The 56804-nt window shown below is 43.1% G+C and carries 42 protein-coding genes and 1 tRNA gene; 31 read left to right on the plus strand and 12 right to left on the minus strand.

Features of this window, described 5'->3' with window-relative positions; all coding sequences use genetic code 11:
- The first annotated feature begins 310 nt into the window (after positions 1 to 310).
- From JMX95_RS12120 to JMX95_RS12175, 12 genes are all read left to right on the plus strand, one after another.
- Positions 311 to 1324 (plus strand): LysR family transcriptional regulator, encoded by a 1014-nt coding sequence (locus tag JMX95_RS12120; protein ID WP_201553851.1) that lies wholly within the window; start codon positions 311 to 313, stop codon positions 1322 to 1324.
- A gap of 286 nt (positions 1325 to 1610) precedes the next feature.
- Positions 1611 to 2909, plus strand: coding sequence for an NRAMP family divalent metal transporter (locus JMX95_RS12125; RefSeq protein ID WP_390890567.1), 1299 nt, complete (start codon positions 1611 to 1613; stop codon positions 2907 to 2909).
- Between the two features lie 334 nt (positions 2910 to 3243).
- Positions 3244 to 4134: a methylisocitrate lyase gene (gene prpB / locus JMX95_RS12130; protein ID WP_201501283.1), complete on the plus strand. Its 891-nt coding sequence runs from the start codon at positions 3244 to 3246 to the stop codon at positions 4132 to 4134.
- 93 nt (positions 4135 to 4227) lie between these two features.
- Entirely contained in the window at positions 4228 to 4860 is a 633-nt protein-coding gene (locus JMX95_RS12135; RefSeq protein WP_201553853.1) for a DUF2059 domain-containing protein, read from the plus strand.
- Positions 4861 to 4964: 104 nt separating this feature from the next.
- The gene (gene prpC / locus JMX95_RS12140; RefSeq protein WP_201501285.1) at positions 4965 to 6104 is read left to right on the plus strand and encodes a 2-methylcitrate synthase; all 1140 of its coding nucleotides are present in this window, start codon (positions 4965 to 4967) and stop codon (positions 6102 to 6104) included.
- Between the two features lie 224 nt (positions 6105 to 6328).
- The gene (gene acnD / locus JMX95_RS12145; RefSeq protein ID WP_227676063.1) at positions 6329 to 8986 is read left to right on the plus strand and encodes a Fe/S-dependent 2-methylisocitrate dehydratase AcnD; all 2658 of its coding nucleotides are present in this window, start codon (positions 6329 to 6331) and stop codon (positions 8984 to 8986) included.
- 237 nt (positions 8987 to 9223) lie between these two features.
- Positions 9224 to 9901, plus strand: a complete 678-nt coding sequence (locus JMX95_RS12150) for a tetratricopeptide repeat protein (RefSeq protein WP_201560940.1) — start codon at positions 9224 to 9226, stop codon at positions 9899 to 9901.
- 13 nt (positions 9902 to 9914) lie between these two features.
- Complete coding sequence (gene prpF / locus JMX95_RS12155) at positions 9915 to 11159, plus strand: 2-methylaconitate cis-trans isomerase PrpF (RefSeq protein WP_201560941.1); 1245 nt, start codon at positions 9915 to 9917, stop codon at positions 11157 to 11159.
- A gap of 18 nt (positions 11160 to 11177) precedes the next feature.
- Positions 11178 to 11957, plus strand: coding sequence for a DUF4145 domain-containing protein (locus JMX95_RS12160; RefSeq protein WP_201501288.1), 780 nt, complete (start codon positions 11178 to 11180; stop codon positions 11955 to 11957).
- 22 nt (positions 11958 to 11979) lie between these two features.
- On the plus strand, positions 11980 to 13833 hold the full coding sequence (locus JMX95_RS12165; protein ID WP_227676064.1) for an ABC transporter ATP-binding protein: 1854 nt from the start codon (positions 11980 to 11982) through the stop codon (positions 13831 to 13833).
- A 71-nt stretch (positions 13834 to 13904) separates the two neighbouring features.
- Positions 13905 to 14531 carry a GNAT family N-acetyltransferase gene (locus JMX95_RS12170; RefSeq protein WP_087815402.1) on the plus strand — a complete coding sequence of 209 codons (627 nt, stop codon included), beginning with the start codon at positions 13905 to 13907 and terminating at the stop codon, positions 14529 to 14531.
- A gap of 144 nt (positions 14532 to 14675) precedes the next feature.
- A complete protein-coding gene (locus tag JMX95_RS12175; RefSeq protein ID WP_201560942.1) occupies positions 14676 to 16220 on the plus strand; it encodes a bifunctional 2-methylcitrate dehydratase/aconitate hydratase in 1545 nt (514 codons plus the stop codon).
- A gap of 117 nt (positions 16221 to 16337) precedes the next feature.
- On the opposite strand, the gene JMX95_RS12180 is transcribed toward JMX95_RS12175, so the two are convergent.
- Positions 16338 to 17129, minus strand: coding sequence for an SDR family oxidoreductase (locus JMX95_RS12180; protein ID WP_198329947.1), 792 nt, complete (start codon positions 17127 to 17129; stop codon positions 16338 to 16340).
- Positions 17130 to 17369: 240 nt separating this feature from the next.
- Here JMX95_RS12180 and JMX95_RS12185 point away from each other — a divergent pair, with 240 nt between their 5' ends.
- Together JMX95_RS12185 and JMX95_RS12190 are read left to right on the plus strand one after the other, a co-directional pair.
- Positions 17370 to 18734, plus strand: coding sequence for a DUF2868 domain-containing protein (locus JMX95_RS12185; protein ID WP_201560943.1), 1365 nt, complete (start codon positions 17370 to 17372; stop codon positions 18732 to 18734).
- A 130-nt stretch (positions 18735 to 18864) separates the two neighbouring features.
- A complete protein-coding gene (locus JMX95_RS12190) occupies positions 18865 to 20490 on the plus strand; it encodes a DUF3482 domain-containing protein (RefSeq protein WP_201560944.1) in 1626 nt (541 codons plus the stop codon).
- A 42-nt stretch (positions 20491 to 20532) separates the two neighbouring features.
- Here the strand turns inward: JMX95_RS12190 and JMX95_RS12195 are convergent, their stop codons facing one another.
- The 5 genes from JMX95_RS12195 to JMX95_RS12215 form a co-directional block, all read right to left on the minus strand.
- Positions 20533 to 21039, minus strand: a complete 507-nt coding sequence (locus JMX95_RS12195) for a hypothetical protein (protein WP_201560945.1) — start codon at positions 21037 to 21039, stop codon at positions 20533 to 20535.
- A gap of 143 nt (positions 21040 to 21182) precedes the next feature.
- Complete coding sequence (locus JMX95_RS12200) at positions 21183 to 21461, minus strand: hypothetical protein (protein ID WP_201560946.1); 279 nt, start codon at positions 21459 to 21461, stop codon at positions 21183 to 21185.
- A 111-nt stretch (positions 21462 to 21572) separates the two neighbouring features.
- Positions 21573 to 22595 carry an ArsA family ATPase gene (locus JMX95_RS12205; protein ID WP_201560947.1) on the minus strand — a complete coding sequence of 341 codons (1023 nt, stop codon included), beginning with the start codon at positions 22593 to 22595 and terminating at the stop codon, positions 21573 to 21575.
- 33 nt (positions 22596 to 22628) lie between these two features.
- A complete protein-coding gene (locus tag JMX95_RS12210; protein ID WP_193007426.1) occupies positions 22629 to 22922 on the minus strand; it encodes a cory-CC-star protein in 294 nt (97 codons plus the stop codon).
- 112 nt (positions 22923 to 23034) lie between these two features.
- Complete coding sequence (locus JMX95_RS12215; protein WP_055125815.1) at positions 23035 to 24714, minus strand: carbon starvation protein A; 1680 nt, start codon at positions 24712 to 24714, stop codon at positions 23035 to 23037.
- Positions 24715 to 25010: 296 nt separating this feature from the next.
- On the opposite strand from JMX95_RS12215, the gene JMX95_RS12220 reads away from it, so the two are divergent.
- Together JMX95_RS12220 and JMX95_RS12225 are read left to right on the plus strand one after the other, a co-directional pair.
- Positions 25011 to 25679 (plus strand): hypothetical protein, encoded by a 669-nt coding sequence (locus JMX95_RS12220; protein WP_055125814.1) that lies wholly within the window; start codon positions 25011 to 25013, stop codon positions 25677 to 25679.
- A gap of 102 nt (positions 25680 to 25781) precedes the next feature.
- Positions 25782 to 26345 carry a hypoxanthine-guanine phosphoribosyltransferase gene (locus JMX95_RS12225; protein WP_045447249.1) on the plus strand — a complete coding sequence of 188 codons (564 nt, stop codon included), beginning with the start codon at positions 25782 to 25784 and terminating at the stop codon, positions 26343 to 26345.
- Between the two features lie 80 nt (positions 26346 to 26425).
- On the opposite strand, the gene JMX95_RS12230 is transcribed toward JMX95_RS12225, so the two are convergent.
- The 4 genes from JMX95_RS12230 to JMX95_RS12245 all read right to left on the minus strand — a co-directional run bounded on the left by JMX95_RS12230 (position 26426) and on the right by JMX95_RS12245 (position 38429).
- Positions 26426 to 26944, minus strand: a complete 519-nt coding sequence (locus JMX95_RS12230) for a MepB family protein (protein ID WP_201560948.1) — start codon at positions 26942 to 26944, stop codon at positions 26426 to 26428.
- A 37-nt stretch (positions 26945 to 26981) separates the two neighbouring features.
- Positions 26982 to 29195 carry an exodeoxyribonuclease V subunit alpha gene (gene recD / locus JMX95_RS12235; RefSeq protein WP_201560949.1) on the minus strand — a complete coding sequence of 738 codons (2214 nt, stop codon included), beginning with the start codon at positions 29193 to 29195 and terminating at the stop codon, positions 26982 to 26984.
- Positions 29196 to 29269: 74 nt separating this feature from the next.
- On the minus strand, positions 29270 to 33817 hold the full coding sequence (locus JMX95_RS12240) for a UvrD-helicase domain-containing protein (protein ID WP_201560950.1): 4548 nt from the start codon (positions 33815 to 33817) through the stop codon (positions 29270 to 29272).
- 76 nt (positions 33818 to 33893) lie between these two features.
- Positions 33894 to 38429 (minus strand): exodeoxyribonuclease V subunit gamma, encoded by a 4536-nt coding sequence (locus tag JMX95_RS12245; protein ID WP_201560951.1) that lies wholly within the window; start codon positions 38427 to 38429, stop codon positions 33894 to 33896.
- A gap of 457 nt (positions 38430 to 38886) precedes the next feature.
- Here JMX95_RS12245 and JMX95_RS12250 point away from each other — a divergent pair, with 457 nt between their 5' ends.
- From JMX95_RS12250 to JMX95_RS12260, 3 genes are all read left to right on the plus strand, one after another.
- Positions 38887 to 39408 carry a hypothetical protein gene (locus tag JMX95_RS12250; RefSeq protein WP_198330917.1) on the plus strand — a complete coding sequence of 174 codons (522 nt, stop codon included), beginning with the start codon at positions 38887 to 38889 and terminating at the stop codon, positions 39406 to 39408.
- 69 nt (positions 39409 to 39477) lie between these two features.
- Entirely contained in the window at positions 39478 to 40275 is a 798-nt protein-coding gene (locus JMX95_RS12255; protein WP_201560952.1) for a hypothetical protein, read from the plus strand.
- A gap of 67 nt (positions 40276 to 40342) precedes the next feature.
- Positions 40343 to 40415 (plus strand) — tRNA-Arg (locus tag JMX95_RS12260).
- A gap of 239 nt (positions 40416 to 40654) precedes the next feature.
- Here JMX95_RS12260 and JMX95_RS12265 read toward each other — a convergent pair.
- A complete protein-coding gene (locus tag JMX95_RS12265; RefSeq protein ID WP_201560953.1) occupies positions 40655 to 42271 on the minus strand; it encodes an NAD(P)/FAD-dependent oxidoreductase in 1617 nt (538 codons plus the stop codon).
- 580 nt (positions 42272 to 42851) lie between these two features.
- Between JMX95_RS12265 and urtA the strand changes: the two genes are divergently transcribed.
- The 12 genes from urtA (at position 42852) to JMX95_RS12325 (ending at position 55531) form a co-directional block, all read left to right on the plus strand.
- Positions 42852 to 44162, plus strand: a complete 1311-nt coding sequence (gene urtA / locus JMX95_RS12270) for an urea ABC transporter substrate-binding protein (protein WP_201560966.1) — start codon at positions 42852 to 42854, stop codon at positions 44160 to 44162.
- 136 nt (positions 44163 to 44298) lie between these two features.
- Positions 44299 to 46098, plus strand: coding sequence for an urea ABC transporter permease subunit UrtB (urtB, locus tag JMX95_RS12275; RefSeq protein ID WP_201560954.1), 1800 nt, complete (start codon positions 44299 to 44301; stop codon positions 46096 to 46098).
- Positions 46099 to 46108: 10 nt separating this feature from the next.
- Complete coding sequence (gene urtC / locus JMX95_RS12280; RefSeq protein WP_193007436.1) at positions 46109 to 47179, plus strand: urea ABC transporter permease subunit UrtC; 1071 nt, start codon at positions 46109 to 46111, stop codon at positions 47177 to 47179.
- Positions 47179 to 48144 carry an urea ABC transporter ATP-binding protein UrtD gene (gene urtD, locus JMX95_RS12285; protein WP_201560955.1) on the plus strand — a complete coding sequence of 322 codons (966 nt, stop codon included), beginning with the start codon at positions 47179 to 47181 and terminating at the stop codon, positions 48142 to 48144. Before urtC ends, urtD begins: the two co-directional genes overlap by 1 nt.
- Before the next feature lie 63 nt (positions 48145 to 48207).
- Positions 48208 to 48906 carry an urea ABC transporter ATP-binding subunit UrtE gene (urtE, locus tag JMX95_RS12290; protein ID WP_201560956.1) on the plus strand — a complete coding sequence of 233 codons (699 nt, stop codon included), beginning with the start codon at positions 48208 to 48210 and terminating at the stop codon, positions 48904 to 48906.
- A 44-nt stretch (positions 48907 to 48950) separates the two neighbouring features.
- The gene (locus JMX95_RS12295) at positions 48951 to 49940 is read left to right on the plus strand and encodes an urease accessory protein UreD (protein ID WP_201560957.1); all 990 of its coding nucleotides are present in this window, start codon (positions 48951 to 48953) and stop codon (positions 49938 to 49940) included.
- 136 nt (positions 49941 to 50076) lie between these two features.
- Positions 50077 to 50379 carry an urease subunit gamma gene (ureA, locus tag JMX95_RS12300; protein ID WP_010200554.1) on the plus strand — a complete coding sequence of 101 codons (303 nt, stop codon included), beginning with the start codon at positions 50077 to 50079 and terminating at the stop codon, positions 50377 to 50379.
- Between the two features lie 74 nt (positions 50380 to 50453).
- Positions 50454 to 52586, plus strand: coding sequence for an urease subunit alpha (gene ureC, locus JMX95_RS12305; RefSeq protein WP_201560958.1), 2133 nt, complete (start codon positions 50454 to 50456; stop codon positions 52584 to 52586).
- A 74-nt stretch (positions 52587 to 52660) separates the two neighbouring features.
- A complete protein-coding gene (ureE, locus tag JMX95_RS12310; RefSeq protein ID WP_201560959.1) occupies positions 52661 to 53248 on the plus strand; it encodes an urease accessory protein UreE in 588 nt (195 codons plus the stop codon).
- The gene (locus JMX95_RS12315) at positions 53241 to 54056 is read left to right on the plus strand and encodes an urease accessory protein UreF (RefSeq protein WP_201560960.1); all 816 of its coding nucleotides are present in this window, start codon (positions 53241 to 53243) and stop codon (positions 54054 to 54056) included. Before ureE ends, JMX95_RS12315 begins: the two co-directional genes overlap by 8 nt.
- A gap of 38 nt (positions 54057 to 54094) precedes the next feature.
- Positions 54095 to 54748: an urease accessory protein UreG gene (ureG, locus tag JMX95_RS12320; protein WP_201560961.1), complete on the plus strand. Its 654-nt coding sequence runs from the start codon at positions 54095 to 54097 to the stop codon at positions 54746 to 54748.
- 105 nt (positions 54749 to 54853) lie between these two features.
- Positions 54854 to 55531: a HupE/UreJ family protein gene (locus JMX95_RS12325; RefSeq protein WP_201560962.1), complete on the plus strand. Its 678-nt coding sequence runs from the start codon at positions 54854 to 54856 to the stop codon at positions 55529 to 55531.
- Positions 55532 to 55811: 280 nt separating this feature from the next.
- On the opposite strand, the gene JMX95_RS12330 is transcribed toward JMX95_RS12325, so the two are convergent.
- Positions 55812 to 56804: YadA-like family protein (locus tag JMX95_RS12330; RefSeq protein WP_201560963.1), on the minus strand; the 993-nt coding region annotated here is incomplete at its 5' end.

Here is a 56804-nt window from a genome sequence, read left to right on the forward strand (position 1 = left end):
CTGAATAGGTCATTTGTTATTCTGCCATTTCGCTTGTTTTAAAACGATTGTATCTTATTTAAAAAGAACTGACTATAATACCAAACCAGTTTTTACCGCGAAAAAGTAGATAATAGCTAGAATTAAGAATAAAGTTTTTATTGTTTGCTAAATTGTAACACTAACGTTAATAAACAATATAGTAGCTCGCCTCGTTCGCTTCAAGCATAATTTGTCGCTTACTGCTCTTATTCGGATAAAATAATCAAAATAGCCAAGAGAAGATAAGCCACAAGCAACGGTGACATCATAAACAAGTGAGCATAAAGATATGGATTTAAAACAGCTCAACGCTTTTATTGCTATCGCAGATTCACGGAGCTTTAGTGCCGCAGCGACTAAAACTGGATTGTCACAACCAAGCTTGAGTCGTCTGCTTAAACAGCTTGAAACAGATATGGGTGTGGAATTGGTCGATCGCTACCATAGACCGCTACATCTGACTGAAGCTGGTACATTCTTTTACGACAAAATCAGCGCCATATTGACAGAAATTGATACCGTCACCAGCATGACGCAGCGGCTATCGACGCCCAGTAGCATGCTGAATATTGGCTTTGTCCCATCCGTGCTTTATGGATTGCTTCCTGAAATTATTGCCATGTTGAAGCAATCCAGCCCCGATATCGACGTCAATCTCAAAGACATCAGCTCATATCAACAAATAGAGGCACTCAAATCTGGTGAGATAGACATCGGATTTGGGCGTTTCCCCCATCAAGATCCATGGATTCAGCAAATACTACTACGTCATGAGCGTTATGTCGTCGCCTTACCAAAAGCGCATCCTTTGGCGCATGTAAAGGAGCAACGGTTGATAGACTTAGCGAATAATCGTCTGATTCTCTACCATCAAACCCATTTACCGATAGCGACTAGCGTAAGATCAACCAGCGCAAAGCTGGATAATAATACAAAATCCAGACGCATAAGCGCTGAGCAATCCGCACATAGCGCGCCTATTACTGAACCTTTACTACACTTATTCGCACAATACGGTATTTCGCCTTTTATGACTACGACGGTGAGTGACTTGCAAGTAGCGCTAGGCTTGGTGGCGGCTGGCGAAGGCATTACGCTTGTGCCTGCTAGCCTAAAGACCGTGCGTACCGACCAAATCAGTTATCAACGTTTAGTACACGAAAACGTCACCTCCCCTATTTATCTGCACACACTCAAAGATTTCGTTCATCCCAGCATTTCTGATTTGCTGAGCGCCACCTATCAGGTATATGAGCAGCGCGGCATCACTTATCGGCAGCAAAAATTTGTGTCACAGCCTTAAATTATCAGATATTGAATGGATATTGTGTTATAAAGAACCGCTAAAAAATAATCAGCCTTAATACTTGATATTATCAACTGATTATGCTAACTAAAAAGAATGGCAATGCAAACAAATAGTAATAACAACTAGAATAATCATTCTCCTGACTGGCTTCGGTGTGCTAAAGTCGATACAAGATGAATCGTTTTATATTTAAGCAGTTTATAAAGCCCTTCTCTCATGATCATTGGCAAGCTGACACAGGTAAGTGATAATTTGCCGTTTTAACCATTTAGAGGTATTCATGACCACACAACCACTCAATAACCCACGCACCAACCCAAATGCCACTGACGATACCGCGACATCGCAGCAAGAAGGCTTTAGCTGGCGCATCTTTGGTCCCGGTATTTTGATGGCAACCGCTGCTATCGGTGGCTCGCATTTGATTTCATCGACGCAGGCTGGCGCTATATATGGCTGGCAACTGGCCATTATGATTATTTTAGCCAACGTTTTTAAGTATCCATTTTTTCGCTTTGCAACCGACTACGTCTATGACACTGGCGAGAGTTTGATTGCAGGCTATGCCAAACGCTCAAAAGTATATCTGTGGGTATATTTTATACTCTCTATCCTATCAGCTGTCATTAGTACGGGTGCGGTCTCGCTCATCGCGGCGGTGATACTAGGTTTTATGCTACCCGCTTCTCTTGGGCTATCGACGATGGCGCTGTCATTGATTATCGTGGCGGTTTCTTGGTTCTTTTTAATTGCGGGTCACTATAAGCTGCTTGATGGTGTGACCAAATGGATTATGATTGCCTTGACGACTGCGACCGTCGCTGCTGTCATCATTGCTGCTGGCAAGCCGACAGTCATGGCTGCTGACTTTGTCGCGGCTTCCCCTTGGAATTTAGCAACTTTAGGTTTCATCGTGGCACTCATGGGCTGGATGCCAGCACCGCTTGAGTTTGCCGCCATTACCTCGATGTGGACATCTGCCAAAGTCAAAGCCGATCACACCACCCATCGCCAAGGTTTGCTTGATTTTAACGTCGGTTATGCCGTTTCTGCCATTTTGGCATTGTTCTTCTTATCGTTAGGTGTGTTTGTACAGTATGGCTCAGGACAAGAAATTGAGCTGGTCGGTGGCGCTTATATCAATCAGTTGATCAACATGTATACCGCAACCATCGGTGAATGGTCACGTCTATTGGTCGCTTTCGTCGCCTTTATGTGTATGTTTGGCACGACGATTACCTGTGCAGACGGTTATGGCCGTGCCAACGCTGAGTGCTGGCGTCTAATAAAAGGTGAAAGCGAAATCAACAAAAAGCAAATCGCTTTTTGGACGACCTATGCTATCGGTGGTGGGTTGATGATTATCACTTTCTTTACTGGACAACTAGGTACTATGCTTAAGTTTGCCATGATATCGGCGTTTGTTTCAGCGCCTATCTTTGGCTGGTTGAATTACTCATTGGTTAAAAACCATAAAAAACTGTCTTTTGGTATGAATGCACTCTCTATCGCAGGACTCATCTTCTTAACGGGTTTTGCGCTGTTATTTTTAGCCAATCTTGCTGGACTATTTGGCTAGGTATCGGTTTTAAAAATATCTATTTATATCATAAAAGCCCTTTTAGCTTAGCTATTAGGGCTTTTATGATATAAATAAGCGCAACCGCTATTGTAAATAAATGTAAATAATGGGCTATACGTGTCTTTGTGAATTCAGCAATATGAATAATAGTTTGAGCAAACCATTAATTTATAGATAATGCTATTTACATAGTGAATAATATTAGTTTTAATAAACTATTTATTTAAATTATTTAAATTATTGTGCTCAAACAATGCTTTGCACTCACTGATTATTGGGTATAATCGAACACAATAACGATAATACTATCTCTCTATGCAAGGACACTCACATGACTTTACCTTCAGCAGGCGCACGCTTTCGCAGTGCTTTGACCCAAAAAAATGATAATAACCAGCCACTACAAATTGCAGGTGCTATCAATGCCTATACTGCAATGATGGCGACCCAAGTCGGTCACCAAGCGTTATATCTCTCTGGTGCTGGTGTGGCAAATGCCTCATTTGGTCTTCCTGATTTGGGTATGACTAGCCTTGATAATGTACTAGAAGATGCACGACGTATCACTGACGCAGTTGATACGCCGTTATTAGTAGATATCGATACTGGTTTTGGTGGCGCGTTTAACATTGCACAAACCATCAGAAAAATGGAAAAAGCAGGCGTGGCAGCGGTACATATCGAAGATCAAGTCGCTCAAAAGCGCTGTGGTCATCGCCCAAATAAAGAAATCGTCAGTATTTCAGAAATGGTTGATCGCTTAAAAGCGGCATTGGATGCCAAAACTGACCCTGATTTTGTGGTCATGGCACGTACGGATGCGTTATCGGTAGAAGGTCTTGATGCTGCTGTCGAGCGCGCTGTTGCCTTCCAAGAAGCAGGCGCAGACATGATTTTTGCCGAGGCGTTAACCGATATCGAAATGTATCGTAAGTTCACTGACGTATTGGATATCCCAGTACTCGCCAACATGACAGAGTTTGGTCAGACCGACCTTTACACCACTGATCAACTATATAGCGTGGGTGTCGAGATGGTGTTGTACCCACTATCAGCATTCCGTGCGATGAACAAAGCGGCATTAAACGTTTATCAGCATCTATTGACTGATGGCACACAAGAAAAAGTTGTTGATACCATGCAAACCCGCATGGAGCTGTATGATTTCTTAAATTATCATGAGTTTGAGCAGACACTAGACAAGCTATTTGCTAATAAGTAGTTAAGAATTAGTTATTGGCAATACTGAAAAGATAGCTCACCTTTGAGTGTGTTATCTTTTCGAAATCCGTCTTCATTTACTTTTAGGTTATTTATGCCATTTTTTACTGCTAATACTGCTTTTAAAACGTCACTACTGAGCAGCACGCTTGCGGCGCTATTATTCATGACGGGCTGTGATAAAACACCAGAAACCGCCGACGACACCACCAGTGGTGCAAGCACTGCTGAAGTTGATGCTACCGCACCTGCCACTCAAGATGACTTGGTCATGACAACGATTACGCTAGATACTGTCAACAGCCTACTATTTGCACCGGTTATCAATAGTGGTGCGCTCAGTGCAGAGCAAGTCAGCTGTCTCGAATCACGCGACAAAGACTTGGGTAAAGCCGAAGTCGATAGCTTCTATAAGAGTCAGTTTACCGATGCAGAGTTACAAGAGTTGCATAACTTTTATACGTCAGAGGTAGGGAAAAAGCTGATTACGTTTGGTAATGAGCAATTGCGTGTCATGAATGGTGAAGAGATTGCAACGCCAATGGCTGATCCTACTCCAGAAGAGATGACTGAGATTCAGACGTTCATGGAATCACCACTGGGTGTCAAGTACATGAAAATCAATAATGCAGAAGGCGAAGGCAGCGCAATGGAAGTCTTGAATGTTCCTATTGAAGCGGAGTTTGAGCGTTGTAATGTCGATTTAGATGGTCCACAGCCTGCCTAACGCTCAACTGGCGCTATCATCATTCATCAACTGATAAATTTATTATTAGAAACTTAGAAACACCGTTTTTCACCCAAAAAGCTACCCACAAAAGGAATTTCATCATGGCAGCACAGAACCCATCAACAAAAGTATTGTCAGGCGCAGGGCTACGCGGACAAGTCGCTGGCAAAACCGCTCTATCTACCGTCGGCAAGTCAGGCTCTGGTCTGACATATCGCGGTTATGACGTGTCAGAGCTGGCAGACAAATGCATCTTTGAAGAAGTGGCCTACTTGCTTCTTTATGGCAACTTGCCGAACCAAACTGAGCTTGACGCTTATCAGACCAAGCTCAAAAGCTTGCGTGGTCTACCACAGTCATTAAAAGACGTGCTTGAGCGCATTCCTGCCGAGTCTCATCCAATGGATGTTTTACGTACCGGTTGCTCTATGCTGGGTAACTTAGAAACTGAAATGAGTTTTGATGAAGAAAACGACCAAGCAGATCGCATGCTTGCGGTATTCCCTTCTATTATCAACTACTGGTATCGTTTTACCCATGACAACGTGCGTATCGAAACCGAAACTGATGATGCCACCATTGGCGGTCATTTCTTGCATTTGCTAAAGGGTGAGAAACCAAACGAGCTACACGAAAAAGTGATGAACGTGTCTCTTATCTTGTACGCAGAGCATGAGTTCAACGCCTCGACCTTTACCGCTCGTGTGTGTGCTTCTACGCTATCTGATATCCATTCTTGTATCACTGGCGCGATTGGTTCACTACGCGGTCCTCTGCATGGTGGCGCTAATGAGGCGGCGATGGATATGATTGAAGGCTTTAGCTCACCTGATGAAGCCGAAGAAGAAATGATGGGTATGCTAGCGCGTAAAGACAAAATTATGGGCTTTGGTCATGCCATCTATAGCGAATCAGATCCACGTAACGTCGTTATTAAAGGCTGGGCTGAGAAGCTAGCTGCTGACGTTGGTGATGAAGTGCTATATCCAGTATCAGTACGCTGTGAAGAAGTCATGTGGCGCGAGAAAAAGCTGTTCTGTAATGCTGACTTTTTCCATGCCTCAGCCTATCACTTTATGGGCATTCCAACTAAGTTGTTCACGCCAATCTTTGTTTGCTCGCGTCTAACAGGTTGGGCAGCACACGTATTTGAGCAACGTGCTAATAACCGTATCATTCGCCCAAGTGCGGAATATACCGGTGAAGAGCTGCGTCCAGTACCAGAGATGAGCGCGCGTTAATCCATATATATTTACTATCTCGGATAAGTGCTTATGCGAGATAACCAGTTTAACTGCTAGATATATTCACAATTTAGCAGTTAAACTTTTTCTTAATAACCTCACTTTCTTTTTAGCCATATTTTTTTAGCAAAGCCTTCTTCTAACTTCTAATTCCACTAATGACTTTGCTAAAAGAATGACTATTTTTTAAATTTAAACCAGCCAACTGCCAAAGGTGAATCATGGACAACGCTCTAGTACAACCAATGAATGATCAATTCAAAAAGCCCCTGCCAGATACCGACCTCTATTACTTTGACACCCGCGAGGCTGTCGAAAATATTGAAGCTGGCGCGTATGACAAGCTACCGTTTTGCTCAAAAGTACTATGTGAAAACTTGGTACGTCGTTGCCCACCAGAAGAGCTAACAGCTGCTTTAAAACAACATATTGAGGGCAAACAAGATTTAGATTTTCCTTGGTACCCTGCCCGCGTGGTTTGTCATGACATCTTAGGTCAGACCGCGTTTGTCGATTTGGCAGGTCTACGTGATGCCATCGCTGAGCAAGGTGGCGATCCGTCTAAAGTGAATCCAATCGTGCCAACGCAATTAATTGTTGACCATTCACTAGCCGTTGAACATGCCGGCTTTGAGGAAAACGCTTTTGAGAAAAACCGTGCTATCGAAGAGCGCCGTAACGATGATCGCTTTCACTTTATCAACTGGTGCCAGTATGCCTTTGATAATGTCAACGTCGTACCGCCCGGTAACGGCATCATGCATCAGATCAATCTAGAAAAAATGTCGCCTGTCGTCCAAGTCGTCCAAAACAAAGCCGGTGAACAAGTAGCCTTTGCCGATACTTTAGTCGGTACAGATAGCCATACGCCTATGGTCGATGCGCTTGGCGTTATCTCTATCGGTGTTGGCGGATTGGAAGCTGAGAGCGTTATGCTAGGCAACCCGTCTTATATGCGCCTACCAGATTACGTTGGTGTTAAATTAACTGGCAAGTTGCAAAAAGGCATTACTGGTACGGATCTCGTACTTGCGATGACTGAGTTTTTACGTGATGCAGGCGTTGTCTCTACCTATATTGAATTCTTTGGTGAAGGTGCACGTCAGCTGAGTGTTGGTGACCGTGCTTCTATCTCCAACATGACGCCTGAGTATGGCGCAACTGCTGCCATGTTCTATATCGATGAGCAAACCATCGATTACTTACGCCTAACTGGTCGTAGTGAAGATCAGATTAAACTGGTTGAGCAGTATGCCAAGCAAGTGGGTTTATGGGCTGATGGCATGGAAAAGGCCGAATACGCACGTGTACTTGAATTTGATTTATCTGCGGTCGTGCGCAATCTGGCAGGCCCATCTCGCCCGCATGCACGTGTATCGACAACTGATTTGGTTGCAAAAGGTATCGCTCATGGCGCTGATGAGAAGCTACCAGAACCAAAAGATGGTCTCATGCCAGATGGTGCGGTTATTATTGCAGCCATCACCAGTTGTACCAATACCTCAAACCCACGCAATATGGTAGCAGCCGGCCTCGTTGCCCGTAACGCCAATGCAAAAGGCTTATTACGTAAGCCTTGGGTGAAGTCTTCATTAGCACCTGGCTCAAAAACGGTAAAAATGTACTTAGAAGAAGCAGGCCTGATGCCTGAGCTCCAAGAAATCGGCTTTGACGTGGTTGGCTTTGCTTGTACCACCTGTAACGGCATGAGTGGCGCACTTGATCCTGACATCGAGAAAGAAATCATTGATAATGACTTATTCACTACCGCAGTGTTATCAGGTAACCGTAACTTTGATGGTCGTATCCATCCGTATGCCAAGCAAGCATTTTTAGCATCACCACCATTGGTGATTGCCTATGCTATTGCCGGTAATATCCGTTTTGATATCGAAAAAGACTCGTTAGGAAAAGACCAAGACGGCAATGACGTTTATCTAAAAGATATCTGGTTTGATGATGACGAAGTTGATGCTATTGTCGCGGCAGCAGTGAAGCCTGAGCAATTTAACGCCGTTTATATCCCGATGTTTGATGAAGCCAAAAAAGACACCGGAAAAGCATTAAGCCCACTCTATGACTGGCGCGAGCAGACCACTTATATCCGCCGTCCGCCGTATTGGGAAGGCAAAATGGCGGCGATGAATAAGCTAAAAGGCATGCGTCCGTTAGCGGTATTGGGTGATAACATCACCACTGACCATTTATCACCGTCTAATGCGATTTTGGGCGATTCGGCGGCTGGCGAGTATCTTGATACCATGGGTCTGCCAGCAGAAGACTATAACTCTTACGCAACCCATCGTGGCGACCACTTAACGGCGCAGCGCGCGACCTTTGCCAACCCTAAGCTATTGAACGAGATGGTACGTGACGAGCAAGGTGAAGTCATCCAAGGCTCGCTGGCTCGCGTTGAACCCGAAGGTCAAGTCATGCGTATGTGGGAAGCGATTGAAACCTATATGAACCGCGAGCAGCCACTCATCATCATCGCAGGTGATGGCTATGGTCAAGGCTCAAGCCGCGACTGGGCTGCTAAAGGGGTTCGTCTAGCTGGCGTTGAAGTCGTGGTCGCTGAAGATTTTGAGCGTATTCATCGTCAAAACTTGGTCGGTATGGGAGCGCTACCTTTACAGTTTAAAGAAGGTGTCAATCGTAATACGCTTAATGTCGATGGTACTGAAATATTCGATATCGAAGGCGAAGTGTCTGCTGGCGGTGAGATGACATTGGTCATTAACCGCACAGATGGCACTGTCGATAAAGCCTCAGTGAAATGTCGTTTAGATACTGCTGATGAAGTTAAAATGTATAACGCTGGCGGTATGCTCCAGCGCTTTGCTAAAGAGTTTATCGATGGCACGTTAGATATCGTTTAATAGAAACGAATAAACAACAGCGATAGCTGCCGTACACGTGACAAAAGCCAATGTTATATTTATATGGCATTGGCTTTTTTAGTAGTCTCACAATAGATTCTGATACTCTTTAGTCTTATTAGGCTTCTATCCATTAAATACATTACTTATAGTATTTTATTTAAATGAATTTTCTTAAAAAATAAACATTTGTTTTTCTATTTAGTATAATTGTCATTTTTTATCATAAGAAGTGGCATGAAAAACATCAATAGAACTTTTATTATTTTGATTTCTGTATTGAATCTTAGTGGTTGTAGTAGTCTCACTGATTTATCAATGGTAGACGTCTCTATTTCCATTGTCATTATTGCTATTATTATTGGTTGTTGGGTTTCTAATGTACGTACGGGCCGCGATATACAAGAATCCGTTGATAGTATTATACAAATTCGACGGGAACAACTTGAAGTGGCTAAGTCCGATTTGAGACCTGGCATTGATGAAGGCGACCCAGTTTCGCAGTATCTCTTGGCGCTTAAATTTCATACTGGTGATGGTGTCGGTCAAGACTTAGTAGCAGCGTGTTACTGGTACAGTTTGTCCGCTGAAAGTGGATTTATTCATGCCGTGACAACTTTAGCCCTTATGTATATAAAAGGATGGGGTACCAAGCAAGATTTAACTAAAGCTGCTAAGCTTTTGTCTATTGCCTCAAAAGAAGGCGATCTGCAGGCACAGAACTTTTTAGCAGCAGCCTATTTAAACGGATGGGGTGTTCGAAAAAATGAAGAAAAAGCACGTTATTGGCTGCAACAAGCAGCTGCACAAAGCTCTGAAGAAACCAGTAAGTCTTTAAATATGTTGTCGCCGCAATCTATTGAGTCATTAACAATGGTCATTCAAAACGGTGATGAATATATCGTACTAAAATAATAGGAATAAAAAAATGACCCGACCAAACCCTGCTTTTGCTCCACAAATCTCTGTCCCAGCCACTTATATGCGTGGCGGTACCTCAAAAGGTACATTCTTTAAACTATCTGATTTACCACAGCGTTGCCAAGTCGCTGGCAAGTCGCGTGATAATTTCCTATTGCGGGTTATCGGTAGCCCTGATCCTTATGGTAAGCAAATCGACGGCTTAGGCAATGGCAGCTCTAGCACCTCAAAAACAGTCATCTTATCTAAGTCTTCTAGATCAGACCACGATGTGAACTACTTGTTTGGACAGGTCAATATCGCCAAACCAATTATTGATTGGGCGGGAAATTGTGGTAATTTAACCGCTGCGGTAGGTGCTTGTGCCATCAATATGGGCTTAGTCGATACTGATAAGATCGCAAATAGTGCGAATACTGGCATTTGCGAAGTACGTATTTGGCAAGAAAATATCGGTAAAACCATTATCGCCTACGTGCCTGTATACAAAGATGAAAATGGTAACGTACAAGTACAAGAAACTGGCGATTTTGAATTAGACGGTGTGACCTTCCCTGCTGCTGAAGTCAAAATCGAATTTATTGATCCCGTTGATTCATCAAGCGATATGTTCCCCACTGGCAACTTGGTCGATGACTTTGATGTATCTGGCTGTGGCTTGGCTAGCGATAGTGTTAAAGCAACTTTTATTAGTGCTGGTATCCCAACCATCTTTATGAAAGCAGAAGATTTGGGCTTTACCGGTACTGAGCTACAAGGCGACATCAATAGTAATAGCGAGCTACTTGCCAAGCTTGAGAAAATCCGTGCCAAAGGCGGCGTTGCGATGGGGCTGTTTAAAGACGTCAGTGAAGCGCAAACCAGTCAACATATTCCTAAAATCGCTTGGGTTGGCACAGCACAGAGCTATACCGCCTCTAGTGGTAAATCTGTTAATGCTGATGAGATTAATTTAGTCGTACGCGCCATGAGTATGGGGCAACTGCATCACGCCATGATGGGCACAGCAGCGGTTGCAATAGCAGCGGCAGCAACGACACAGGGTACATTGGTCAATGAAGCGGCAGGTGGCGGTCAATCTAAAAATCAACTTAGTGAAGTGCGCTTTGGTCATCCATCAGGAACGTTATTAGTAGGCGGAAAAACTGAGCAAGTCGATGGACGCTGGCAGGCTAAAAAAGTATCAATGAGCCGCTCGGCAAGACGTATCATGGTTGGTGAAGTCTTTGTACCAGCAGATGCTTTTAACTAATAATTAAGGTATCAAGGAATGAATAGAGATCTATATAAGCGGCGATTTACCGTAGATGACCCACCTGATTATATTTGCCCTAAGTGTAATATTGGACTTTTACGAATTAAAGAAAATAGCTTTGAAGAATTTGAAGAACTTGATGCAAAAGAAATGCAGAATAAACATGAGCTTGATCAAGACTTGATTGATTATATTTTTCACTGCATTTTTGAATGTAATAACCATAAATGTGCTAGTAAAGTTGTATGTACAGGACGCGGAAACGTGGATTTTGATATAGACGTCGATGAGTTTGGTAGTCAATCACAATATTGGTATAGCGACTATCGACCATTATTTTTCCATCCAAATCTCAAGTTAATCACTATCCCAGAAGATACACCTGCTGATATCGAAAAACTACTCAATCAGTCATTCGAACTATTCTTTACCTCTCCTTCTGCAGCAGCCAACTTAATAAGAATATCTATCGAAGAAGTTCTTACCGATCAAGGTGTAGACCTGTATTCTAAAAAAGATGACAGTAAAAAAATGTCTCTACATAGTAGGATTAAAGAACATCTACCAGATAAATATCAAACTATAAAAGAGCATCTTGAAGCTGTGAAATGGTTAGGTAACGCTGGCAGTCATTCAGATAATGAATTAAGTTTGAACGATACTATGGATGCTTATGAACTGGTTGAGTACATTCTCTTGCAAGTGTATGCGCCTCCTACTGATAATTTAAATACATTGGCACAAGATATCAATCAATCTAGAGGCCCAATAAAAAACAGACGTCTTAGTAATTAATGTAACTTTGTAATAAGGTATTATGCCAACTATTCCTACACTCAACAAACCTCCGCTAGAGAAGAAGCCGCCACTCAAAAAAACGGAGCGGCGCGCTTTGTTATGGGATATCCTCAAAAAGCTTGCCGTTTTTGCCGCGCCATATAAAGTATTAATTATTGCCACTTTGATATTGACCGTGCTGGGTTCGTTTACCGCTCAGGTCAATGCCTTTGTGCTGCGCTATGCCGTTGATACTTTGACCGAAATTTCCACGCTTGCCGAGCCATGGCAGGCAGGCTTGCGTATGCTCGGCATCATTAGTGCGGTACTCTTAACCAAAGAGATCTTGTCGATATTCATCTCGTTTGGGCAACGCTTCTTTGGCGAAAAGATTCGTATCAATCTATCACGTGATTTATCACAAAAAATCATTGAGCGCATCCTCACCTATCGGATGGCATTTTATACCAGTAGCGAAAACGACAGCGGCAAGTTGCAAACGCGTATCGACTATGGTGTCAGTAGCTTAACCAGTTTAGTGCAAAACTTCTTTATCGATATGTTACCGCTATTTGCCAGCGCGATCGTCTCACTCATCATTATGTTTTCGACCAATTTTTGGATAGGCTTGGTCGGTCTTATTATCATCCCGATATATTTCTTCATCAGTCAAAAACAAGCGCGGCGTCTACAAGGATTCCGTCGGCAGATGCGTGGCTATCGAGAAGCCAAAAGTGGCTTGGTTATCTCCTTGATCAACTCCATCAGCGTGGTGAAATCCTTTGTTCGTGAGTCGATAGAAGCAGAAAAACATTTAACCATTCAAAAAGACATGACTGACAATCAGCTGCGTATTCGCAGTATTGGTTTTATTTATGATGCGATAAAAACTTTTATTGAGCAAATTGGCGTGGTGGTAATCATTCTGCTGACATCCTACTTTGTTTTAAAAGGCGAGATGACCATCGGTATGATTTTATTCCATGTCATGCTATTTCAAAACGTCGCCGCCCCTATCCGCCAATTGCATCGTATTTATGATCAGATTAATAACGCCCTGACTTACGCTGAAGGCTTCTTTGATATATTAGAAGATGAAAGCCAAGTTGAAGATATCACGGGCAGAAGTAGTAAAAATTTAAAAGGTCATATTGAGCTGAAAAACGTCGATTTCACATATCCTAATGGCACGCAAGCGCTAAAAGATGTCAGCTTTACTATCAAGCCCAATCGTATTACTGCGCTGGTGGGTTTAAGCGGTGCTGGCAAGAGTACGATTATTAGCTTATTAGTAAAGTTTTATGCGCCAGATAGCGGCACTATATGGCTAGACGGACATAATTTAGCCGACTGCGATACTCATGAATTGCGTCAAAATATCGGTTTAGTACTACAAAGCAATCATATATTTTCGGGGACGATTAGCGAAAATATCCGCTATGGCGATATGAATGCGACTGATGAAGATATTATCATTGCAGCAAAAAAAGCCTCCATTCATGAGCAAATTATTAATTTAGCAGAAGGCTATGAGAGTACAGCAAAGTCATTGTCTGGTGGTCAACAGCAACGTATCGCGCTGGCACGGATGTTTTTAAAAGATCCACCCATTGTGTTTTTGGATGAGCCAACCGCTAGCCTCGATGCCATCGCCAGCCAACAAGTGAAGAAGAGCCTAGATCTCATCAAAAAAGATCGTACCGTGATTATGGTCTCGCATAATATTGCCCAAATTATCGATGCGGATGACTTGGTCGTGATAGAAGATGGTCGCGTGGTTGAAACCGGTACGCATGAAGCGCTATACGAGAAACACGGCAAGTATTTTGAGATATTCAATGCCATGTCGGATAGCTTAAATTTGGATAAAATCAGCCAGACTCTAAATGGTTAGGAATGGTTAATGTGTGCCTAAATCGTTATAATGCCAATCTTTTACCGCCTATTTCCAGAAGCTAGCCCACTATGACTTGTGAATTTTCTATCAAAACCTTTGATGAGCTGACCTCAGTTGATCTCTATCATATTTTAAAAGCCCGATCACAAGTGTTTGTGGTTGAGCAAAACTGCGCCTATCAAGATATGGATGAGGTGGACTTTGATTGCCTCCATCTTATCGCGCATCAAAACGAGGCGTTGGTAGGCTACTGCCGTATCATTCCGCCTGAATTTAATAAATTAAAATCCAATCTATCGGTCGCTGACCCTACGATTAAGACCAATCATACTGCTATGCCTGCCATCGGTAGAGTGCTGGTATTATCAGAGCACAGAGGTGACGGTATAGCACGGCAGATGATGATTCATGCCATTGCGCACTGCCGTAAAAAATATGGTAAAAAGCGCCCGATTATACTCTCTGCACAAGCCTACTTACTCAGCTTCTATGAGTCCTTGGGGTTTGTCCCTGAAGGCGATCATTATCTCGAAGACAACATAGAGCATGTGAAAATGGTTCTATACGTTGCCAAGAAAAACAAAGTACAAAAAGAGCGTACTGAGTCTGCCTCCACAACGAACAAAGTCTTAAGTTTTTTGCTGTTTATCATGGCGGCTTTATTTGTGTTAGGTCTGCTATATTTGATGATTTAAGCGCGCCGCAAGGTTTTAATTTTTAACATAATTCAGTTTGGTTGTTTCATATTGAGTATGCTACTTTTAAATGATGGCTAATTTAAAAAGGTGACCGAGATAATAGGTCAAGGAAGTAGCATACTCAAGGAAGAGGAGACAACCATGTCAAATGATAATTCAGATACAACACATTCAAATAAAAATGATGCAACGGTAGAAAGCAATGTCCGTCCAGAATATGACATTGAGATTCGAAAGATTGCTGATTATGTGCTTAATTATTCGATAGATAACGACTCCCCCAATAGCGCAGATGCTTGGAATACTGCGCGTCATTGCTTGATGGATACGCTTGGTTGTGGTCTACTTGCGCTACGTTTCCCTGAATGTACTAAGCATCTGGGTCCTGATTGTGCCGATCAGCTCACACCTAATGGCGCGCGCGTTCCGGGTACAACCCACAGCCTAGATCCTATCAAAGCCGCCTTTGATATCGGCTGTATGGTGCGCTGGCTCGATTATAATGACACGTGGCTGGCTGCTGAATGGGGACACCCTTCGGACAATTTAGGCGGTATCCTAGCAGTCGCCGATTATATCAGCCAACAAAATGTTAGTCGCAATCATCAGCCATTAACCATGCGTGAGGTGCTTGAGGCTATGATTATGGCGCATGAGATTCAGGGGGTAATTGCACTCGAAAACTCATTCAACCGTGTGGGTCTTGACCATGTGTTTTTAGTTAAATTGGCCTCTACCGCTGTGGTCGCCAAGCTATATAAATTGCCACGTGAGCGTATCATGGCTGCCATCTCGCAGGCGATCGTCGATGGTCAGGCACTGCGCACCTATCGTCATGCACCCAATGCCGGTAGCCGTAAATCTTGGGCGGCAGGCGACGCTACCAGTCGCGCAGTACGCTTGGTTGATATTACCCGTCGCGGTGAAATGGGTATCCCTGGGGCACTCTCTGCACCGCAGTGGGGGTTTTATGATGTATTGTTTAGCCATACCAATAAAGACTTAGCCCTTAAACCTGCAAACGAGCGCCGTTTTACTTTCCAGCGTGAGTTTGGCAGTTACGTGATGGAAAATATCTTATTTAAGTTAAGCTTTCCTGCCGAGTTTCATGCGCAGACTGCTTGTGAGGCAGCGGTGATTTTACATCCACGCATTGATGACAGAATCGACGATATTGAAAAAATTGTCCTGACCACTCATGAATCCGCGATTAGAATCATCTCTAAAGAAGGCACATTGGCCAACCCTGCGGATCGCGATCATTGTTTGCAATATATGGTCGCGGTGCCTCTGCTAACTGGCGATTTAATGGCAGAAAATTATGAAGACGATTATCATGCACAGCACCATCTTTTAATTGATGGTCTACGCCGCAAAATGATCGTAGAAGAAGATGCGGGTTATTCAAAAGATTACCATGACCCAAGCAAGCGCTCGATTGCCAATGCCATTCAGATATTTTTTAAAGATGGTAGCAGTACCGACAAGGTTGTTGTCGAATACCCTATCGGACATAAGCGCCGCCGCAAAGAAGGTATTCCTGTATTAGAAGCCAAGTTTCGTGCCAGTTTAGCAACGCGTTTTATCGACAGTCGCTGTCAGGATATTTTTGCGCTTTGTAGCGATCAAACCTGCTTAGAGCACACTCCTGTACATGAGTTTATGAACTTGTTTATGGCAAATTAAGCATTTGCCTATTTGAAAATTACCTTTATCTTATCAATAACATAGCGCGTGTTATTGTCTTTAATATAATGACAACGACACGCCTTTTTTTATCCATTAATAGCTAGTTTCTAAAAACTACCAAGGTATGGATTCCCCTGCCCAGTCAACAAAACTGCCTGATTGCAACGCCGTCATACGGTTAAGCACTTCTAATAAGCATTCTGCGCTGTAGGCTGGCGAGAACAACTGACCTTCAGCCACATTACCTTGAAAAGGGGCGGATAGTTGCGTATTTACCGTTCCTGGTTGCATGACAACCACGCACACGTCTTTAAGCGAGCGACTCCATTCAATACTCAGGTTTTTCATGCCCATATTGAGTGCCGCTTTACTCATACGATAGCTATACCATCCGCCCAGCTGATTGTCACTGATACTGCCAACGCGCGCGGATATCGTCGCAAAGATTGCGGGCTTGTCATTACTACGCGCAGATTTGGCTAATAGTGGTCTAAAATGCTTGGCAATGAGTAAGCTGGCTAAGGCATTCACTTGCATGTTTTGTAAAAAGAAATCAGTCTCAACTTGACGCAGCGCTTTTTCTGGCTGCTGCGTCGCCGTATGTAATAACCCTGCACAATTGATAATCCAATCAATATGAGTGGTTTGCTGCTGAATAACCTCGGCTGCTTGTTGGATACTCTGTTCGTCGCAGAGGTTCATGGATATCCAATGCAGATTGTCAGCCTCAAAATCAGGTATGTTTCGATGATAAGTGGCAAATATATGGATATCTTGTTTTCCACCATTATCGGTATTCGCATTCTCATCCTTATTGCCACTGGCAGTGCCATCTACTAATTGCTCAATCATCGCTCTACCAATGCCGCCTGTACCACCAACGATTAGATACGTTCTGTTATTCATGATGATTCCTTTTCTGGATTTTCTTTAACAGCGTTTTTTCACCCTCTGTTTTTTTACACTATTGTCATTATCATTTCGTTCATTATTCATTTTGGCTGATTTTTATTGTCTTTACCATGATAAAAATGCTTAATAAATGTTCATTTTTTAACATTTGGCGAAGGCGTGTCCTCATATATACGCTACAATAATCAAGAATTGTCTCCTACATAAACGCCTTTATATGGATGTTATCGCATTATGCTATCACCCCAAGATCAATTGACTGAGTTGGTACGCACGCTTGAGACGCAGCAACATGTCTTTGCCACTGACCCGCTACTTATCACGGAAAAACTACAAGGTGAGGATGGCAAACCCATTCAAAAATTGCACCGCCGAGCCTCACGTATCGATAGTAACGGTGCGCTGGCACGAGTATTGGGCAAAATTGACGGGCGTATCAAAGGCATCATGGTAGTCATGAGCGTGGTGTGGTGTCTCTCGGGATTTTTGGGCTTATTCACCTTACTACAGACCAATGTGGTGAATTTCTTTTATGTATTGGTTTGCTTGCTGGGTTTTCATACTATTATGCTGTTAGGCTGGCTGGTGATGACCCTGATTAATCAAGGCAAGCAGTCTTCGAATTGGTTTGCCAATTTTGTCAGTCCCAGTTATCTGATACGTGGTAAAGACGATGTTACCAAGGCGGCTGTCGACTTGTACGAGCGCCAATTACAGCATAGCGGGATGCGCTGGTATTTGGGGCGATTTAGTCATCAGTTATGGCTGGCAACGTTGACGGGCATGCTGCTAGCGATTATTTTCCTGTTGATTGTGCGTCAGTATAGCTTTAGCTGGGAGTCGACTTTACTATCCGATCAAGCGCTAATTACCTTGACACAGGTACTCGGCTGGTTACCAAGTATGGTGGGATTCGATGTGCCAGACAGCACCGCTATCGTACAGAGTCGCTTGGTGACTGATGCGATGCCATTGACTGTTGCGCGGCAATGGGCAGGCTTATTGGTTGGTAGTTTGCTGATGTACGGTATTGTGCCAAGAGCGATTGCTTGGGCGTTTTGCGCATTGATGTTCCGTCGTAAAAAGATGCGTTTGGACATCAAGCAGCCTTATTATCAAAAGATTTTAAACTTTTGGCAACGTCAGGTGGTAGATGCTGATGACTTTAATGAAGTGCCTGCGCCTATTGCGCCAAAAGCAGCGGTCAGTGCTGGCAAGAAGCTGGTTGCTTTGCTTGAGTATCCAGCAGAGCAGGATAACTGGTGGCTTGCAGGTCTGGATGCCAATATTAATAATAGCGAGATAGAGAATTTCGGTATCGTTGATGATCGTGACGATATGGCACGTTTGAAGACGTATTTAGACAGTCACCCAGTGCAGGTCTTACTTGGTATTCATCATAAAGCCTTACCTGACCGTGGCACATTGCGTAAACTTGATCAAATCGCCCGCCATGCAAAAGATGGGCTCATTGTGCAGCTGCTGAGTGATTCAAGCGCTTTAGAGTTAACCAATCAGGTTGCAGACTATCAAGATGTTCGTTATCAGCAGTGGCAAACCGCACTCTCTGCCCGCAACATTGGTCTAGTGAATACTTGATTGACTAGCCAAACTGGGATTATCAGTTACTTAAGACAGATGGTCAGTAGTAATACCGAAATAGCACACAATTTGTTCTACAATAAAAGCCAATGTATGTTTTGATCATTAATAAATATAAGACGATATTATGAATAATGATAATAAAAAAGATAATTATGAACACAATAAGCCTGCTGGTCTCTTTGCAGATAAGGCTTATGAGGCAACCCCTAATAACGCAAACAGCACTTTAAAATCAGCTGTAACTGAGTCAGTGGAAACTCAAGACAATCAATCTTTATCAACAACGACAAGTATGACAAGGAAAACCATCGCCAGTGGTGAACCGCTAAAATTGGCCGTCGTTGGTCATACCAATACGGGCAAGACATCCATACTGCGTACACTATTGCGTGACGTCTATTTTGGTGAAGTCAAAAACGAAGCCGCAACTACCCGTCATGTAGAGCAAGCCAAATTAACAGACAACCAAACGGGCGAAGTGTTGGTGGTATTGTATGACACACCGGGTTTAGAAGATGCGTCAGGATTGATGGATTGGTTAGAGGACAATACCGCCAGTCGGCGTGATGGCATTGAGCGTTTGCAACAGTTTTTGGCAGCAGACATTGCCCAAGGTGGTGATGCGCTAAATATAAATAGCAATGAGGACTATAGCCAAGAGGCCAAAGTGATTCGGCAGCTGCTGGCAAGTGATATGGTCATTTATGTCGTCGATGCACGTGAGCCGGTACTCGGTAAATATAAAGACGAGTTAGCTATTTTATCTTGGGCAGCGATTCCTGTGATGCCAGTATTTAATTTCACTGACGCTCAGGATGCCAATATAGATGAGTGGCAGACCATGCTGGCAAGACGTAATTTACATATCTCAACGCGCTTTGATTCTGTTGCCTTTGAATTTAACGATGAAATGCGTCTATGGCAAAATTTAGCCACCATGCTCACCCACTCAGAGATGCTTGAGCAATTAATGGCGCGCCGCACTGAAGACTGGGCACAGCTAAATGACGAGGCCAACATTATCATTGCTGATTTTTTAATCAATGTTGCTGCTTTTGTTCGTGAGATTAGTGAAGATGATGACCCAATGCCAGTATTACAGCAAATGCAAGAAGCGGTCAGACAGAGCGAACGGGCGATGCAGAACAACTTGCTCAATTTATATAAATTTTATGACAATGACGTAGCTGCAACGCCGCTTGAGCTAAAAGCCTATCAACAAGATCCGTTTGACCCTGAACTGCTAAAAAGCTATGGCATACGCACCACTTCTGGAGCAGCAGCTGGTGCACTATTAGGCTTAGGGATTGATGCGGCCGCTCTTGGTACAACCTTGGGGTTGGGTGCTGCCATTGGTGGTATCGCAGGTGGGCTGTTATCTAATACCAGTAGTATTGCCGATAGAATCACTGGGGTAAAACGTTTGTATATCGACCCTGCTACCCTAACCTTGCTGGCCACTCGAGCCATAGATTTATTGACAGCATTGCGCCATCGTGGTCATGCTGCAACTGATGCCACGCAATTGCTGTATAAAGGTGAGAAATCCAGTATTGAACAGTCGTTAGATGACGAAAGCGCCACTGTCACACCATGGCCGACACATAAATTGCCCAGTGAGCTAAAAAAAGCTCGTGGTAAACCGCAATGGTCATCGTTCAGTAGTGGTAAGTCTGAACAAGCGCAGCTATTACGCGCAGATATGGCATGGTCGCTTTCAGGTAAGTTGCAGTCACGTAATCGTGAGTAGCCTTGCTTGTTATACATTCAATCAGGGATTGTTTTGATATTATTAGTCCTTGTGATTGTCGCTTGCTTCAGGCTCTACTCTAAACGTAAGCATGAATTGATTAGCTTCAACCATATAAGCTTTATCGCCCTTAATCTCAACTTTTATTTGAGGTTCCTCTGTCTTGGAAAACTCAGTAACTGTATTTCCTATAAGTTCAGCCGCAAATGCCAATGCTTCATCATCTGACAGATCAGGACTTAATATACTAGTTGATGCTCCAGATAAGAACGAAAAGATCAAACCTATACTTGCAGCGTTAGTCGTATTTAAGTCACTGGTATTGATTTGATATTCTAAGCTTTTAAGCTCTCCGTTTTTATCTACAGCTCCCACTAATGTTATGTCAGAAGGATAATTTACAACGAAAGTATCAAGATACTCTTGCTTATTCAAATTCAAGCCAACATCACTCCAAACCGTTTTCTTTAGACCTGCACGTTTGGTGAGTTTGTTAAACTTATTACCGTATTCCTCTGGTGTTATTCCAAGCGTAATACCCACTTCCATTATCTTATTTATCTTAGCTTGTTTATCATTAGTAACTTCAACCGACTGTTCTTTTGTAACAACCTCAGTAGAAGATTCAACTTCTGTACTAGGTTTAGGCTTTGTAACGTTCTGCTCGGTCTTCGCTTCTACTGATTTTCTAGTTACTGCTTGATCTTCATTGCCATCAGTTTTTTTGCATCATCTGATGAAACAAAGAACATTGATATAAATATCAAGATAGATCCTACTGCTGTGATTTTACCTCTGCTTAAACTGGGGTTTTTATCTATAATCAATCGTTTAACAGGGGGTAATAGTAAAATTCCTCCAATTAGCATTAATAATCCAGCGATTAAACTTCCTTCAAGAAATGCCCCTAATGATCCAAATATAAAAGTGACTCCAAAAAACAACGCCCCAACTAATAATAATTTTTGCAAAATAATCTCCCATCCTAATAAGTAAACAAATAAATCCATACTATAGTTAATTTTTATTGTATTTACTTTAAAGTTTTAAAAAGAGAGAGATTACCTATATGGTCATATATCCTATGAATCTAATCCGTTTATTAAAAGAGCGCTTAATGCCTCAATACCACGCACATCGGTTTGCTGTAAATAAATAGAATATAGCGGATACTTGGGAAAGCTTTGCTCAATATCTTGCATTAATTGTTGCTGGCGTTCAGCACGACGCTGCCAAAAATCATCAGACTGAGTTGGTGCTATCAACTGATTAATAACGATGGCGGCTGGCATGAGCTTACTGTCTTCTAACTGAGCTATCGCCCGCTTTGTTTCAGCCAGTGGCAATACGTCAGCCGTCATCACTAATACAATGGCGGTTTGTGTACGGTTATGCAGTAGCAACCCTGCCTGACGAAACAGCTGCTTGCGTTTTTCTAGTACAGATACTGCTTGCTCCCAGCGGTCGGTTTTTTTTGTGGTAAATGGATTAGCTAAGTCATTTTTGTTATTGTGTTGTTCATGACTGCCTAAATGATTTGCCACTGAGCGAAGTTTTGCCTGCCGCCGCTGCTGCGCTAGCAATCCATCCGTCCATGCCCCCATCATTTCAGGCAGCACTAATAAACGCAGTGTATGTCCCGTCGGTGCGGTATCAAAAATAATATGCTCATAGCCGGCATCTGCTGCTGCAACCAAGTGCTGACACATGGATTCGAGCATCGCGGCTTCTTGTGCGCCAGGTGCTGATTTTGATAGCCGTAGATGTTCGCGAATTTTTGGCATCATGTCTGGGTTTGCATAGGAAGTAATGGTGCGTTCAACTTGGGAAAAATGCTCATCGACGATGATATCAGGGTTTAGTTCAATAGCATCTAGACAAGAAGTTACTACTGTTTTTTGGTTTTTGAGCGGGACGTTTAACACATCGCCCAAGCTGTGTGCTGGATCGGTCGAGACAATCAGTGTCTTTTTGCCTTGGTTGGCATAATAGCTGGCAAGTGCGGCGGCAGTGGTGGTTTTACCGACACCGCCCTTGCCACCGATAAATATAATCGGCTGCTTTGCCAGTTGCTCTACCAATGCGGGTAAAGGGTGTAATGCCATACTTGTATCTCATTTTAATGAATTCAAAGGAAACTAGCAGCAACCTACGTGGTCAAAAGGGCATCTATCCATACCCATTCTGGTATGCCATTCATGGAAGTTTTCTAAAAACAAAGGCTGCAACTCTAGCGTATAAAAGCTTGCCGGATTGTCGATACCTAAGCTTTCCGCAAACATGAGTAGCATGAAAAAATCTTCTTCATCACGCGCGGCGCGTGCCATTGTCTGACGATAAGGCGCATGATAAAACTCGTTTAACCCTGCCGCAAATCTTTGCCACCATGGCTCAATATTTTTTATAGGCTTTGTCATATCCGTGTTTTCCATAATCACTCTTCTTTTTCGGATGCTTATTAACTATCATGCCTATATGAGACAAAAAACGCCAGCAATTGCTGCTAGCGTTTTATCTGACATTTCATTAATTATTTAAGAGGGTTTAGAGATTACTTTTGCCTCTGTGTATCGACCATTCTTTACGGAGTACTGATAAACTCTCAAACGTTACTAAGATTGTGGCTATCAAGATAATGATATCCATAATAATAAGTAACCAGTTACCGTCATTGAAAAAGGTTTTTAGCTGAATCAATAACGCAAAAACCGTCATGACCAGTAAGAATGACAATGGCCCCAAGGTATACCACACAGGTCTGCCTTTACGTAACAATATAACGGTAACAATCATCAAGGTTAGTGCAGCCATTAGCTGATTCGTCGTGCCAAATAACGGCCAAATAATCATACCGCCAGCACCATCGATGCCACCAGCACCAAAGGCTAATAATAAACAGCTACCAACGGCAAGCAATGTTGCCACCACACTCTTATTCAGCACGGGCAGTTTATAAATCTCACCAAACTCTTGGAAGATATAGCGTTGCAGACGTACCCCAGTATCCATCGTAGTACCCGCAAACAATGCTGCCATTACCGTCAGCATCGTCTGTGATAAAACCATATCAATACCGACGCCTGCATTCAATATGGTCGCACCGCCATCAATAAAGGCACCAATAGAGCCGTCGCCAAATTTTTGATACACTGCTTGCCAGTCGCCAAGGGTTGCAAAGCCTGCTGTTGCCGCGAGTATCGCACCAAGTGCTAGCATGCCCTCACCCATGGCACCGAAGTAACCAACGAAACGTACATCTTCTTCTTTATCAATCTGCTTAGATGTCGTACCCGTTGCCACCAAACCATGAAAACCTGAGATTGCACCACAAGCAATGGTCACAAACAATAAAGGCACCATAGATGGCGTACCGATTGGCAATGCTGTGTTTATCGCTGGCGCGACAATATTCGGCGTCGCAATAAAGATGGCAGCGTATAACAAAATTAGACCGACAAATAACTGTAAGCCATTGATGTAATCGCGCGGCTGCAAGAGCATCCACACCGGTAATAAAGAAGCGATTGCCGCATAAGCAAACAAGATAATAATCCAAACGGCATTGTCAGGTAAGCCTAAGAATGTCTCAGGCAATACAACAGGGAACATAGGACCAAGGTAGATAAGTCCATATAAAGCCGTGACCCCAATAATTGATACCCAAACCAGATTCATCTTATAGCGATAAATACACTGACCGATGATAAAGGCGACTATCAAAGCCCCCCAAACAGGTAGCACAGCGGACGGGGTTTTTATCATCATATTAGCAATAGCGACACCAAATACCGCATTTACCATGAGTAATAATAAGAAGATAACGATCATCATCAAGCTACGTACACGTGTACCCATGACGGTACCGGCAATCGAGCCAATCGACTGACCTCGATTACGCATACTAGCCCAAATGGCTGACATATCGTGGACACCTGCCATAAAAATCGTGCCCAATACTACCCAAATGATAGCAGGCACCCAGCCCCAAATAACGGCAATGGCAGGACCAATAATCGGCGCTGCTCCTGCGACTGAAGTAAAATGATGTCCCCATAGCACGTATTTATTGGTGGGAATATAATCCACCCCATCTTTCATAGTATGCGCTGGCGTGGGGATACTGTTATCCAATGCCAAGATTTTAGTAGCGATAAATTTTGAGTAAAACAGATAACCGCAAAGCATCGCGGCAACAGCAAACACTAGCACGATTGCACTATTCATCTTATCTCTCCTTAGACAAGTAATAGGTAGCCTTATAAGTTCAAGCTTTTTAATTTAGAATATAAAAAATATGTTAAATTAGTCGGCGACTAGTGACTTAGCGCACCTGTCCAAAGGCTGTTTATAGAAGTACTGTGGTATCATCATCCATTAATAAGGCTTTGCATTCTATCGTTAGCACATGTCACTAGTCAGCATATGGTGAGTCTTTGACTGCAACCCATTTAGATACTAACTGATTTAACGACAAATGTAACGCTGGTTAAACATGAAAAACAACAAATAAAGGAAGCACCATGGCGCATTATTTTGGGTTTGTACCTTCAGATAAATTGAAAGCATTAATCATTGACGCTGAGCAAGTGATTGCCTCAAATGAGGAGGTGGAATACTACCCATATCGTGATGCCCTGACGCATCAAACAGCACGTGATCTAATCGACAATTTGTTGATTGGATTGGTAGATATTATTCCAAACCCTGAACGTCAAGCTTCGATGCGCAAAATTGTTGGCACAGTTGAAAAAGCAACAGATACGCTGCTTAACATCTTACTCGGTAAAGAGAATAACGAAGAAGTAATGCCAAGCTTTCATTTCTTGAGAGATCGGGCGACGTTTATTGATAATGAAGGTGTAAAACGAGTGGGTTTCAAATTATCTGATGCAGATGCGCAAACCATCGAAAAAGGCTTTGCTGCTATCACACCTGAGCAAGTAGATATGAAAGCATTTAAAACAGCGCTTGAAACCATGAATGAAGAGACATTGACTCATTTTATCAGCCGCTATGCTGAAACGCTGAAACTTGGCATGATTAAACGCAAAGCTGTCCCAGTTGCCAAAGCCGCCATTGATAAAGGCATGAGTATGGCCTTAAATAAGTTGCTACCCGACCTACCTGATCGCTCTTTAAATCGTTTAGCAAACTATTACCGCCCTTTCATCGTAGAAAAGCCGGAATAAATGCCAGTATTTGATTAATTTTGCCTCAAAAGACAGATGGTATTGGGCAAATTCACTAAAATTTGCTAAAATAAGCGGCACTTTTTACCGAAGGCGCACCCGATGACCCAAATCAGCAACCAAGAAATTGAAAAAACATTACGCAACTCAGAGTGCCTTATTAGTAGCATCGAAGTAGCCGCTGCTTATGAGCGCCTTGCCGCCCAGCTCAACCTACATTATGCTGGTTTAAACCCAATCGTTATGGTTGTTATGAATGGTGGACTTATTCCAGCTGGTCAACTTCTGACTCATTTGACGTTCTACCATCGCATGCATTATATTCATGCATCACGCTATCGTGATAATGCAGGCACCAATGAGCTAGATTGGAAATTCAAACCTGATGTTAGTATCGAAGGTGAGCATGTATTGCTGATTGACGATATTTTTGATGAAGGTATCACGCTAAAAACAGTTGTCGAAGAATTAAGCAAAGAAAAACCTTTATCACTTGAGTGTTGTGTGTTGCTTAATAAAGAGCATGATCGTAAAGTTGAAGATTTTGATGTTGATTTTGTCGGTATCAATGTTGCAGATCGTTATGTCTATGGCTGTGGTATGGATTTCCATGGTTACTTGCGTCATCTGCCTGGCATCTATGCCATCAAAGAAGACAAAGTTTAAGTTCTATATTTGAGTTCAAAAAAAGCATCCGATTTGGATGCTTTTTTATTGCTTAGATTTTGCACTTACTGTTAATTTTGCTACTCATACAAAGCCCGTATGTTTTCTGTAGGCAGTATGTTTGTACCAGTCACCACGAAGAAATAATCGAGTTGCCAATTCTGTGTTTTCTTAGCGGTATTACTGGTTGGCTTATCCCAGCTAGGATACACCCTGATACCCATCTTACCTTTTGTAAAGTGAGACTGAAGAATATGATGTCTAAGCAAGACATTTTTTGGAAAAACAAACTGCCCCAATGTATGGTTGTCTTTAAATGTCGTGATTACTAACAAGTCTGGTGACGAATCATATTGAAAAGGTTGATTAATACCTTTGGAATCCTTTTCCCAAAAGGTAACGAACTGCCCTACTTTAGTAGGTGTTTGTTTAGCTACTCTGAATCTAACTGTTTTGACAGTCAGTCTGTTCATTAATTCAAATGTACCAGCAGCATATTCTAGATTTTGTTGCTCTTCTTTAGTTGAAGCAATAATGAATTGGTTGGGTTTATAAATAATTTCATTAATATACTCTAGCACCGTATCAAAGGTATGCAACTCTAGTCCTCTTTTTATATTTCTGAGCATTTTTCTATTAACGCTGAGAAAACTGTAATGCCAAACCTGTATGGCGCTCAGTAGGTGTTTGAACAGCCTTTTCAAAAGCAGATTTTGTACTATATATGGTTACCTGTTTCTTAGCACGGGTCACCGCCGTATAAATAAGCTCTTTGCTTAGCAATCTAGCATGACTATTATCAAAAGTAATGGCAACGTGCTCAAACTCAGATCCTTGCGATTTATGAATGGTCATCGCATATGCGGTGGCAATCACCTCTTCATTTAGCAGGTTGACGGGAATCCCCTGTGTTTTATTCTCGAAAAAAACTTCTAATCGACTTCTTTCATCCGATGTTTGTAAGCAAAAACCAATGTCACCATTAAATAATCCTAACTCGTAGTTGTTTTGTAAAACCATCACAGGACGGCCATGGAACCATGTGTTTTGACCCAGTGGTAGCTTTAGTTCAGTTAGGTGCCATTGAGTGAGATAGTTATTAATGTAGTGATCGCCCCATTCACCATTATGACCAGCACTTAGAATTCTAAACTCATTAAATGTCTCCATTAATGATGTAATCGTATTTTTTACTGATTCTGGCATGGATTTTTCGATTGGATCTTTTAGGAGTTCTTTTACTTTACTTATATATTTGATATATTTTAGCGACATTTTTGAAATAATTTCCTTATTGCTTAGGCTATTTCTTGTCTTATTATCTTTAAACTCATTTGTTTGCAGCGTATTTACATATTGAAAACTCAAGGCTTCATCTTGCCTTAACAGCTGCCAGATGGCTTGCGTATCTACCTCTGCCTGATTAATTTGGGAGGCAAGTTTGCCAATACCTGATTCTGCACTAAACCTGCGGCTTTCGGTTAATTCTGCATGAATGGGTTGTAACAGTGGGATATGGCACAAGTCAGCCAATACTGCTCCTGCATCGACTGCTGCTAGTTGGTTCGCATCGCCTAGCAATATAAGCCTTGCACCTGGTTTCACTGCACTTACGAGATAATTAGCCAACTCGACCCCGAGCATCGACGCCTCGTCAACGATGATAATATCTTCGCCAAGTGGATTGTTAGTATCGTAGCGCGGTCTACCCGTCCGACCAATACCTAACAAACGATGGATTGTCTTAGCTTCTTGTAACTGTAGATCAATATCTGCTGCATCGAGAGCAGCTTGTAAAGATTCCTGCATGCGCTGGGCGGCCTTACCAGTTGGTGCTGCCAATGCCAGACTGGCACTATCTGTACTGAATCTAATATTTCCAGCCCTGTATCCCCCACTCTCTGTCGCTTGTTGCAGCGCAATGACTAACTGAGCCACGGTATAGGTTTTACCTGTACCTGGACCACCAGTAATAATACTAAATGCATTATTATTAGTCACATTAATAGCTGCTATCTGCTGATCGTTTAAATTTTTGGGTATTGATATATTTAGAGGGATTATCTGTTGATTTAAAATAGTATTAATGTGCTGTGCTAAGTTAAATTCTGCTTGCCATGCACGATGTAGCCAAAAAATTATTAATACTGCTGAACCTTCTGTTTTTCGACTGTCAACCTGTTTGTAAATAATAGGTTGATTTTTTTTGCTTAGGCTATTTAATTTATCGTTATTATTAATGCTACTATTAACCTCAGCTAACAAATTGTGTTCGTTAACTAGGCGCATAAAAAAACTTAAGTCCGTATTTTTCAATAAGTGATATAGTGTAGCAATCATGTCAAAACGCTTGGTTAGTACCTCTTTTTCGTGGTTGCTAAGCGCCAATTGCATCCACAGCTGATCTCTCTTATCAAATAGCGTGTCTAGCAATACGAATAGCGACCTTTCAGTTATAGAGTCATCTTCTGATTGCGTATTTAGTTTGCTATCTATCAGCGCAAAGATTGGCATTGCTAGCATCTCTAATAACTGTTGCTGCCAAGCATATAGCGTAACTGCCTCATCATTGATTTGACCTTGCAATGCTTCCTCATGCTCAGAGGACTCAATGGTCAATACAGTATGCCCCTCTTCCAAGTGAGTCGCTAACATAACGAATAGAGCGGTGAATAAATTACTTTCTTCTGTTTTATCGACTTGCTTACTATCAGTATTAGCTTTTGCATCCGTTGCCTTATACGCTAAATACGTTTGCTCGCGGCGTAGCAATATATAATCACTGATGTTACTAGCCCAGCTTTGTTGTAGCCCAATTACTGCCTTGCTCTCTTTTTTATTATTACTCATAGTATGCTTGTCTCTATGTTGAAATAGTTAATCGATATCATGTTTTTTAGCATTTAATCATTACTTATAACCTACTAGTTGGGCATGCCAAACAACGCATCTAGAGCCTTAATGAACTCAATTGGAATATCCCACGTCACTAATCCATAGCGGTCGTTGTGCATTGAGTGGCTATTATCAGCCTCTTTAACATCTTGTGATAGATCATCAGCTGCTTGAGAGTTGGGATCATACACACCTCGTAAAAAAACATACTCCACAGCGCCTAAATACTTATCTTCATTGCCTGCATAATCATGTATTCTCATTGAAAGGAATCGATGTAACGCTACTTGATAAATCGCTGCTTGTAGCCAGTACCCTGCCTTGGACATTGCTTGCTTAAGTGTATCTTCATTATAATCGCTTAGGCTATTTCCTAGAAAGTTGCTTTTATAATCGACAACGTAATACTTGCCAGCATGTTCGTACACTAAGTCAATTTCGCCGCGTAAATAACGATACAAATGCGCTTTGTTTTGCGGAATAAGAGTGACGTGTTTGTCCATCTCATTAGGGAGATATTGTTGGAAGAGTTTAGTGATATCCTGTACTTTAAATTTCTCTGACAACCCCATATTGAACTCTAACTCAGAAAACCGCTGACCTGCATTAAGAGAGTTTAATGGTTGATTGGAGGCCAATAGCGGCGCATGTAGCACCTCTTCAATCCAATTGATTAGTGCCTCATGCTTGGTAGCATCTATTGAAGCAAGATCAAGTGAACTAGTATTGAATGAACCGTCATCGCCTTGCTCTTGCTTCTTCGCTTGTGATCGACGGCCTTGCTGCTCAGCGCTACTATAAACTAGAGGCAGTTGATAGCTGCTGATCGCTCTATCAATAACCTGAGACCACTGCGCTTTATTGTTGAAATCAATTTTTTCAAATATCTCATGCAAGAACGTACCCGCATTAGCACCTTTCACAAAGGTAAAGCGGACATCATCCTCTGATTTGAGGCTTAGTTCACTGTCTTGTTCGAGAGACTCTTTGCTATTAAGTGAATGGAGATCTGAAACTGAAGACTCTGTCATATCGATGTCTATCGCATCATCAATACGCTCATCCATTATCGCCATTGTTTGTGTAGATTCATCGAGCTGACGTGCCAAAGCGGTAAAGCTGGTCTTAGCCCAACCATAAAAATAATTGGTTTTCATAACCTCTGCAAAAGGCGCATACTCAATAGTCTCTGTGGCAGGCTTATGAGCACTTGACTTGGTAAGAGCGAGCTGAACATTGTCATTTACGCCTGCTGATTTAGTATCGTTGCTTGCGTAATTCTTGTCGTAGAACTCATTGACCTTATGCCCTCTGAGCATGCCTATCGTACCTTTGAGTCTATCAGGCAACTCAAATTTCGCTTCTGGTGATTCAAACCAATAAAACACCGGCTTTAACTCAAATCCTGTTTTATTGTTAGGATCTCGCAGCACGACATAAAGCTGCTCACTGGCACGAGTAAATGCCACATAACCAAGCCGTCGCAGCTCATCGAAATCTTCCCGCGTTTCGATATTGGTGTAATAGTCCTCTGTAGTCGCTGAGCCTTTTAAGGATGAGAAGCGGCGCTGGTTTCCCGTTGATTCACTATCTATCGAATGATAAACTTCTGTCGACTTATGCACTAGCGCTGAAGGCGCTTGTTGGGCATTGTACAAGTACAACCCGTAGTCTTCCTTATTCCCAGACTTCCTACTGGCATCACCCATTCCCAATACATAGACAATGGGGAACTCAAGTCCTTTGGACTTATGAATGGTCATCAACTGTACGCCAGATTCTGTAGGCAGTGGATATTGCTTAGCCCAATCACTGTTAGGGGCAGCATCTATATTTTGTCTAAACCAAGCCAATAGTTCATGCTCACCCATACCTAGGCCATACTGCGCCAAGATATCCATCACATGACGCAAATCCATGATATGACGATCGCCTTCTGGACGAGCCGCTAGCGCTTGCCAAACGCCTTGTGGCTGTATGGGATTTTTATCTAACAAGTAATGCAATGCCGACAAGATGCCAAAGTGCTGCCAACGTTGTGCGCCTTCTTTTAGATAAGTAATAAAGTCTTGATAGCTCTTTTTATTATCAGTAGCCTCATTAACTGAGGTATCCTTAGAATTAGAGTTGTGTGAATGGGAGCTCGTTGTACTACTGCCCTCAGTAATGCCTGACTCATGATCCGTCATCATGGCTTTGATGTTTTTAATACTCAGTCCATATAGATGACTGGTCAACACCCGATTAATCATGTCATGACGATACGGATATAGCATGGCACTCAGCAGCGCCGCCACATCTTCTGCCATGATGGTTTCAAAGATACTGACATCACTGGTAGTTAAGGTCGGTACATTAAGCTTAACCAACTCATCCTCAACCCGCTTTAAGTCTTTTTTGGTACGTGCCAGCACGCCGATATCACTGGGCTGGATAGGCTTGCCTTTTAAGGTCTGATCACTACTAAGCAAAGTCGCAATATGACGCGCCGTGATTTCATGCTCATCGTACTCAAGCTCTTTGTCTTTATCATAAGGTAAGTGTAAGACGCTCACTGGCTGGGCAGAGAGCACCTCAGTCACTAAGGTAGTGCTGTGAGCGTCTGGTTCATTAAACCAAGACAGCTGATTTTCTGGTTTTGCCGCTTTGATATGCTGGTAATAAATACCTGCGCCTAATTGAGCTAACTTATTCTCACCAGTGGTTGCATCAGCCATGCCGAACCAACAGTTTAGGGCATTAATCACACCAGCATTTGAGCGTCGGTTAATATCGAGCGTCCAAAGCGTGCTTTTATCAAATTGAGCTTTCATGTAGTTATAGTTAGCCACATCGCCACCACGAAACCCATAAATAGCCTGCTTAGGGTCACCAACCAATAGCAGGAACTCATGGCTGGCTTTTTTAGTAGCTGACTGTTTATCATTATCAGCAACCTTGCCCTTTTTCTTTGGCAAATAAATGCTTTCAATCATAATGGCTTGTGCGCCATTGATATCTTGCGACTCATCAATCAACGCCACAGGATAGTGGTGACGGATATAACGTGCCAGCTTCTCTCCTTGACGACCAGTTAATGCTTGGTTTAAACGCACCATTTGCAGGCTAAAGGTAGTCTCACCACGCTCTTCCAAAATAATTGGTAGCCTGTCACGTACCGCCAGCACGATATGACGATTAAGATTGGCTAAAACAGTCACTATGTATTCATCGAGCTTTTTGCTTTCTTCAATATAGCGTTTAAAGTCACGAACGACCTGCGACTCATTAAATATCAGATTAACTCTTTCGCCATCTTTTGGTTTATAGAATTGTTTGCCTACGTCATCAGTTTTCTGAAAAGCTTGTATTAACTTTCCTGTATAAGTTTTTGCGTCTGATATAAATTTGTAAGCGGCTGGACCAAAATCTTTTAATGCTTGAATGATTTTCGGCCAAGAGTCTCTATTATTTTGTAGCTGTCCTTTGGGAACGTCATAGTACTCGCCGTCAGGTTTAAAAAAGATATCAAGCTCATCGCTGCGCCCAATGATAGTATTTATAAGCCGCTCATAGCCCTCAAACGAAAAGTCATTTACTACAATCTCATCAATCGGCGCAGAGATAAAATTAAGCGATCGAGTCACATATTTTTTATGATCACTCACGGCAGTCAGCTTACCTTGCTGATCCATTAGCGCGTAAAGTTTAGGCTGCTCATAATACAAACGGCTCTGAAATTGACGTAGCTCATCATGAACAATGCTGTCAGTCACCTGTTCAATACTGCTGTCTTCAATAATCCCCATGCCCTGCTGGTGACCCGTCTCGCTGCTGTACTCCGTCAACCATTTTTGCGCCAAGCTATCGAGCGTACCCACAAACAGTTTATCCAACGTGGTTAAAACCAGTGCGGTACGCCTGATAGCTTCCGTCATTGGATAGCTGTACACGTGATCCAGCAAATAACCGACGAGATGCAGGTTAATGGGATCTTGCATGATGCCATCTAAGCGCACATATTTAGCCTGTGCTACCAACCAGTCTTCACGGTCTTTTTTTGCTTGTACACGCTTTGTGGCAGCAGCTTGCTTATCAGTAGCAAGGTCTTGGTTTAACTCATCAGCGCCTATCTCAGTATTTAAATCCGTACTTGATTGTTTGCCCTCTTGTTTATCCTTATCGCTTTCAGGCATCACCTGCAATATATTGGGATACAAAGCCTCCTTATTACTGATGTCAGCACTTAAACTGTTGACCCACTGCAATAATTGATAAAAATCCACCAAACGATCATGAATACGCTGACGCATCTCAGCGGCAGCGGCTCGCGTAAAGGTAGTAGCAATAATTTGCTCTGGCGCACGTCGTGCTTCAATTAGCAGGCGCAATACAATGCCTGTTAGCGTCCAAGTTTTACCAGTACCAGCAGACGCTTCAATCAGGTGCTTGCCCGTTAGGTCAACATCAACTGCTGGTATCACATCAGCCTTACGCTCACTCATAGGATCTGAGTGAGGCGCATCTGAGTGCTCATCGAATAAATGTGGCTGTGTAGAAAGTTCAATGATATTGGTTAGATCAGTCAAGTCTGTCATATGGGCGCATACTTTTAATTATTATTTATTAAAACAAGATAGCAAAAATTAATTAGAGGCTGTTCTAGATAATGGGCTAGCCATCTAAGTCAATTAACGCAGTAAACATCGGCTCGTACAATGGTCGCGCCAAGGTGGTCAACGCGTCTGACAAAGCCTTAAATCCATCTTGATCACGTAGTACATATTGCCAAATGGCATGCTGAGAGCAAGTATCATATACTGTGTCTGTATGATAGCCAGACCGTAACCAATCTGAAAAGTCTGCTCGTTTTAGCCAATAACTGCCGCCTTCACTATCTTCAGATTTTGAACACTGATCAAGGTAATTGAGTGCATATTCTGGTAATAACGTGATAGGTACTAGACCTGTTAACTTACCAAAAACAGCCCATTTTATCAGCTCAATCACAGCATCTTCATACACAATGGGGCTTAGCTTAAATGCGATTACTTTGTCATATTTTTTGATTTGCGAGCTAGGCTTATTAAAGCGCCAAATACTCACGCCATCATTTAATACCACTTGCTCAGCAGTGGTACGTCTGACCACTTGCCAATACAAATGTGATAACCAAAATTTGAGTAAATGCCTAGGACTGGCAGAATTGGGCAATATGTTTAACCACTGCTTAGGTGATTGCTGAGCATAAGGCATGCCCGCCTGAATATGAGAGTGGCTATCATGCGCATCTATCGGCACTGCTGTTGGTAATGATACTGGTGCTAATATGGGTACTGAGCCTTTTATTTTAATGGCTTTAGGCAACAACTTGAGCAGCGTTTCTACCTCTTCGATATCTGCTTGGCTTTTTGACTCGTTATTAATACTATTTAGCAAGTTTGCCAGCTCTATCTGGACAGGATGCTCGGCGGTTGGCGTTAGTAGCTGCAAACCTGTCGTACCCTCTGCTCCATCTTCATTAGGTACAATATTTTCGCCAAAACCATTAGCTATTAACTGCTCTTTAAATTCCAAACATTGCTGTTGCAGTTTTTGTTGTTGATTGGGTAATGTAGTTTGGCGAGCGACACCAGCGGGCATAATTTTTTGATACATCAGGATTGGAGTGGAACTTTCAGCAGTTGTATCACCGCCATTGGCCTTACTCTCATCGGCGACCAATTGCTTAATCAAATGATCTTTGATTTGATAGGTAGTCAAACTGTCTAAAAATAATGGCTCTTGATGTGATAGTGCTTCTTCACCTTGCACCACATGCACCTTCTGAGACCGTAAGAACGCTTTGGCAGGATGGCGTACTTGGTAAGCCAGCACCCCTTCAATGTCTATCTCTCCAATATCAAACACAGTATCAGATAAATTCTGGATGAGCGCCTCTGTCATGCTACTACCATTGCTAGTATCAACTACCGTATCTAGCGCTAGCATATCAGCCAATGCAGACAAGGTTTGATTGTCTACTTGACCTAATTGTCCCAAGCCTTGACCTAGCACCTGAGCAATTGACTCATACTGTGCTCTTGTGGGTAGGCCAACCAGTTGCATAGGCTTACTAGCCACTCGCCCTTTCAATGTATCAAACACCGCTTGCCAAAGCGGCGCAGGTGGAAACTGTTTTTTCTGAGCCAGCTTGGTTTTACGCATCGCTGTATTTAATAAAGCATCCAGTTCATCAATCATATCAACAGGGCTTGCATCCTGAGCATTGATATTAACGTTGGCATTAGCATTGCCATCAATATCAGTAGACGCTTGCTCAAAAATATCAGCGCCTTCAGTTTCGGTCTCAAACAGACTCTCATGGAAAGGCAGAGCAGGATGCTCAGTCACTAACCACTGCTTAATCAATTTAGGCAAATAGCGCTTGAGACTCTCGGTAGTGGGATCAATATTCTCAGGCAATGTATCCAGCGAATTCACCTGCCACTGCACCTCACCTTGCAAAAACTGTAGCAATTCGCTTACTGGGTTGGCTGGCAGGTGCTCGTGGGTATCCGTCAGGCTTTGACCGTTGTAGAACATCCAACAAGCACTGCGCGCGCATAACAGCGCATCTAAAAATGCGCCATTATCATCGTCCTCACTGACTCTGTCACCACGACGTGAGTTAGTCGCTTTCATCAAATCATAGCGGTTATCACGGTCACGCCCAGGGAACTCTGAGAGATCCATGTTGAGCATGACCACCAACTCAAAAGGAACGTTTCTTAAGGCACCAAACTTACCAAAGGTAATCACCCCAGTCGGCTCCGCACTGACTTGCTGACTCTCAAGCTCGTTTTCGATACTGTCTAACATAAAGCTTAATTTAAGCGGTAGTTGCTCTACACCTGCTAGCCTCTGCTCTACTTCTCTGTTGGCGCTATCGCCACTGGAGTACTGTCTGTAGTGACGATTGGCTCGTAGACTTGACTTAAAGCCATTCATCGCATTGTAGATGGCTCGCATGGTACGTGTTTGATCCACATCACCAAAGTAACGATGAATCACTTGTCTCTCAATCTGATCGAGCCAGTCTTCCGCTTTCATTTTTTTTGTATGGTCATCCCTTCGTGCGACCAAACCGGTATAAATGCGGCAAAGCGCTTCAACAATCAACGCATCATTTAGGCTCACTTGTGGTAACGGTAAGGTCATTTCTGGTAAGGCAGTGCTTGGCCATTCATCTTCATTTAGAGCATATAAGCAATCACTCAACTCAGCCTCTGGCATGACCAGACCTAGCGTCAATCTGTCTAACGCTTGCGCAAAGCTAAAGCGATAGTCATAGTCATTACTATCTAACGTTTGCTTAAGATGCAGCTCGTCAAAACCACGAATAAAGCCTGCCTCTACCAACAAATCACAGCCACGGCTCATTTGCTCATGAGTCAGTCCAAAGCTTTCAAACAAGGGCGGCAACATCAACCAGTCTAAGACTTCAGCTGCTTCAAAACGAGCGCTATGACTACCCAATAGTTTGTAAAAACCGATAATGGCTTCCCATAACTGGCGAATATCGGCATCAACAACACCTGTCACTTTAGCAGGCAAAGTCAAACCGTCTTGACCCTTACCATTGACGAAGATAGAACCAATCAGCGCATGATGGCGCTCGACATCGGGTAGCAGCACAACAATGTCAGATATATGACGTTTCTTTTCACCAAGCTTGATAGGTTCATTTAACCAGCGACCAATCATAATACGCAACACTTCAAGCTGGCGCTGCAAACTATGACACGAATGAATGCTTAGGCTATTATCTTGGGAAGAAATTGCCCAAAAACGGTCTATCTCAAAACGCTTATTCTCTAACGCTTCATCTTCATACCAAGCTGTCTCTTGTTTATCCTCATCAAAACTTGACTCTATTTGCTGGCTTACCGCTTGCGAGACTGTAGCAGCCGTTGCTTGCTGAGTCGATTGCTCATCAAGCATTAACACATCGTTCTGTAAACGCTTTAACAAACTTGGACTATTCTGAGCGCTACTAGCATCATAGATATACTCAGCAGCAACCCCATTATTAGAACCAATGCTCAGCGTATCATCAAAATTATCTTGCCATTCAACCAGTGCATCGTCGTACTGCTCATTACCCGACAAGTTGGCAAGCATGGCAAAAGCATCGCGCGACTGCTTGCCTAAACGTGATAGCAAACTGTGACCATAATCACGCAAAAACACGCTTTCAGGGTTAATAATCTGTTGGCGCTGTAACCATGATTTATCGACGATATCGGCCCAAAACAGCTTTGACGGATTATAATGTAATAGCGTGATATTCATGTACTTCGATAAGCGCTGTAAAAAATCAAGCTCGGTCTGTGGCAACTGTTGAATGGTAAAAATGCGCAGTACTTTGGGCAACTGAGCACGCTCATTCGCCTTATTATCTTTCAAAGCCGACCAGAAGACATCTTCAAGTGCCACACGGTGTAGATGAACGTCAGCAAACAAATGCGACCACAAAAATCGTTGCGCCGCCTCTAACTCAACATAATGCTCCACCAGCCATTCAGGCGTGCCGCGCGCATATTTATCAAAACGCAGTGACAGTGCATCTTTATCTGCTATCAACTCATCTACATTTAGCGGTTTGTTATACGACCATAACGCCAACCAATCCTCACGGTGAGTCAAATAGCGGTTAAACACTCTTGCCAAATCGCTTGCCAGCTGCCAAATACGGGCATCTTGTTGCGCCTTATCCTGTTGTAAGCTGTCTTGTTGAGCACTTGCCTGTGGGTCATCAATCAAAGATGCCAATAGCGGATTGACTGGGTGTTTCTCATCTGCAACAATCGACTCTTGATAGTAAGTCAAATACCCAAACAATCGCCACTGCATGACCGTTGGTGACAACACCGCCACTTCTGGCACATTTAGGGTTGCCGCTTCAGGGTCATTCTCTAACAAATACGCGTTATGGCGGGTTAACACATCCTGCATGAGCGTCCACTGATACTGACCCCAAAACTTAGTACGTACCAAGGTACTAATCCCAGCACGACTGGCAATGGTTTTGTCCAACCAATCGCCCAATACCATTGACGGCACAATAACAATAAAAGGCTCAAAAACAGGCTGATCCTTAGACTGATATTGCACAAGCAGTTGATCAACAAGGTTTTCGGTGCGGTGCGATTGAATAATGGTAAACATAGAGGATAGTCTGATTGAAGTTATAATATGAGTGATAGTGTGATGTAGACGGTCGTGAATGCCTGAAATGGAATAACATTTGCGTTAACTCTCTAATGCATATTGATGGCTGCTAAGGAATACCACGAAGGATACTCACCAATCTATGTTTCGCGGTCGTTACTACAATGTATTTCTGCTAGCATGGCTGTCATAAACACGATGCAAATGACAACAACGATTAACTATCATTGCATCATCAGTGATTATTTATAACAATCATAAAATAGGCTGCTGATTAGTGTGCCATCGATAGCTATCGTTTACTAGTATATGTGCCACTATTATAATATCTTACGACAGATAGTGTCGCATTGATAAGTCTCATATTTACGAATAGAGAAGTCAGTGCTGTTGTCAGATTAATTGCTGTAATTTTTATGTCCATAACCCTTTTTTAACGGAATAACTTAATACTATGCCCTTGCGTCCCATTGATGCCATTTTCGTTCATCCTAAACGACGTTTATATGTTGTATACTATCGCGGTGAATTATGGCAATTGCCACGTATGAAAATTGACGACAGATCGTGGCAAAACAGACAGCCCTATACTGATGATAGTCGCTCGCTTTATTTGAGCATCCATCAAGCCATTAATGACCCCATACTTGCACAAAAACTGCGAACATTGAATCTGCCTGTCGCAGTGCGTGGGAGCACGCTGCCACGCTTTGAAGCATGGTGGGAAGCCCATGGTTTTGAATGGCTTAAAGACAAGCTTACGATGGGCGAATCGCCATTGGCTGCGCACCAAATAAAAGCCATTGACAATGATGTTACCTCCCCCTCAAACGATCAACCTGTGCTATCCAATCAAAATAGTACAATTAGTCATAAGAATACTAGCGAGAAAAAACTTTTACCTGATTCAGAAACCGATGTTTTTGCAGATATGCTTGCGGACTTAGCAGATGAAGTGTTACACCAACAGCTTTAAAAATAATACGTTATACACCGCATTTTATGTAAACTTGACACAAACCCATTAAGAGAAGAGCAGTAACATATGAGAGACTACAAGCTGCTACTGGCTGGGCTAATTTTACTGCTGCTGATAATCTTTATTGCAATCTTTACGTGGTTATGGAGCAATAACCGTAAAAATATAGACCCCCTACCGATCATGGCAAATGCAAATGAGCCGTCAGCCGCCACTCAAGACGAGGTAAACACCCTCACCGACAGTACTCTGTATATAAAGGCTGAAGAGGATTTACAAGCACCCTTGGACGATATCATCGTTAGCTTCGAATCTCGTTATCCTCATGTGCAGGTTGTGCCAAGTTATGTACCCGCCAGCGACCTCTTAACCTTATCAAACGCCAATCCTAGCGATAATGAACGCTCAGAATTAGGCGCTGATATAGACATGATCATCGCTAACGACAGCCTATCTGCAGACCGTCTGACACCATTACAAGCAGAGCTAAAAACGTCTCAAGGTAAGATAAACCAAGACAAAGAAAATATCAGCAATACTGATGATAAAAAAGTAGATACTGCTGAGACTGGTGCCATTGAGACTGACAATGCGGAGGCACGTACCCTAAATTCTTTCAGCTATGCATTGAGAGACAAGCAAGCGCTTGAAGGGGTTATTTTGACAGAGAATACTGCTGCTATTAACTTTCGTAATTTTTTACTTTCGAGTACCGGACAAGATATATTAGAAAAGTACGATTATTATAATATCGAAGGTTATAAAAACAGTGTAAATGACTTGTTTAATCCAACATCACGTGCACAAAAAGCAGCAAATACCAACACTGTGAATGTCGCTGACGCCTTGAGTAATGGCAAGTAATGATAAAATCTTTATATTTTGTTGATTGCTTTTATGAGCGATTTTTCCTACAATGTTATTCCAAAATGCGCCTATAGCTCAACAGGATAGAGCAGTTGCCTCCTAAGCGATCGATCGGGGTTCGAGTCCCTGTAGGCGCACTATCAAACATTGTCAAAAGTAATCAAAAGACCTCACAACCTACCAGTTGCGGGGTTTTTTAATGTATTAGCATATCGCATCATAACATTGCATAACTTACGATGCATTGTCATACAGCATACCTTCAACACACAAAAAAGCCTTTCACGCTTTATATTTCATAGCTTGAAAGGCTTTATCAATCGCATGCTTTTATCTAAGTGAGCGTTTTAATATTGGAGTTCACCTAAAGCCGCTCTTACTCTAGGTTCAACATCGATTTTGCCACGGCTTCTGCCACTTTAATACCATCAATCCCTGCTGATAATATGCCGCCTGCGTAGCCAGCACCTTCGCCTGCAGGGAATAAGCCTTTGGTGTTAATGCTTTGAAATTCTTTATTGCGTTTAATGCTGATGGGTGACGATGTTCTGGTTTCTACGCCAGTGAGTAACCCATCATCAGATGAAAATCCTTGGATTTTTTTATTAAATGCTGGAATGGCTTCACGTATGGCATCTACGGCAAAGTCTGGCAGTGCCTTGCTTAAGTCGGTTAAGGTAATGCCTGGTGTGTAAGAGGGTTTTACATCGCCTAATTCTGAGTCTGGTTTACCTTTTAAGAAATCGCCAATCGTTTGCGCTGGTGCACTGTAATCTTTGCCGCCTAATTCAAACGCTAAGGTTTCTAGCTGTCTTTGTAAGTCGATACCAGCAAGAGGATGGTTTGGGTAATCTCGCTCTGGGTCAATGCCTACAACAATAGCACTGTTGGCGTTACGCTCGTTTCTTGAATATTGGCTCATGCCATTAGTGACAACACGACCTTCTTCTGATGCGGCGGCAACCACGGTTCCGCCTGGACACATACAGAAGCTATAGACAGAACGACCATTTTTACAATGATGAACCAGTTTGTAATCCGCAGCGCCAAGTATCTCGTTTCCAGCATTGTCACCAAAGCGTGCTTGGTCTATGGTTGACTGTTTATGTTCAATCCTAAAACCAATCGAGAAAGGTTTTGCTTCAACATACACGCCTTTATCATGGATCATTTGGAAGGTATCACGGGCGCTATGACCAACAGCAAGAACAACATGGTTGGTTTTTAAGGTTTCGCCAGTATTAAGGGTCACGCCAGTTACTTTTGAGTCAGTGATGTGCAAGTCGTCTACGCGAGTCGCAAAACGGACTTCACCACCAAGCGCTATAATCTCGGCACGCATTTTTTCTACCATAGTGACTAACTTATAAGTACCTATGTGCGGTTTACTGACAAATAAAATCTCATCTGGTGCGCCAGCTTTTACAAATTCAGTCATGACTTTACGGCCATAATGATTGGGATCTTTCACTTGGCTATATAATTTACCGTCAGAGAAGGTACCTGCTCCGCCTTCACCGAATTGTACGTTAGATTCTGTGTTTAATTTACGCTGACGCCAAAAGCCAAAGGTGTCTTTGGTGCGTTGTCTGACTTCATTACCACGTTCAATGATAATAGGTTTAAAACCCATTTGAGCCAGGGTAAGTGCTGCTAATAAACCACAAGGTCCAAAACCAATAACAACAGGACGCTCAGTTAAATCTTTTGGTGCTTCACCTACATATTTATAACTGGTGTCTGGTGTTGCCTTAACATGGTTGTCTGACTCAAACTGAACCAGTAAATCATTGGTCAAATTCGAATCGGTCAGTGTGATGTCTAGCGTATAAATTAATTGGATATTTCTTTTATTACGAGCATCATAACCACGTTTAAACATCACAAATGACGCCATTTGCTCAGCAGAAATTTTAAGTTTTGTCGTTATAGCAGTCGTTAGATCTTCAGGTACATGATTTAATGGCAATTTAATTTCAGTTAAACGTATCATTGGTTACTCATAAACTAGTGTAGAAAACAGTCTCGCATTTTACTGGTACTGATACAAATAAGCGAATAAATATTTTACTTACGCAGGGTAAATTTATGGTTTCTTCAGCATAGATCAGCACCCTATTATAAAAACTAAATGTCAGACTTCATCCCAAGCTAGCTACCAAGCGTAATGGCTAACGTGCTTTAGCTAAAAAAACTTATCTTTAGTTGCGTTAATATCATTTAGTACGTTTGCTTCTTAATTTCCTTCTGTTCACACTTTCTGAACTCAAAAAAACATCGCTTCTGATATCGTCATATTTTATACCGCTTTAGCATTTCTTAACCAGACATAAATGGTGCATAGAAAATCATAAAAACCATCATGGTGCGAAAAAAGTGCAATATCTCCTAAAAAGACCGATATTGGTGCATTTGTCTAGTATTTTATATTGGCATAGATATTGAAGTATTAATAGCAGTTAGGAATGGCTCGTTCACTCGGCCTACCAGGCTGCTACTTTATCTTTCTGGAGAAATATATGTCTTTATTGCCAACGCTTATCACTGCTACTCCTATCAGTACAAATTATCGTATCGACTCAAAATTGACATCACGTTTGTCTCTGCTAGCAGTAGCCGTTGTCGGCAGCTTAAGTCTTATAGGTTGTCAAAAACCTGCGGAAACCAGTGCAGAAACCAATTCTACAGCCACAAAAACCGAAACGGCCGAGATCGCTACTACCCCTGTGGCAGATGGTGACACCATCAAAGTTGGTATCTTGCATTCTTTATCTGGGACGATGGCCATCTCTGAAACATCATTAAAAGATACTGCGCTCATGACCATTGATGAAATTAATGCCAATGGCGGTGTGTTGGGTAAGCAGCTAGAGCCAATCGTCGTAGATCCCGCTTCTGATTGGCCGTTATTCGCTGAAAAAGCACGTCAGCTGTTAACTCAAGACAAAGTGGATGTGATATTTGGTGGTTGGACGTCGGTATCACGTAAGTCCGTGCTGCCTGTCGTTGAAGAGTTAAATGGCCTCATGTTCTACCCTGTTCAGTACGAGGGTCAAGAGCAGTCAGAAAATATCTTCTACACTGGTGCTGCACCTAACCAACAAGCCATTCCTGCCGTTGAATACTTAATGAGTCCAGAGGGTGGTAGTGCAGAACGCTTTGTCTTACTTGGGACCGATTATGTCTATCCTCGGACTACTAACCAGATACTGCGTGCTTTTTTAAAGTCTAAAGGAGTCGCTGAAACAGACATCATGGAAGAGTACACCCCTTTCGGTTTTAGCAACTATCAGACCATCGTTGGTAATATTAAAAGCTTCTCTACCGGTAAAAAGACGGCGGTTATCTCTACCATTAATGGGGATTCAAACGTACCCTTTTATCGCGAGCTTGCCAACCAAGGCATTAAAGCATCTGATATTCCAGTCATGGCATTCTCAGTAGGAGAAGAAGAGCTTCGCGGTATCGATACCAGCTTATTGCAGGGGCATTTGGCATCATGGAACTACTTTATGTCGGTTAAAAATCCTGTCAACAGCGACTTCACTAAAAAATATAAGAAATATGCGCTGGATCATAAGCTACCCAATGCTGACAAGGTCGTGACCAATGATCCTATGGAAGCCACCTACGTGGGTATCAATATGTGGAAACAAGCAGTCGAAAAAGCTGGTACGACTAATGTCGATAAAGTGCGTATTAGTATGGGAGGTCAGACTTTTGACGCGCCATCAGGGTACACGCTGAAAATGGATGAGGAAAACCATCATTTATGGAAGCCTGTCATGATCGGTCAAATCCGTGCCGATGGTCAGTTCGATGTAATCAGCAAAACGCCAACAGTCATTCGTGCTGAGCCATGGAGTCAGTACATCCCTAAATAAGTTTATGGTCACCCAAGCCTCAGTCCATAATCCTTAGCCCCTTAATGGTATCAATACCAGCAACCCTTTAACCTCTACTGATAAAACAGTTTTTAGTAGAGGTTAAAGGAGTGTTGACTGCAAAAAAGGAACCATCATGTCACATTACTCTTCCTATTATAAAAGTGACGCGCAAGCCAATTATTTTAACAAAACTTTTATCATCGCCTTACTATCTTTACTCCTTCTCATTGCTATCACATCGCCTGCTCATGCTCACGAGACATCAGCAGTACACAGCCATGGCGAGAAACTATCGACTAATACTGTGGCAGCGACATCCAATGCTGTAAGTGAAGAGACCTTACTTGCTCAAGACGACACCTTGCTTGCTCAAAACAAGCAGTCTCTAACAACATCAGCTGATCTTGCGATAAGTAAAGGGGATGCTATCGAACAGTTCGTTGCTGCTGACTTCACCATTCGCCAAACCATGCTCAACCAGTGGCCGGGGTCAGTTGAGAGTTTGGATACTTTAGTTGAGCTGATAAAAAACGATGAGCTGTACCAAGGTAATGGTGGGCAAACCTACCTACTTAACAGCGAAGATGAGCTATTTACTTATCCTGCTAAGCAGCTGACCACCGAGTGGCCTAGTGACTTGGCGCAAGTGACTTTGACCAATACGCTACGCTCAGCCTTAGTATTTGGACAAGCCAAGGTTAAGCTTGAGTCAAACGATCCTACGCAACGTGTGCAGGCAGTTGCCATCTTAGCGGACAATATCGAACAGCTAGATCCAGTACTTATAAGTACTGCTGCCGCTAATGAGCAAGACGACGATGTCAAAACGGCGCTGAGTATTTTACAAGCAAGAATTGATTTTAGAGATGGCGACGTCACCAAGCAAATTGCCGCGCTTACCGTGCTTGCTGATAGCGATAGCCCACAAGTATTAGTGGATGTTAAAAAAGCATTGGCGGCAGATGATATCGATCCTGTGCTCAAATCTGCGCTGTTAGACGCTGAGGATAGTATTGAGCAGCGCATTACCATCAGTACTTGGATAGGTCATCTATTCACGGGGCTTAGTACGGCAAGCATCTTACTACTCGCAGCATTAGGGCTGGCCATTACTTTTGGGCTACTGGGTGTCATCAATATGGCTCATGGTGAGCTCATTATGATTGGTGCTTACGCCACTTATATGGTGCAAAATCTCTTTCAAGCGTATTTTCCTAGTATGACTGGATGGTATCTGGTTGCTGCTATACCCGTCGCTTTTTTAGTTAGTGCCATTATTGGCATGGTTATCGAACGAATCATTATTCGCCCGCTTTATGGTCGTGAGCTTGAAACCTTACTGGCAACCTTCGGTGTCAGTCTGATTCTCATGCAGTTGGTTCGGATGATATTTGGCGCACAAAACGTCGAAGTCAGCAATGTCGACTGGTTGAGCGGTGCATATCAAGTATCCTCGAGCCTTGTGCTCCCCTTCAATCGTATCGCTATTATCGGCTTTACCATCATCATTCTTATGCTATTGGTGTACTTACTGAACAAGACTCGCTTTGGGCTATTTGTGCGCGCTGTGACTCAAAACCGGCAAATGGCACGTGCAGTTGGTATCTCCTCTGCTCGCATCGACATGTTGGCATTCGGCCTTGGTTCAGGGTTGGCCGGTCTCGCTGGCTGCGCTCTAGCACAAGTGGGTAACGTCGGACCCGACTTAGGTCAAACTTATATTATTGATGCGTTCTTAGTCGTCGTGGTTGGCGGTGTTGGGCAAGTATGGGGCGCGGTATTGGCATCTTTAGGTCTTGGTGTCAGTGGTACGGTGCTTGAGATTGGCATTGGTGCTGTGATGGCTAAGATTGTGTTACTGGTTCTTGTGATTTTGTTTATTCAAAAACGTCCACAAGGTTTATTCGCCCTCAAAGGCCGTTTTGTGGATTAAGGAGAACCTCATGCGTTTGACTCAATTATTATCTGATTCCCCACGTAATGCTATTTTGATTGGTTTGTGTTTTTTAGTGCTACTGATATTGCCTTGGCTCCATTTGTTACCTGAAACCTCTAGTTTTCACCTGTCTGCTTATTGGATAACTTTGATTGGTAAAATAATGGCGCTCGCCATGGTAGCACTGGCTTTAGACTTGGTCTGGGGCTATGCCGGCATTCTAAGCTTAGGTCATGGTCTTTATTTTGCGCTAGGAGGTTATGCTTTTGGTATGTACTTGACGCGTGAAACTGCTGGCACGGGCTTGCCAGATTTTATGCGTTTTTTGAGTTGGACCGAATTGCCGTGGTACTGGGCAGGCACTCAACATTTCTGGTGGGCGATGGCTTTAGTGGTGCTAGTTCCCGGTCTGGTCGCTTTTATCTTTGGCTATTTTGCTTTTCGCTCAAAAATCAAAGGGGTTTATTTTTCGATTATCACCCAAGCCATGACCTATGCTGCCGCCTTATTATTCTTCCGTAACGAAACAGGCTTCGGTGGTAACAATGGCTTCACAGGTTTTACCACGCTATTAGGCTATGACATCACCGCCTCTTCAACGAGGGCTGTGCTGTGTTTTACGACTGCTTTGGCGCTGCTACTGTCCTATCTTGGACTACGCTATCTGATGAGCCAGCCTTATGGGCGTGTGCTTGGTGCCATCCGTGATAGTGAAAATCGCTTGCAATATCTAGGCTATCGCACGCTTTGGTACAAGCTTTCAGCTTGGGTATTGTCTGCAATGATAGCTGGTATCGCTGGTGCTCTATATGTACCGCAAGTTGGTATCATTAACCCAGGCGAGATGAACCCCGTCAACTCTATCGAGATGGCAGTATGGGTGGCTGCTGGAGGCAGAGGTTCATTAATCGGTGCCATTGTAGGCGCTGGTACAGTCAATGTGATTAAAACCTATTTTACCGTCGCCTACCCAGAGTTCTGGTTGCTTATCCTAGGTGGATTATTTGTAGTGGTTACTATATTTCTCCCTAACGGCATCATTGGTGTACTCGATCGTTTTAAGAAGGAAAAAGAATAATGTCAATAATATGTAATAATGCTGCTTCCCAAAAAACAGCTAACGATGCGCTTATTAAAAATGTAAATAATCCTAGTATTAATAAGCCAATGGGAAGTTTTGACAATACAAATAACATAACGATTGCAGAAACCACGCCTACCCGACCAGTCACTAGTTTGGCTGAAGATTATGGAGATAGCGGTGGCTTGCCGCATCCTGTTCCCAAATCAGGTCCAGATATGAGACATGGGATTGCGCTATATTTAGAAGGCATTAGCGTATGGTTTGACTCATTCCGTGCACTCAATGATTTGTCTTTATATATTGAGGCGGGCGAGCTACGCTGCATCATTGGTCCTAATGGTGCAGGCAAGACGACTTTAATGGATGTTATTACGGGTAAAACGCGCCCGACCACAGGCAGCGCATTTTTCGGTCAAGTACATAATTTAGCCAAACTATCTACCGAAGAAATAGCGGAAGCAGGCATTGGCCGTAAGTTTCAAAAACCCACCGTATTTGAGAAATTTACCGTACTTGATAACTTAATGCTGGCTGCACCAAAGGACAAACGGGTATCAAAAAGCTGGTTTACTAAAATTGACGCAGAAATCCAAGATACTCTTGACTCAACGCTTGATCAAATACGCCTAAAAGAGCTGATTAACAAGCCAGCAGGATTATTGTCTCATGGTCAAAAACAGTGGCTAGAGATTGGAATGTTACTGATGCAAAGACCAAAACTTATCTTACTTGATGAACCAGTAGCAGGCATGACCGATGCCGAAACGGAACATACTGCTGAGTTATGTCTACGCCTTAAAAAGAATCACACCTTAATCGTAGTTGAACATGACATGACTTTCATTGATGCCATAAGTGAAAAAGTAACGGTCTTAGCAAATGGCGCTATTTTGGCTGAAGGCACGTTGAGTGAAGTACAGAATAATGAGGCCGTTATTGAGACCTATTTGGGTCGGTAATAAGCTCAGGTCGATAACAAATAGTAACACTTAGAAATAGACCTAAAAAATAGAGGTGCTTATATGTTAGAAATCAATGCCATAAATCAATATTATGGTGGCAGTCACATTTTACGTGATATCACCCTCGCCGCCCCTGTAGGAGAATGTAGCGTGGTACTGGGTCGTAATGGCGTCGGTAAAACCACCTTGCTTAAATGCTTGATGGGCATCCTACCAATAAAATCAGGTGAAATTTTATTAGACGGTAAGGACATTAGTCAGATGACGCCTGAGCAGCGTGTACGCGCAGGACTCGCTTATGTGCCGCAAGGACGCGATATATTTTCTACTTTGACCGTTGAAGAAAACATTCTGATTGGCATGGCGAAATTCTCTCAACGAAAAGCAAGTAAAGTACCCAAACACTTATATGATATATTTCCAGTGCTGGACGAAATGAAGCATCGCCGCGGTGGCGATCTATCTGGCGGTCAGCAGCAGCAACTTGCTATTGCTCGTGCGCTTGCATCAGAGCCTCGAGTACTAGTACTTGATGAGCCGACTGAAGGAATCCAACCGTCCATTATTAAAGACATTGGTAGAGTCATTCGTAGTCTTGCTAATAAAGGCGATATGGCAATTGTTTTAGTCGAGCAGTTTTATGAGTTTGCAGAAGAGCTTGCCGATAACTATACCGTGCTTTCTAGAGGACAAGTCGTAGCTCAGGGGGCAGGAGTTGACATGGCAAAAAACAATATTCAAGAGTTGGTGGCAATCTAAAAGAACACTTTCTAAAAGGACACTTTCTAAAAAGGAACACAATTTTGACTTGGCAATCCTCACTACAGCTCCATTTCGACTGCGCCTCTACTGCTGCAAAAACTCGGCTGTGTCATCGTGCCCATACTGGCGCACTCATGGTGCAGCGCGCGCTGTATCCTGAGCCTGATAGTACTGATAACAGCCAAGCAGGGATTTGCCATATTTATGTGTTGTATCCTCCTGCTGGCATTGCTGATGATGACCGCTTAACATTGGAGTTTAACCTACACTCTAATAGCCATGCGGTGATTACTACTCCTGGAGCCGGAAAATGGTACGGGCAACGCCAATCATTACGATCCTCTAGACCCAGCGACTCATCAAGGTTTAACAACGGTACTCAATCGGCAAACAGCAACACTTCTAACGACTGTTTTAATGATGTTGTCAGCGCAGAACAGCATATCGACGCACGTCTCGATGACCACGCCATTCTTGAATGGCTACCACAAGAAAGCATCTATTACGATCATTCTGTCTCTACTGCCAATAATCGCTTTTATTTGGCTAAGACGGCAAGTTTATTGACTTGGGATATTTGTGTGTTCGGACGTCAAGCATATCAAGAGACTTTTGCTAATGGTCATTATACCAACCGCTTAGAGATATGGCGTGAGAGTGATTTATTGGTCAGTGAGTGCACCTCCCAGCAAGCCAATACGCGCTGGTTTACCTCACCATTAGGACTGAACAATCAACATGTGCATGGCTCTTTTTGGGCAATACCTAGCACAGAGGTCATTGCACCTGAGTTACAGAATAATCCGCTCAAGCTTGGCCAATATTTAGATGCCACTATTACCGAGATACGCCATCTCATTGATACGCAGTCACTACCTATTCACTGTACTCACAATTTTCAAGGTATTAATTGCCGTTATTTAGGGGCAGATGTGCGCGCTTGCTTTGAGGCTTTTTACCAAATTCGCGAGCTTGTCAGGTCTAAATGGTACGCGCTTGAGCCTCATCGACCAAGGATTTGGGACACTTAATATCATGTGCTCCCACTTAATCTCATCCTTGAACAAGGCTTAATCAAACTAGAGTGACTCTACTTATCCTATTTACTTGATAAAGATTAAAAACGAATCATAGTCTTCAAAAGACAATAATTATTAAGGAAGTTTTATGCAGTTAAATCCTACCGAAAAAGATAAGCTCTTACTATTTACCGCAGGCATGGTGGCGGAACGTCGTAAAAACCGCGGCGTCAAGCTCAATTATCCTGAGTCTATCGCTTATATCAGCATGTTACTGATGGAAGGCGCGCGTGATGGCAAAACCGTGGCGCAACTGATGAGTGAAGGAGCCACTTATCTCTCTGCCGATGACGTCATGGAAGGCATTGCAGAGATGATACATGATGTCCAAGTTGAAGCGACTTTCCCCGATGGCACTAAGCTAGTGACAGTGCATAACCCCATCGTATAGCTTGTTTGCTATGAAGCTGTATAAAACGATATTGAACTAGAGCCATTGCCATAAGACGATTAAGGATAATAAAAATGACGATAAAAGCAGGCGAATATAATATTAAAGCAGGCGATATGGCTTTGAATGCTGGTCGATATGTTCAAACCATAACGGTAATCAATACCGGCGACCGCCCTATTCAAATCGGTTCTCACTATCACTTCTATGAAGTCAATGCAGCACTGAGCTTTGATCGAGAGTCGACGCTTGGCTATCGACTCAATATCTTATCTGGTACTGCGGTACGCTTTGAGCCGGGCCAAGCGCGCGAAGTTGAGCTAGTCGCTATCGCCGGTAAGCGACACATTTATGGTTTTTCAGGCAAGGTTATGGGCGTTGTAGACCCTAAAACCTCTCAAAATACCTCAAAAAAACGCATTGACCGACGTATCTATGCCGAGCATTTTGGCCCTACCACAGGGGATAAAGTACGCTTAGCCGATACGAATTTATGGCTTGAGGTTGAGTATGATTTGACCAGTCATATTGATCACCAGCGTGATATTGATAGCATCAGCATTGGTGAAGAGGTTAAATTTGGTGGCGGCAAGGTAATCCGCGATGGTATGGGTCAATCACAGCTAATAGGTGAGCAAGTTGCCGATACTATTATTACCAATGCTTTGATTGTGGACTACAGCGGTATCTATAAGGCAGATGTCGCTATTAAGGGCGGTCGCATTAGCGGTATCGGTAAAGCCGGTAACCCTGATATTCAGCCTAACGTGACGTTACCTATTGGCGCTGCTACCGAAATTATCGCAGGAGAAGGTAAAATATTAACTGCTGGCGGGATCGATAGCCATATTCACTTCATTGCACCGCAGCAGTGTGAGACGGCATTAATGTCTGGTGTAACCACAATGTTAGGCGGTGGTACGGGACCTGCTGAAGGTACTCTTGCCACCACTTGTACTCCTGGTGCTTATCATATTCACAGCATGCTAAAAGCCACTGATGCTATTCCGATGAATATCGGATTCTTAGGTAAAGGCAATGTTAGTCTACCTGCCCCCATTGTAGAGCAGATTGAAGCGGGTGCTATCGGGCTTAAGCTTCATGAAGACTGGGGCTCCACGCCCAAAGCCATTGATAACTGCCTTAGCGTGGCTGAAGAATATGATGTGCAAGTGGCGATTCATACTGATACGTTAAATGAAAGCGGCTATTTAGATAGCACTCTAGGCGCGTTTAAAGACCGCTGTATTCACACCTTCCATACCGAAGGCGCTGGCGGCGGTCATGCCCCAGATATCTTAAAAGCTATTGGCGAAACCAACGTTTTACCCTCATCAACCAATCCAACGCGCCCTTTTACTATTAATACCATTGACGAGCATCTCGACATGCTCATGGTTTGTCACCACTTGAGCCCAGCCATTGCTGAAGATGTCGCTTTTGCAGAAAGCCGTATTCGTAAAGAAACCATTGCCGCCGAAGATATTTTACAAGACATGGGTGCCATCTCCATGATGAGTAGTGATTCGCAAGCGATGGGACGCGTGGGAGAAGTCATTATTCGCACGTGGCAAACAGCTGATAAAATGAAAGCCCAACGCGGTCATCTGGCTCCTGATCAATCAGCTAAAACTGAGCAAGCATTAGAAAATATCATGCTAAGTCCCACTGACTCTGATAGCAGCAATGATAATTTTCGTATCAAACGCTACCTCGCAAAATACACCATCAATCCTGCCATCACTCATGGCATTAGTGACGAAGTGGGATCCATTGAAGTAGATAAATGGGCGGATTTAATTTTATGGTCGCCTGCATTTTTTGGCGTAAAGCCCGACCTTATCATTAAAGGCGGCTTGATTGCGGCAGCGTCCATGGGCGACCTCAATGCTTCCATTTCAACCCCGCAGCCTGTGCACTATCGCAGCATGTTTGGCAGCTTGCCCAAAACAGTGGCGCAGACTTGCATCACCTTTATGTCAAGTGCGGCTATTGATAAGGGGGTTGCTAGACAACTAGGGTTAGAAAAGGTCATTAAAGCGGTACACAACATTCGTAAGGTACGTAAACAAGACATGAAGTTTAATAGCTACTGTCCTAAGATGGAGGTCAACCCGGAAACCTATGAAGTGTACGCCGATGGTGAGCTGCTGACCTGTGAGCCTGCCGACTATCTACCGATGGCACAGCGCTATTTTCTATTCTAGCTGCTTTTTATTGTCGTGCTGACAATCCACCATCAGCTGTCAACCATCTACTTTAACGGACTATAAACATAATTATGAACATTTATACGCAACGTCTTGATCTATCAACCCTTAGCGCTGAACAACAAGCAGTTATTGATAGGCAAAAACAGGCAGAAAACTTTTTATATTTAGATTTCGATACCCGTCAGCGTAGCCGTTTTAAAGCAGAAACTCAGCATCAAGAATCCATTGGTGTTGATTTGCCACGTACGGAAACCATTAAGAATGGCAGTGTTTTAGCAGACTATCAAGGCAACTTGATACAAATAATAGCTGCCAAGCAGGGATTAATCGAAGTGACTGCCGATAATGATTTTGACCTTATGAAGGGCGCTTACCATTTAGGCAACCGCCATGTGCCTTTAATGCTGACACCTAATGCACTCTACTTTGAGCCTGACCATGTTTTAGAAGCGATGTTACATCAACTTGGCCTACATACCCAAGCCGTACAAGCGCCATTTGAGCCAGAAACGGGTGCGTATAAAGGTGAGCACGGCGGACATTCTCACTCTCATAGCCACAATCGTGATCATAGTCATAGCCATGCACATAGTGATAACCATCAGCATAATCACTCTGACGCTCACAGCCATAGCCATGAGCATAATCATGACTAATCACGCCACACACTCACAGCAGACTACCCGTACCGCACAAGGTATAAATGATCTGAATAATACAGAGGTAACTGGACGTTTGCTCATGCTGGCGTCAAGCAACCTACCTATTGGCAGTTATACCTACTCGCAAGGCATAGAGCCTGCTATCGAGTCAGGGCTTATTCATGATGAAAGCAGTAGCATGGATTTTATGAGTGATTATTTGGAACTGGCATTGTGTCGTTATGAGCTACCGCTACTGGCTCTGATGATAGAGGCACTTATGATTAATGATGTGGCGCTGACTGATGCTTTAGGTGCCGATTACCACGCTAGCCGCGAAACCAAAGAATTCGTCTATGAGTCAAGTCAATTGGCACTGTCTTTATCCGCATGGTTAGATAATGTTCTTGAGCTCAATGTGCCTGATAGCTTACTCGTTCATGGTTTTTTGCCACTGTTTGCCCATATCAGCTCGCACTGGCAACTTAAGCCTGTACAAGCCATGACCACCTATGCCTTTGGTCAAATTGAAAACATGGTGCTGGCTGCGGTCAAAACCGTACCGCTTGGACAAATGGCAGGACAGCGCATCATTTGGCAGCTGCAACAGTTATTAAGTCAGCAAATACAGCCACTGGCTGCTAATGTCCAGCAAAAATTTTCGCACGCTCAACATATGGCGTTAATGACTGATCGCTCTGATATAACAACATTTAAGCTAAATCTTCTCTATCAACAGCTACATATGTCCGCCAACCTACCAAATTTAGCCATACTATCTTGTCAGCATGAAAGGCAATACAGCCGCCTATTTCGCTCTTAATCGCTAATAAACACAACTCTCATCAAGGAACTTTATCTATGGCACTAACACCCAAAGTCGAAAACAAAAATTTAGAAACGACGCTCTCTCCGCTACGTTTAGGCATTGGTGGCCCTGTAGGCTCAGGAAAAACGGCATTGACGCTGAGACTATGTCAACGCCTGCGGGATGACATCAATATGGCAGTGGTGACTAATGATATTTATACCAAAGAAGACTCTGAATTTTTAACCCGCAATGAGGCGATGCCAGCTGAGCGCATTCGCGGTGTTGAAACCGGTGGCTGCCCGCATACTGCCATTCGTGAAGATGCCTCAATTAACTTATCTGCCATCGCCGAATTACAGCAGCAATTTGCAGGTCTTGAGCTTATTATCATCGAGTCTGGTGGTGATAATTTGGCAGCAACTTTTAGCCCTGAATTGTCCGACTTGACACTATATGTCATTGACGTGTCTGCAGGCGATAAAATTCCTCGTAAAGGCGGCCCTGGTATCATGAAATCGGACTTGCTCATTATCAATAAAACCGACCTTGCCCCTTTCGTAGGCGCGTCACTTGAGGTGATGGCACGTGATGCCAAAAAAATGCGGGGCGATAAGCCTGTGGTCTTTAGCAACATGAAAACGGGTGAAGGCGTTGATGACATTGTTGCTTTTATCTTAGATAAAGGCATGTTAAGTGTGGCGTAGAATGCCTTAGGTGATGGCATCAATAAGTGCTCTACAAACCGCTGATGGATCAGTGGATTATCAGTCAGTTTTTATATCGATTTGTTTATTTATTAAGGATTTATCATGACAACAGACACAGCCAAAACGATGACACGCAAAAACCTCTTCCAAAAAACCACCATGATCAGTGGCTTAGCACTGTTATCATTACTACCAACACTCGCATTTGCTCACCCTGGGCATGAGTTGATGGCAGCAGATGGCTCATTTAGCCTTTCAATATTGTCTGGTATCATGCACCCTTTGACTGGGTTCGACCATCTGATGTTAGCGCTTGGCATGGGGATGCTATTTACTCAAATGCACAGCTTTAAAAAAGGCTTTGTAGCACTATTAATTGGTCTAGTAACAGGATTTGTACTGAGTTTAAGTGTGAGCTTGAATAGCGTGTTTATTGAATATGGCATTCTACTCTCTATCGTACTACTGACCATGGCACTTATGAGCCGCTACTTTAATGTGGCATTGAATCAAAACCACGAGATGTCCGTCAAAACCGTGTATAAATCCTTAGTCATTGGCTTTGGTGCGCTTGCTATGTTCCACGGTGCAGCTCATGCAATCGAAGTGCCTGCAAACAGTAATACCGCTGGCTTCTTTACGGGTATGATTATTGCCATGCTAGGTCTATATACTATCGGCAAAGGATTTGCCACTTATCTAAACACTCACCTGCAAGACAGTTTGATTATTCAACGTGTTATAGCTGTTGTCGGTTTATGCGGTGTGCTGTTAGGGTAACTTTGTTAATTTATACACAGAGTTATTGAACACGGTAGTAAGTTGAAGTGTAATGCACGCAGGTGACATTATATAAATTGCCTTGTGACATTGCCTTATGACCCTAAGCTTATGGCAGCGCTTAAAGAAATAAGGCAGCTCAAGCGACCGCTTAGCTCGCGGCAGGATTGGCATTCAAAAAGGTTTGGGCTATAAGAAGTTTTAGATAATAAGTAAAAATGGTCATCAGAGAAAAAGGACAAGTTAATGTCCTTTTTCTGGCTTTTGGTTTACTTAATGCTTACCAGCTAAAGCCCATACCCATGCCACCAGAGTTCTCATCTTTCGTGAAAGCACCACCGAGACTAAAGCTGGTATTGGGATTAATGACACGCTGATACCCCAATGAGACCGCTTGCTCGGAGCCCTGAAAACCTGCGCCCACGCCTATACGGTTCTTACCTTGTAGACCTGACGTGCTGGTTGCCATGTTTAACATCGCAGCACTCATCGCACCTTGACGATCAAAACGATCATCAATTTCCTTAAAGCGCTGTCCATTGTCTTGCAGATAATTGTGAATAGAGTCATTTAGAGCATTAAATTTAGTATCAGTATAGGTGTTCGAGGTTTCGATAGCGCTTGTTTTTGCGTCTTGTAACTGACTGACATTGACTGCGTCATTATTAGCGGTACCATTAGCAACATTGATAATCTGACGCTGGTTAATATCCGAACCAACCGACACTGTGTTTTCACGGCTAGAGCTAGAGTCATTACCGAGTACCACGGCGTTTTTTGCCGTAGTATTGATATTATTGCCGAGCACAAAAGTATTGTCGCCAGACACGGTATTATTATTGCCCATACTATAGCTGTTATTGCCACTGACCGTACTTGGATCGCCAATCGCACCTGAATGATTTCCAGTCACTTTATTACCAGTGCCAATGCTGATAGCTTGCTCACCGATTGCTTGGGCTCCATCTCCCATTGCAATAGATTGCTTGCCCTGCGCCGCCGCATTAGTGCCTAAAGCCATTGCGTTGTCTCCACTAGCAATCGCTTCTGCAGACGTACCACCATTGATGCTTAGGTATTTATGCTGTGCAGCAATGTCCTGTTTAACGCTCAATACCTGATCATTCGTATAACTTTGTGACAATGCCAGAGTCTCTGTTGCTTTGCCATCGGTGTAACCTTTGGATGCGGTTAAAGTCTCGGTTGCTTTTCCGTCGGTATAACCTTTTGATGCGGTTAAGGTTTCAGTTGCTTTTTCGTCGGTATAACCTTT

Source organism: Psychrobacter sp. NC44 (genome assembly GCF_904846655.1).
Taxonomy (GTDB): Bacteria; Pseudomonadota; Gammaproteobacteria; order Pseudomonadales; family Moraxellaceae; genus Psychrobacter.

Excerpts from the sequence above, each read along its gene's own strand:
- JMX95_RS12120 (WP_201553851.1), top strand. The coding sequence starts at position 311 with ATGGATTTAAAACAGCTCAACGCTTTTATTGCTATCGCAGATTCACGG.
- JMX95_RS12125 (WP_390890567.1), top strand. The coding sequence starts at position 1,611 with ATGACCACACAACCACTCAATAACCCACGCACCAACCCAAATGCCACT.
- prpB (WP_201501283.1), top strand. The coding sequence starts at position 3,244 with ATGACTTTACCTTCAGCAGGCGCACGCTTTCGCAGTGCTTTGACCCAA.
- JMX95_RS12135 (WP_201553853.1), top strand. The coding sequence starts at position 4,228 with ATGCCATTTTTTACTGCTAATACTGCTTTTAAAACGTCACTACTGAGC.
- prpC (WP_201501285.1), top strand. The coding sequence starts at position 4,965 with ATGGCAGCACAGAACCCATCAACAAAAGTATTGTCAGGCGCAGGGCTA.
- acnD (WP_227676063.1), top strand. The coding sequence starts at position 6,329 with ATGGACAACGCTCTAGTACAACCAATGAATGATCAATTCAAAAAGCCC.
- JMX95_RS12150 (WP_201560940.1), top strand. The coding sequence starts at position 9,224 with ATGAAAAACATCAATAGAACTTTTATTATTTTGATTTCTGTATTGAAT.
- prpF (WP_201560941.1), top strand. The coding sequence starts at position 9,915 with ATGACCCGACCAAACCCTGCTTTTGCTCCACAAATCTCTGTCCCAGCC.
- JMX95_RS12160 (WP_201501288.1), top strand. The coding sequence starts at position 11,178 with ATGAATAGAGATCTATATAAGCGGCGATTTACCGTAGATGACCCACCT.
- JMX95_RS12165 (WP_227676064.1), top strand. The coding sequence starts at position 11,980 with ATGCCAACTATTCCTACACTCAACAAACCTCCGCTAGAGAAGAAGCCG.
- JMX95_RS12170 (WP_087815402.1), top strand. The coding sequence starts at position 13,905 with ATGACTTGTGAATTTTCTATCAAAACCTTTGATGAGCTGACCTCAGTT.
- JMX95_RS12175 (WP_201560942.1), top strand. The coding sequence starts at position 14,676 with ATGTCAAATGATAATTCAGATACAACACATTCAAATAAAAATGATGCA.
- JMX95_RS12180 (WP_198329947.1), bottom strand. The coding sequence starts at position 17,129 with ATGAATAACAGAACGTATCTAATCGTTGGTGGTACAGGCGGCATTGGT.
- JMX95_RS12185 (WP_201560943.1), top strand. The coding sequence starts at position 17,370 with ATGCTATCACCCCAAGATCAATTGACTGAGTTGGTACGCACGCTTGAG.
- JMX95_RS12190 (WP_201560944.1), top strand. The coding sequence starts at position 18,865 with ATGAATAATGATAATAAAAAAGATAATTATGAACACAATAAGCCTGCT.
- JMX95_RS12195 (WP_201560945.1), bottom strand. The coding sequence starts at position 21,039 with ATGGAAGTGGGTATTACGCTTGGAATAACACCAGAGGAATACGGTAAT.
- JMX95_RS12205 (WP_201560947.1), bottom strand. The coding sequence starts at position 22,595 with ATGGCATTACACCCTTTACCCGCATTGGTAGAGCAACTGGCAAAGCAG.
- JMX95_RS12210 (WP_193007426.1), bottom strand. The coding sequence starts at position 22,922 with ATGGAAAACACGGATATGACAAAGCCTATAAAAAATATTGAGCCATGG.
- JMX95_RS12215 (WP_055125815.1), bottom strand. The coding sequence starts at position 24,714 with ATGAATAGTGCAATCGTGCTAGTGTTTGCTGTTGCCGCGATGCTTTGC.
- JMX95_RS12220 (WP_055125814.1), top strand. The coding sequence starts at position 25,011 with ATGGCGCATTATTTTGGGTTTGTACCTTCAGATAAATTGAAAGCATTA.
- JMX95_RS12225 (WP_045447249.1), top strand. The coding sequence starts at position 25,782 with ATGACCCAAATCAGCAACCAAGAAATTGAAAAAACATTACGCAACTCA.
- recD (WP_201560949.1), bottom strand. The coding sequence starts at position 29,195 with ATGAGTAATAATAAAAAAGAGAGCAAGGCAGTAATTGGGCTACAACAA.
- JMX95_RS12240 (WP_201560950.1), bottom strand. The coding sequence starts at position 33,817 with ATGACAGACTTGACTGATCTAACCAATATCATTGAACTTTCTACACAG.
- JMX95_RS12245 (WP_201560951.1), bottom strand. The coding sequence starts at position 38,429 with ATGTTTACCATTATTCAATCGCACCGCACCGAAAACCTTGTTGATCAA.
- JMX95_RS12250 (WP_198330917.1), top strand. The coding sequence starts at position 38,887 with ATGCCCTTGCGTCCCATTGATGCCATTTTCGTTCATCCTAAACGACGT.
- JMX95_RS12255 (WP_201560952.1), top strand. The coding sequence starts at position 39,478 with ATGAGAGACTACAAGCTGCTACTGGCTGGGCTAATTTTACTGCTGCTG.
- JMX95_RS12265 (WP_201560953.1), bottom strand. The coding sequence starts at position 42,271 with ATGATACGTTTAACTGAAATTAAATTGCCATTAAATCATGTACCTGAA.
- urtB (WP_201560954.1), top strand. The coding sequence starts at position 44,299 with ATGTCACATTACTCTTCCTATTATAAAAGTGACGCGCAAGCCAATTAT.
- urtC (WP_193007436.1), top strand. The coding sequence starts at position 46,109 with ATGCGTTTGACTCAATTATTATCTGATTCCCCACGTAATGCTATTTTG.
- urtD (WP_201560955.1), top strand. The coding sequence starts at position 47,179 with ATGTCAATAATATGTAATAATGCTGCTTCCCAAAAAACAGCTAACGAT.
- urtE (WP_201560956.1), top strand. The coding sequence starts at position 48,208 with ATGTTAGAAATCAATGCCATAAATCAATATTATGGTGGCAGTCACATT.
- ureA (WP_010200554.1), top strand. The coding sequence starts at position 50,077 with ATGCAGTTAAATCCTACCGAAAAAGATAAGCTCTTACTATTTACCGCA.
- ureC (WP_201560958.1), top strand. The coding sequence starts at position 50,454 with ATGACGATAAAAGCAGGCGAATATAATATTAAAGCAGGCGATATGGCT.
- ureE (WP_201560959.1), top strand. The coding sequence starts at position 52,661 with ATGAACATTTATACGCAACGTCTTGATCTATCAACCCTTAGCGCTGAA.
- JMX95_RS12315 (WP_201560960.1), top strand. The coding sequence starts at position 53,241 with ATGACTAATCACGCCACACACTCACAGCAGACTACCCGTACCGCACAA.
- ureG (WP_201560961.1), top strand. The coding sequence starts at position 54,095 with ATGGCACTAACACCCAAAGTCGAAAACAAAAATTTAGAAACGACGCTC.
- JMX95_RS12325 (WP_201560962.1), top strand. The coding sequence starts at position 54,854 with ATGACAACAGACACAGCCAAAACGATGACACGCAAAAACCTCTTCCAA.